This window comes from Azospirillum sp. P4_B5 (genome assembly GCF_056402275.1).
Genome location: NZ_JBFUHT010000041.1, coordinates 1 through 47926 on the forward strand (window position 1 = coordinate 1; position 47926 = coordinate 47926).

General features: G+C 66.8%; 31 protein-coding genes and 1 pseudogene. 7 read left to right on the forward strand and 25 right to left on the reverse strand.

The features are described 5' to 3' along the window. Positions 1–161 precede the first annotated feature (161 nt). Positions 162–1361 (forward strand): IS256 family transposase, encoded by a 1200-nt coding sequence (locus AC1DVI_RS25175; protein ID WP_476960294.1) that lies wholly within the window; start codon positions 162–164, stop codon positions 1359–1361. Positions 1362–1412: 51 nt separating this feature from the next. Continuing rightward, positions 1413–1514: pseudogene (locus AC1DVI_RS25180) on the forward strand (helix-turn-helix domain-containing protein); the annotation flags it as partial. Between the two features lie 178 nt (positions 1515–1692). Here AC1DVI_RS25180 and AC1DVI_RS25185 read toward each other — a convergent pair. The 3 genes from AC1DVI_RS25185 to AC1DVI_RS25195 form a co-directional block, all read right to left on the reverse strand. After that, positions 1693–2268 (reverse strand): transposase, encoded by a 576-nt coding sequence (locus AC1DVI_RS25185; protein ID WP_476960295.1) that lies wholly within the window; start codon positions 2266–2268, stop codon positions 1693–1695. Between the two features lie 304 nt (positions 2269–2572). Continuing rightward, positions 2573–3865, reverse strand: coding sequence for a nucleotide sugar dehydrogenase (locus AC1DVI_RS25190; RefSeq protein WP_476960296.1), 1293 nt, complete (start codon positions 3863–3865; stop codon positions 2573–2575). A 344-nt stretch (positions 3866–4209) separates the two neighbouring features. Next, complete coding sequence (locus tag AC1DVI_RS25195; protein WP_476960297.1) at positions 4210–6612, reverse strand: glycosyltransferase family protein; 2403 nt, start codon at positions 6610–6612, stop codon at positions 4210–4212. Between the two features lie 185 nt (positions 6613–6797). Between AC1DVI_RS25195 and AC1DVI_RS25200 the strand changes: the two genes are divergently transcribed. Further along, positions 6798–9479 carry a hypothetical protein gene (locus AC1DVI_RS25200; RefSeq protein WP_476960298.1) on the forward strand — a complete coding sequence of 894 codons (2682 nt, stop codon included), beginning with the start codon at positions 6798–6800 and terminating at the stop codon, positions 9477–9479. Between the two features lie 223 nt (positions 9480–9702). On the opposite strand, the gene AC1DVI_RS25205 is transcribed toward AC1DVI_RS25200, so the two are convergent. From AC1DVI_RS25205 to AC1DVI_RS25300, 20 genes are all read right to left on the reverse strand, one after another. Next, positions 9703–10590, reverse strand: coding sequence for an SDR family NAD(P)-dependent oxidoreductase (locus AC1DVI_RS25205; protein ID WP_476960299.1), 888 nt, complete (start codon positions 10588–10590; stop codon positions 9703–9705). Then, the gene (locus tag AC1DVI_RS25210) at positions 10587–11702 is read right to left on the reverse strand and encodes a DegT/DnrJ/EryC1/StrS family aminotransferase (RefSeq protein ID WP_476960300.1); all 1116 of its coding nucleotides are present in this window, start codon (positions 11700–11702) and stop codon (positions 10587–10589) included. The genes AC1DVI_RS25205 and AC1DVI_RS25210 overlap by 4 nt, the downstream gene beginning before the upstream one ends. 32 nt (positions 11703–11734) lie before the next feature. Beyond that, positions 11735–13012, reverse strand: a complete 1278-nt coding sequence (locus AC1DVI_RS25215) for a UDP binding domain-containing protein (RefSeq protein WP_476960301.1) — start codon at positions 13010–13012, stop codon at positions 11735–11737. Continuing rightward, a complete protein-coding gene (locus tag AC1DVI_RS25220; protein WP_476960302.1) occupies positions 13009–13944 on the reverse strand; it encodes a Gfo/Idh/MocA family protein in 936 nt (311 codons plus the stop codon). The genes AC1DVI_RS25215 and AC1DVI_RS25220 overlap by 4 nt, the downstream gene beginning before the upstream one ends. Positions 13945–13947: 3 nt before the next feature. Then, positions 13948–15501, reverse strand: coding sequence for a PfkB family carbohydrate kinase (locus tag AC1DVI_RS25225; protein WP_476960303.1), 1554 nt, complete (start codon positions 15499–15501; stop codon positions 13948–13950). Between the two features lie 4 nt (positions 15502–15505). After that, positions 15506–16498: an NAD-dependent epimerase/dehydratase family protein gene (locus AC1DVI_RS25230; RefSeq protein ID WP_476960304.1), complete on the reverse strand. Its 993-nt coding sequence runs from the start codon at positions 16496–16498 to the stop codon at positions 15506–15508. Between the two features lie 13 nt (positions 16499–16511). Then, complete coding sequence (locus tag AC1DVI_RS25235) at positions 16512–17507, reverse strand: NAD-dependent epimerase/dehydratase family protein (RefSeq protein ID WP_476960305.1); 996 nt, start codon at positions 17505–17507, stop codon at positions 16512–16514. Continuing rightward, positions 17504–18277: a transaldolase gene (locus tag AC1DVI_RS25240; RefSeq protein ID WP_476960306.1), complete on the reverse strand. Its 774-nt coding sequence runs from the start codon at positions 18275–18277 to the stop codon at positions 17504–17506. Before AC1DVI_RS25240 ends, AC1DVI_RS25235 begins: the two co-directional genes overlap by 4 nt. Continuing rightward, complete coding sequence (locus AC1DVI_RS25245) at positions 18274–18891, reverse strand: D-glycero-alpha-D-manno-heptose-1,7-bisphosphate 7-phosphatase (RefSeq protein ID WP_476960307.1); 618 nt, start codon at positions 18889–18891, stop codon at positions 18274–18276. Before AC1DVI_RS25245 ends, AC1DVI_RS25240 begins: the two co-directional genes overlap by 4 nt. Further along, on the reverse strand, positions 18873–19481 hold the full coding sequence (locus tag AC1DVI_RS25250) for an SIS domain-containing protein (RefSeq protein WP_476960308.1): 609 nt from the start codon (positions 19479–19481) through the stop codon (positions 18873–18875). Before AC1DVI_RS25250 ends, AC1DVI_RS25245 begins: the two co-directional genes overlap by 19 nt. 276 nt (positions 19482–19757) lie before the next feature. Next, positions 19758–21401 (reverse strand): tetratricopeptide repeat protein, encoded by a 1644-nt coding sequence (locus AC1DVI_RS25255; protein WP_476960309.1) that lies wholly within the window; start codon positions 21399–21401, stop codon positions 19758–19760. Between the two features lie 94 nt (positions 21402–21495). After that, the gene (locus tag AC1DVI_RS25260) at positions 21496–22290 is read right to left on the reverse strand and encodes a methyltransferase, TIGR04325 family (protein ID WP_476960310.1); all 795 of its coding nucleotides are present in this window, start codon (positions 22288–22290) and stop codon (positions 21496–21498) included. A gap of 36 nt (positions 22291–22326) precedes the next feature. Further along, the gene (locus AC1DVI_RS25265; RefSeq protein WP_476960311.1) at positions 22327–23586 is read right to left on the reverse strand and encodes a radical SAM/SPASM domain-containing protein; all 1260 of its coding nucleotides are present in this window, start codon (positions 23584–23586) and stop codon (positions 22327–22329) included. Between the two features lie 280 nt (positions 23587–23866). Continuing rightward, positions 23867–27499 (reverse strand): methyltransferase domain-containing protein, encoded by a 3633-nt coding sequence (locus AC1DVI_RS25270; RefSeq protein ID WP_476960312.1) that lies wholly within the window; start codon positions 27497–27499, stop codon positions 23867–23869. Positions 27500–27553: 54 nt separating this feature from the next. After that, positions 27554–28261, reverse strand: coding sequence for a hypothetical protein (locus AC1DVI_RS25275; RefSeq protein WP_476960313.1), 708 nt, complete (start codon positions 28259–28261; stop codon positions 27554–27556). 14 nt (positions 28262–28275) lie between these two features. After that, positions 28276–29001: a WbqC family protein gene (locus AC1DVI_RS25280; protein WP_476960314.1), complete on the reverse strand. Its 726-nt coding sequence runs from the start codon at positions 28999–29001 to the stop codon at positions 28276–28278. Continuing rightward, positions 29001–29618: a phosphoribosylglycinamide formyltransferase gene (gene purN / locus AC1DVI_RS25285; RefSeq protein ID WP_476960315.1), complete on the reverse strand. Its 618-nt coding sequence runs from the start codon at positions 29616–29618 to the stop codon at positions 29001–29003. The genes AC1DVI_RS25280 and purN overlap by 1 nt, the downstream gene beginning before the upstream one ends. 44 nt (positions 29619–29662) lie before the next feature. Beyond that, entirely contained in the window at positions 29663–30949 is a 1287-nt protein-coding gene (locus AC1DVI_RS25290; protein ID WP_476960316.1) for a radical SAM protein, read from the reverse strand. A gap of 63 nt (positions 30950–31012) precedes the next feature. Beyond that, entirely contained in the window at positions 31013–32230 is a 1218-nt protein-coding gene (locus AC1DVI_RS25295) for a glycosyltransferase family protein (protein WP_476960317.1), read from the reverse strand. A 5-nt stretch (positions 32231–32235) separates the two neighbouring features. Continuing rightward, entirely contained in the window at positions 32236–33990 is a 1755-nt protein-coding gene (locus AC1DVI_RS25300; protein ID WP_476960318.1) for a tetratricopeptide repeat protein, read from the reverse strand. 753 nt (positions 33991–34743) lie between these two features. On the opposite strand from AC1DVI_RS25300, the gene AC1DVI_RS25305 reads away from it, so the two are divergent. The 3 genes from AC1DVI_RS25305 to AC1DVI_RS25315 all read left to right on the forward strand — a co-directional run bounded on the left by AC1DVI_RS25305 (position 34744) and on the right by AC1DVI_RS25315 (position 38781). After that, positions 34744–35823 carry an NAD-dependent epimerase/dehydratase family protein gene (locus AC1DVI_RS25305; RefSeq protein ID WP_476960319.1) on the forward strand — a complete coding sequence of 360 codons (1080 nt, stop codon included), beginning with the start codon at positions 34744–34746 and terminating at the stop codon, positions 35821–35823. A gap of 90 nt (positions 35824–35913) precedes the next feature. Next, positions 35914–36984: an NAD-dependent epimerase/dehydratase family protein gene (locus AC1DVI_RS25310; RefSeq protein WP_476960320.1), complete on the forward strand. Its 1071-nt coding sequence runs from the start codon at positions 35914–35916 to the stop codon at positions 36982–36984. A gap of 63 nt (positions 36985–37047) precedes the next feature. Beyond that, positions 37048–38781: a B12-binding domain-containing radical SAM protein gene (locus AC1DVI_RS25315; protein ID WP_476960321.1), complete on the forward strand. Its 1734-nt coding sequence runs from the start codon at positions 37048–37050 to the stop codon at positions 38779–38781. Between the two features lie 34 nt (positions 38782–38815). Here the strand turns inward: AC1DVI_RS25315 and AC1DVI_RS25320 are convergent, their stop codons facing one another. After that, on the reverse strand, positions 38816–41209 hold the full coding sequence (locus AC1DVI_RS25320; RefSeq protein WP_476960322.1) for a glycosyltransferase: 2394 nt from the start codon (positions 41207–41209) through the stop codon (positions 38816–38818). 224 nt (positions 41210–41433) lie between these two features. On the opposite strand from AC1DVI_RS25320, the gene AC1DVI_RS25325 reads away from it, so the two are divergent. Continuing rightward, positions 41434–44757, forward strand: a complete 3324-nt coding sequence (locus tag AC1DVI_RS25325; protein WP_476960323.1) for a carbohydrate-binding domain-containing protein — start codon at positions 41434–41436, stop codon at positions 44755–44757. 246 nt (positions 44758–45003) lie between these two features. On the opposite strand, the gene AC1DVI_RS25330 is transcribed toward AC1DVI_RS25325, so the two are convergent. Beyond that, entirely contained in the window at positions 45004–46542 is a 1539-nt protein-coding gene (locus AC1DVI_RS25330; RefSeq protein WP_476960324.1) for a hypothetical protein, read from the reverse strand. Between the last annotated feature and the right edge of the window lie 1384 nt (positions 46543–47926).

Genomic DNA, 47926 nt, shown 5'->3' on the forward strand with positions numbered 1-47926 from the left:
GGCCGTGTCCCGCCGAGTGGTGTCTGAGACGTGAGGCTGGCCCGCCGGAGCGCTCCCCATAGCTGGCGCAGGCGGGCCAGCCGTCCGGGAGCGGGCGGTCACCGTGCTCTTCGGCTAAGTTGAGGTTGCTTGACGACCATCAACCGAGACGGAGTGACACGATGACCGGGGACAGGATCGCTCTTCACGAACTGATTGGAAAGAGCGCCGACGCCGACTTCCTGCGCGAGATGGTCGGCTTCGCCGCTCAGCGCCTGATGGAGTTGGAGGTCGAGGCGTTGACCGGCGCCGGTTACGGCGAGCGCTCGGACGAGCGGTTGACCAAGCGCAACGGCTACCGCGAGCGAACCTGGGAGACCCGCGCCGGCGCCATCGATCTGCGCATCCCCAAGCTGCGACGCGGCTCCTACTTCCCGGCTTTCCTGGAGCCGCGGCGCACAGCGGAGAAGGCGCTGATCGCCGTGATCCAGGAGGCGTACGTGCAGGGCATCTCCACGCGCAACGTCGATGACTTGGTCAAGGCGATGGGCATGACCGGTATCTCCAAGAGCCAGGTCAGCCGCCTGTGCGAGGAGATCGACGAGCGGGTCCACGCCTTCCTGACCCGCCCGCTGGAGGGCGACTGGCCGTTCGTGTGGCTGGACGCGACGTATGTGAAGGTGCGCCAGGACGGCCGCATCGTCTCGCTCGCCGCCATACTGGCGATCGGCGTCAACACCGACGGCCGGCGCGAGGTGCTGGGGCTCGGCCTTGGGCTGTCGGAGGCGGAGACCTTCTGGAGCGACTTCCTGCGCTCGCTCACCCGCCGGGGGCTGCGGGGTGTGAAGCTGATGATCGCCGACGCGCATCTCGGGCTGAAGGCCGCCGCCTCCAAGGTGCTGGGCGTGACCCTCCAGCGCTGTCGAGTTCATTGCATGCGGAATCTCTTGGCCTGCGTCGGCAAGGCGCACCAGACGATGGTCGCCGCCACCATCCGCACCGCCTTTGCCCAGGAGACCGCCGAGGCGGCGCACGAGCAGTGGCGCCGGGTCGCCGACAGCCTGCGGCCGCGCTTTTCCAAGCTGGCGGCGCTGATGGACGAGGCGGAGTTCGACGTGCTGGCCTACATGGCCTACCCGAAGGATCTGCGCACCAAGCTGCACAGCACGAACCCTCTGGAACGCCTGAATGGCGAGATCAAGCGGCGCACCAACGTCGTTGGTATCTTCCCTGGCGAGGGGGCGGTTCGCAGGCTGGTTGGCGCCTTGCTGCTGGAGCAACACGACGAGTGGGCGGTGTGCCGGCGCTACATGACCATGGAAAGCCTGACCGAGCTGTGCCACCCTCACACCGCTGACCCGCTGCCGATTGCAGTGGAGTAGACCGGCGGCTTCAACTCGCCGAACAGCACCTACGCCCCCTCAGACACCACGCCTCGGGGCACGATCCGGGTCATGTTGAAGCAGGGCAAGAGCATCCGGGAGATTGCTCGTGAACTGGGCGTATCGCGGAACACGGTTCGGCGGTACGCCCGGGGCGCAGCGCCCGGTTACAAGGCGCGGCCGCCGGTGGCGCGGAAACTGGCCCCCATGCGGAGTGGCTGGCGGAACGGGTGCGGCGGGCAGCGCCGGAGCTGCGCCTGCCGATGCGCAATCAGTCGCGGCGCGTCGGACGGCAGCGTGGTGCCCGCCGACCGCCGAGCACACGGCATCACTAAGATTGCGCAGGAGATGTCCGCGGTCGGCGACATGGACCGCACTCGCCGCGCCCTGGCGGGCGCCTTCGGCACACGTCGGCCCGATCGCGAACAATCACCTCCACCCCAGGGGGCGCGCGCAGCCATGCGGCGAAACTGGAGGCGTCCCGATCCGGCAGCAGGTCCACCACGTCGCCACGCTCGAGGTCGACCAGGATGGTCCCGTAGCGATGGCCCTTGCGCCACGCCCACTCGTCCACTCCCCAGCACCCGAGGCGCCGGGGCGTCGACGCGCGGCGCCTTGGTAGAGAGCCGCAGGAGGGTGTCGGCGGAGACCGGGATAGCGAGGCGCTGGACGAGCCGCCCAGGGCGAGCGCAATATGGCTCTGAATGTCGACGAGGCGCTCGGAGCGGCGGGCGGAGGATTGCACGATCCCAGGCAGGCACTCCCAAAAATTAGGCGAAGTCACAGATATTCGTCTATCTGCTCTTGAACAGGAGAATGATGTGGTTAATCGCCATCGTAACAAGCGCACTGACCTATTGGAAGCCAATGCCACCGATGAATCCCGACATGCACCATCTAATGTCATAAATGAAATTCGGTCTGTCTCGTCGGATTTAGCGAAGTCTGTAAACTCACATGGGTGGAAAATGGCTATTTTAATAGCAATTATTATGGGGGTCTCCTACCATATCATTAATGAGATTATACCGTAAAAGGGATAATGAAACGAAAGATCGCGATTTAATTTAATAATTACTGTCGCCAAAACTGCGCAACCAGACTAGAGTCGAGGCGATCTCGACGAAGGCGAGATAGTGGGCCTCGAGCTTGTCGTAACGGGTCGCCACGCGGTGGGGTTGGCCCGAAAAGTCTTCTGCGGTGGGCCGCGGTTACAGCCGCCACAGTTCCACGCCATCCGGCACACCGCCGCGGTCGAGCAGGCTCTTTATGTCCATAACGAGGCCACGCCGGTCCTTCAGCAGGCCGGTCGCCAGTTCCCAGCCTTCCTCCCGGTAGACGGCGTGGGGAACGGCTAGCACCACCGCATCGGCGGGCGGCAGGGCGTCCCGCGCGGTCAGGGTCAGGCCGTACTCGTGGGCCACCTCTTCCGCCGAAGCCAGTGGATCGTGAAGCGCGACCTCCACCCCAAAGCTCGCCAGCTCCGCCACGATGTCCACCACGCGGGTGTTGCGGATATCGGGCACGTCCTCCTTGAACGTCAGGCCCAGCACCGTCACCCGCAGCGGCCTAGCCGGCCCGGTCCTCCGACGCAGAAGCCGCTTCACCGTCTCCTGCGCCACATACTGGCCCATGGTGTCGTTGATGCGCCGGCCCGCCAGGATGACTTCCGGGTTGTGGCCGAGCTGCTCCGCCCGGTGGGTCAGATAATAGGGGTCCACGCCGATGCAGTGGCCGCCGACGAGGCCTGGCTGGAACTTGAGGAAGTTCCATTTGGTGCCGGCGGCGGCCAGCACGTCCCGGGTGTCGATGCCCAGCCGGTGGAAGATCACCGCCAGCTCGTTCATCAGCGCGATGTTGACGTCGCGCTGGGTGTTCTCGATCACCTTGGCGGCCTCCGCCACGGCGATGGAGGCGGCCTCGTGCACCCCGGCCCTGACCACGCTGCCGTAGACCGCGGCGACCAGCGCCCGCGTCGCCGGGTCGGAGCCGGAAACCACCTTGGTGATCGTCTCGAAGCGGTGCTCCCGGTCGCCGGGGTTGATGCGTTCCGGCGAGTAGCCGACGGTGAAGTCCCGCCCATAGGTTAGGCCCGATTCAGCCTCCAGCACCGGCACGCAGTCCATTTCGGTGGCGCCGGGATAGACGGTGGACTCGTAGACCACCACGTCGCCGCGCTTCAGATGCCGCCCGACGGTGCGGCTGGCGGCCAGCAGCGGGCGCAGATCGGGGCGCTTGGCGTCGTCGATGGGGGTCGGCACGGTGACGATGTGGAAATCGGCCTTCGCCAGATCCGCCGGATCGTCGGTCAGGTGCAGCCGGGCCGCCGCCAGATCCGCGTCCGCCACCTCGCCCGTGTGGTCGTGCCCCTCCCGCAGCGCCTTGATGCGGCGCGCGTCGATGTCGAAGGCAACCACCGGCGCGCCCGTCCGGCCGAAGGCGACGGCCACCGGCAGACCGACGTAGCCGAGTCCGATCACCGAAATGCGGCGGGAGTGGGTCATGATGGAAAAGATTCCTTTTGGAAGAGCGAGGCGGGAAAGGGCTGTCTTATACACCCTCCGCCCGCGTGGGGAGCAGAGAAGTGGCTGGCGGCGGCTCGATCCTGCCGTCTCAAAACGTCAGAGCCGGCAACTTCGGGGCGGTTGCACGGTCGGAGAAAGCTGCGCGCGCCGCTTCGGCATTCCACCGCTGCGCGGCGGCGATACGGTGATGGCTCATGGCGTTGCGGGCCAAATCCTTGCCCAAACCCTTGTCTGGAAACCGTCACGGATGATCGAAGGAGGCTGGTCAACAAAGCCTAACATCGCAAGACCGCGCCAATCGCTCGGCCGCTCACGACTTCGCCTCATCCGCGCAACGCTGCGGCGAGGTGGGACCATCCGCTGGCCGGCGTCGGGGCGGTCTTGCGACAGAACCAGACGGACGAGGCGTGCAGGGTGTCGCCGGTGAACGTCACGAGATGCGGGTTCGCGGCGCTGGGTGCCCCGGTCCGCACCAGACGGTCGAGCGTCGCGTCGCTCAGCGAGGCGTCGAAGGCGTCCAAAACCTTCAGCCCCGTGTGGCGGGCGAGCAGGGCCGGAAGGCCGCCGCCCCCGGCGGCGTCGGGGATGAGGCCGGGGGCCAGGCCGGCGGCATCCGTTCCGCCGTTGAGGTTCACGTCGGCCACAAAGGCCAGCACGCCGCCGGGCGCCAGCCGCTCGTCCGCCCAGGACAGCAGGGCGGCGGCCGAGGGGGCGAAGATCGCGTTCTGGAGAAGAAGCACGGCGTCCCAACGCCGCTCCGCGAAGGCGCCGCAATCGGGCAATCCGTGGTGGACGGCGATGCGGTCGCGGGCGAACAGGCGCGGCTTCAGCAGCCAGGTGTCCATCTCCCCCGAGGCCGCGCGCTCCGCCCGCGCGTCCGCGCCGGGGCCGATGTCCACCACGTCCACGCCGGCCGTCCATTCCGTCAGGGCTAGGTAGAAGCCGTCCACCGCGGGGCTGGCGGCCAGAATCCGAGCCGTGCCGTCGAGCAGCCCGAGCCGGTCCAGCCCGTACAGGAGCTGCACGCGCTCCCAGGTTCCCCGGCTGCGCTTGAAGTAGCTGTAGACATGGTTGAGGAGGTCGTCGTCCCGGATCTGCTGGAAGTCGGGGATGTGGTCGGCTTCGTTGACGTGGAAGGTGCCGCAGTTCGTCTTGAAGCGCTGCGCCCAGCCGAACCAGGCCGGGTCTTCCCAATCCTCCGACGCCGCCAGTTTGCCCAAGCGCGGCGGCCCCTGCGGCCGTCGCGCGGCGGGGGTGCGCAGAAGCGGGCGAAGACCGCGGGCGTTGCGGCGGCTGAGCGCGGCGTCCCTGATCCGGGCGATGCGCTCCTCGGACATGCCCTCGCCCGGCGCGGTGCCGGGCCAGTCGAGCAGAGCCAGCAGCGGCGCGGACCAGCGGCGCGGCTCCACGGTCTCCAGATCGGGCGCGGCGGCGATGGCCTGCAGGTCGCTTCGGGCGAGTTCGACCTCACGCGGAGCCACCGGCAGCCGGCGGCCGAGCGCCTGCCGCATGAAGTCCCCCAGCGGGACGAGGGCCTGATGGGCCGAGGCTGGCGCCATGGCCTGCCGGATGATGGCCACCAGCCGGTCGCCGATGGCGTCCAGTGTGTAGTCGGCGAGCGCCCGCTCGTAGGCGGCGTCGGCCACGGCGCGGCGCCGGTCGTCGTCGTCGATCAGCGTCGCCAGACGGGCGGAGAAGTCCTCCAGCCCGTCGCCCAGCAGAATGGACGCGCCGTCCTCCAGGCAATGCACCGCCTCGCCCACCGGGGTGGAACAGATGGCCACCTTGCTCAGCATGTATTCGAACATCTTGGTGGGGCTTTTCGACGCGTTGAACGCGTTGTCCGCGTAAGGCAGCACGCCGATGTCCATTTCGGCGAGCACTGCCCCGAACGCGCTCGGCGGGATGTGCTCGTGAAAGACCAGATCGTCCATGTCCGGATAGCGCTGCCGCAACCGCCGCTTCAACTCCTCCCAGGCGCGGCCGAAGCCGATGATGTGGAACCTGGCCTTCCGGCGGATGTGGCTCGGCACCAGGGCGAAGGCGTCGACGCCGAAGAAGATATCCTTCATTGGGATGTCGCCCCACACGTCCCCGCACCACAGGATGTTCACGGCGTCGCCGAAACGCCGCCGCGGTTCGCCGCGGCGGTCGGGGTTGAACAGATCCCGGTCCGCCACCGTGTGGACGAGGTGGGTGTTCGGGTTGAAGGGAGCGATCAGGTCGAAGATGCGCCGACTTGACGCCACGCAGCTTTCCGCCCGGGCGGCGAAACGGGCCAGGAACTGTTCGGGCTGCAACGCCGGCAACCAGGGGTCAATCCGCCAGTAGGGCCGGCTGCCCAGATCGTAGTCGTCGTAGTCCAGCACGATCCGGTTGCCGTTGCGCGCGGCCGCCAGCAGGCAGGCGATCGCGTGGTAGCCGGCCTTCTGCACGTAGAGCAGCGCCCGCGGGTTGCGGGACAGCACCTCGAAGGCGAGCAGGTTCAGGCGGAGCTTTTCCTCCTCCGCGAGACCGGCCACCGGCCCGCCCTGTTCCGTCGCGCCGAGGTGGTCGAAGAAGGACAATACCTCCGCCCGCAGCCCGCGCTGATTGACGAGCTTGGCGAAGCTGTAGCAGCGCACGCGGGCCGGGGCGAGCTTGAAGCCGTCCTGGGCCACGAAGATGACGTCGGCAGCGTCGATACGGGCGAGCCAATCGGGATCGAGGGTGGACGCTGAGGTCATGGCGGTCCGCACGGGAAAGACGATCGCAAAAGGCGAACTTGGGCCACCCGTTCCCGGCCGGTCAAGGCATATCGGTGCCGCAAGATGGCGCAGCGGGCACCCGCGGAAATTTACAGCTTGTAGAGAACGCGCCGCCTGGGGTAGGCCGCTGGCGGGTGTTCGCGAAAAACCAAGGGGCTGCCCGGATGCTTTCGGTGGTGGTGTACGGCCGCAACGACGATTACGGCTACAACCTTCACAAGCGCACCGCCATCGGGCTGAACGCCATCGCCGAGCAGTTGACGGATGCCGGCGACGAGATCCTGTTCGTCGATTACAACAGCCCCGACGATCACCCGACCCTGGTCGAAGCCATTCGCGACACGCTGACCGACCGTTGCCTGTCCCGGCTGCGCGTGCTGCGCGTGCGGCCCCGGCATCACGAGCGGTTCCGCGCCCGGACCCCTTACCCGGTGCTGGAGGCGGTCGCCCGGAACGTCGCGGTGCGGCGCATGAACCCGGACAACCGCTGGATCCTCTCGACCAACCCCGACATGCTCTTCATGCCGCGGAATCGCTCCCGGTCCATGTCGGGCATCGTCGCGGAACTGCCGGATGGTTTTTACCAGACACCGCGCTTCGAGCTGCCGGAAAGCCTGTGGGAGACCTTCGACCGCCGCGATCCGGCCGGCAGCATCGCCCGCCTGGGCGAGCTGGGGCGGCGCCTCCACATCAACGAGGTGGTCCTGACCGGACCGGTGACGCGCTTCGACGGCATCGGTGACTTCCAACTCATCCTACGCGACGACTACCTCGCGATCGATGGCTGCAACGAGGCGATGCTGGTCGGCTCCAACGTCGACATGAACCTGTGCATCCGGCTGAACCGGCTGCGGGGAGAGACGTCGTCGCTGCTCGACCGGCTGTTCGCCTTCCATTGCGGCCACGGGCGGCAGGCGACCCGGGTGCACGCCGACGACACGCTGATGAACGACCCGATCCGCTACGTGGACCGGGTGGAGGAGCTTCACCTGCCGGATCAGGCCGACTGTTGGGGGCTGGCGGGCGAGGCGATCGAGGAGTTCCCCGGCACGGCTCCGCCGGGCGCGCGCTACGTGCCGGCCCTGGACGCGGTCCTGCCGGGGCTGGAGGCCGATCACACCGAGGCGCCGAACGACCCCATGACGCCCTTCCGGCTCCGCTACGAGCCGGAGCACGCGCTGCCCTATGCGGTCAACCATCTGGTGAACCTGCCACGGGAGTCCGTCCTCGGCTATGTCGGCGGAAACCGCCGGATGCTGGATCTGGTCCGCACCGCTTGGCAGCGGCTGGGGACGGGACGGCTGCTCATCGGCACGGATGTCATCGGGGCGATCGATGACCTCGACCCGGACCGCGAGGAGTGCGCCGGGCTGGAGCGGATCGACCGCGACGCCGACGTCCTGCTGTTCGAGTTTGGTCTGGACGACCATCTGTTGCCGGCGGAGGAGCCGGACCCGTGGTTCGCCCGGATCACGCCGGAGCGGCGCGACGCGCTCGGCCGGCTGAAGGGGGCCTTCCAGCGGCTCTGCGAAGGCGAGCGGCGGCGCCAGCGGGCCGGGGCGGCACCGCGCAAGGTCATCGCCATCAACGCGATCAACACATGGGCCGGCATCTTCGTGGAAGCCGAAATCCGGTTCGTCCGCATCCCCTTCAGTTGCCGCGTCCAGCACGGCTTCGTGCGGCCCGGCGGCCCGGCGGTCTTCCTTCCGCGCGGCGTGACGGAGTTGGGCGACGCCTTGGGACGGGCGCTCGGCCGCCGGCACGGCATCGACCGCTACGAGACAGCCATCGTGGAGAGCGATCTGGCGCGCGTGCGCGACGCGGACCTCGACGCGATCGACCCGCGCGTGTTCAGCGAGCCGCTGCTGGCGGCGCTGGACTGGCCGGGACTCGACCTTGGCGAGGAACGGAAGGCGGCGATCCGCGAGGCGGCCGGACGCCGGCGCTTTTCTGCCGCACTGCGGACGGAACTGCGGCCCGCGGTCGCCAGAGCCCGCCGCCCGGAAGGCAAGCCGGTGTTCAGCAAGATCGCCGCGATGGAGGATTGGGAAGACCCGGACTGGTTCGCCCTGGCCCACCGGCACACCATCGAGGGGCTCTCCTACCACGCCTCGACCTACAACTACTTCAAGCGCAGCCGGGGGGTCTGGGAGCACACGCAACTGCTCTACGCCCTGACGGAACTGGGGGGTGACGTCGCCGACGCGCGCGTCGCCGTGGTCAGCCGCGCGCCGGACGGCCTGCCGTTGTTCCTGGCCGACCGCGCCGGCCATGTGGACGCCGTGGCGGCACTGCCGGATTCGGGAATCGACCGGACTGCTTGGCTCGGCAAGCGCCGTCTGTTCCATTCCGATTTCGTGACGGTCCATGGGCAAGGGCGCGCCGCGCCCGCCCTTCGCGACGCGCGGTGGGGGGCCGTGCTGTTCCCGCAGGGGACGGCCGCGCGAGGCGGCGGCGGCGGCTTGCTGGCGTGGCTGGCGTGGGCGGACGCCCGCCTTGAGGACGGGGGGCTGCTGGCCTTTTCGGCGGAAGTCGCCCTCGGCGCGCGGGCGGCGGCCTGGATGGTCGTGCCGGAGAGGGCGCAGGCGTTGCAAGACGCCCTGTCGACGCATACGGGGCTGCGGCCCACCGGGGTTTTCGACGGGAGCCTGAGCGATGCGACCCTGGACCGCTTCGCCCTCTCCGGAACGCCCGACGCGGACAAACCGCATTTGGTGGTGCGGAGCGACGATGCGCTGCACACCACGGGGGTCTGGGTCCTGCGCAAGACCGCCCCGACATCCGCCGAGGGGTGGGAGCGCGTCGCGGCCGATCTCGGCCTGCAGGCGCCGGGGACGTGCGGATGAGCGGACTCGCCCCGACCATGGCTTCGACCTGAACGCGCACGATGACATTCAAAAGGACATGGCTACCAAAAGGACGTGGCTGCGGCATGATGCGCTTTGTCGACCGCCCAGTCCATGCGACCTGACAAATGCCAAGGTTGCCGCCCAGCTCACGGTGCAAGCCGCCAAGGACGTGTCGCCACCAGACAGGTTCTGGAGCCGGCGGCTCTGCCGGATCCCGGCATCAACCGGCGCGAGGAGCCTTGACGATCGCCGCGGCAACTTCGTCGCCCGGCAGGTTGACCGCGTTCATGCGGCGCATGGTGTAAAGGTCGCCGGCGTTCAGCGCCTGCTCATGCGCTTCGAAAAGGCCAGAGCGCCAGGGGTCGAAGCTGGCGCTGATCGTCTTCCCGGTCAGACGGCAGGCGTCCGAGAGCAGATAGCGCAGGCACGCCACCGGAATCTCCATGGGTATGGCGCCACGCTCCATTTTCGCGCGCGTCTCAGCGTACAGCGCGCCCGCAGCATCCTCGCCGGCCGCCAGCGTAGCCTCATGGATCTCCGTGGCGACAAATCCCGGCGCCATTGCGTTGACCCTGATCCCCAGATGAGCCAACTCGGCAGCCAGATTTTCGGTCAGGCGCACGACGCCCGCCTTGGAAACCGCGTAGCTGCTGTAGTTGGGAACCGCGTTGAAGGCGCCGCCGCCGGAGAAATTGACGATGCGGGGATCCAATGCGGCTTTCAGAAGGGGCAGAAGATGATGGACGCACAGATAGGTGCCAAACAGATTCACCCGCAACCCGTTCAGCCAAGCATCCGGATCGACGGTGCCGATGGCGCCGATGGCGCCAAAAGAGCCGGCGGCGGTGACCAGTGCATCGAGCGCGGGCGTCCGGCTCGCGACCGCGGCGGCCATGGCCGCCACATCGGCCGCATCGCCGACGTCGCACCGGTAGGTGAAGCCGTTTTCTCCGACCACGGCCCGCAACCGCTCTTCGCGCCGGGCGCAGGCATGAACGATCCACCCATCGGCCGCCAGGGCGCGGGCGGCGGCGGCACCGATGCCTGAACTCGCGCCCGTGATCAGCGCATGGCGCTCGCCGACGCGCGGCGGGGTTGGAGGGTTCAAGGACGGAACTCCCGGATTGCGCCGATGACGTGGTCGATCTCCCCGCGGGTCATCGTCACGAAGATCGGCAGGCTGAGGATTTCCCGTGCCAAGCGTTCGGTCAGGGGCAGCCCACCCAGCGGGACGTCAGCCCCAGGGGCACGCAACGCGGCGGGCTGCGCGTGCAATGGTACGGGATAGTGGATGCGGGTTTCGACACCGCACCGGGCCAGATGCCGGGAAAGCGCCTCGCGGTGGTCGGAGCGGATGATGAAGGTGTGATAGACCGGCTGCTCGTGGGGGTGCTCGGTCGGTGTGGTGACCGTGCCGGCGATGGCCTCGCGGTAGAGCCGGGCGATGTCCCGGCGCCGCGCGTTCCATTCGTCCAAATGTGGCAGCTTCACCCGCAGCAGGGCAGCCTGTAGGGGGTCGAGGCGGCTGTTGACGCTCCAGAACGCGCAGCCGCCCTCCCCCAGCCCGTGATTGCGAGCCCGCAACAGGAAGGCATGGATGTCGGAATCATCGGTCACCAGAATGCCGCCGTCACCAAAGGCTCCCAGCGTCTTGTTGGGATGCAGGCTGAAGGCCGCAGCCTTGCCGAAGGTGCCGACCCTGCGCCCTTTGTAGATGGCGCCCGCCGCCTGGGCGGCGTCCTCGACCACCGGGATTCCGGATGCGTCGGCAACGGCGAGAATCCCGTCCATGTCGGCCGGCCGGCCGGTCAGGTGGACGGCAACGATGGCCCTGGTCCGCGGCGTGATGGCGTCGGACAGGCGTTGTGGATCGAGATTCATATCCTCGCCGACATCGGCGAAGACGGGCCGCGCGCCGAGCGCCGCCGCGCAGGCCGCACTGGCGGCGAAGGAGTTCGCCGCTGTGAGCACGTCGTCTCCCGCCTTCACCCCAACGGCGCGCAGGGCCAGCGTCAGGGCGTCCGTGCCGTTGCCGACGCCGACAGCGTGGCGTGCCCCGCAATAGGCGGCGAACTCCGCCTCGAAGGCGGTGACCTCTTCGCCCAGGATGTAGAGGCCGGACCGCAGGACGCGGTCTGCGGCATGCCGCAGTTCGTCCAGCAGGGGAGCCGTCTCACGGGCCATGTCCACATAGGGAACGGTCAAGGAAGGGAGCTGCATCGATGGGTCGCCGTTGCAAGGGCGCGGCCGAGTCAGCCGAGCGGGGGCATGCCGAGTGTATGATAGCGCAGGCCCGCCTCGCGAACGGCTTGCGTGTCGAGTGTCCGGTACGGATCGATGATCAGGCGGCCCCTCATAACCTCCGCGAGCTGGGCCGGAACCAGCTCGCGAAACTCCGGCCAAGGGGTCATGATCGCAAGCGCGTCGACGTCCAGCGCCGCCTCAAGGGGGGAGCCGACGCGCAGCAGGCCGGGGTGATGGACCGCGTCGTCGGGAACCGCCGGGTCGTAAGCCCAGACCCGGGTGCTGGGCAGGCCGTCCAGAAGAGCGAGGGCGGGCGAATTCTTCGTTGACCGAGTGTTTTCCTTGTAGGCGAGTCCCAGCACGCCGATCCGCCAGCCGTCGGCGGGGGGCGGCAACGCGCGTTCCAGAACCCGTTGGACCCAGTCCCGGCGGTGGCGGCTGTTGGCGAGGCAGGCAACCACGGGGCCAATGTCGCTGCCGGACCCTTGGCCCAGGCGGATCATCGTCGCAAGGTCACGCTCGATGTTTCCGCCGGCGATGCCCAAGCCGGGGGCCAGATAGGCGAAGGGACCGATCCGCCGGTCAAGGCGGAGCGCCGGAACGATTTCCGCCCAGTCGGCTCCCAGATGTTCGCTCAGTTCGGCGAGCGCGTTGGTCATGGAGATGGAGGCGGCAAGAAAGCCATTGATTGCGATCTTGCAGAGTTCCGCGCTCTCGTAACGCATCGGCAGGACGGGGCAGCCGAAGGCCTGCAGATAGGCCGTCAGAGGGGCGGGGAGAGGAGCGCCGGGGTCGGCGCAACCGAGAATCAAGCGCTCGGGCTCCAGGGCGCGGGCGACCGCCTGCCCGAACACGAGCGTTTCCACCTGATAGAACAGCCGCTCCGTCGGGAGCGGCAGGCGCCGGGTGAAGCCGGGAGGCACCTGGCAGAGCACGACCAGGAGGGCGTCCGGTCCCAGCTGGCGCAGGGCGGCATCGGCGCACGCCTCGATCACCGACAGATCGCTCGCCCCGGTTTCGTCCGTCGGCACGTCGGTGGCGATGTAGACGATGTTGCAACGGCGAAGATCCCCGGCGCAGGCGGTCACCGACAGGCGTTCTTCACCCCGCTCCAGCAGCGCGTCGAGTCCCGGCTCCAGGACCGGCAGCCGCTTTTGGCGGACCGCCTCCACGCGATTCTCATCGGGGTCCCAGACGATCGTCGGAAAACCGCGGGCGGCGGTGGCGGCACTCGACACCATGCCGAGATGGGTCAGACCCACGAAACCAATGACCGGTGCCGTCATGCCGAAGATTCCTTGGAGGGGGTGCGGGCCGCGTCCGCCAAGCGGTGCAGGGCGTCGGCGATGGCGATGTCGTTGCGCAGATTTCCTGGGCCGCCACCAGCGCACAGGGTGGTGAAATGCGCGTATTCGGCCTCCCAGGTCGGATCCGGCCGGACCAGCGTGTGCTGTTCCTCCGCCGGACGGCCGCTGGGCAGGACGCGGTCGCGGACGGTGAAGGTGCTAGGACCCCACTTGCACAGGCCCTCGATATGGGCGCTGCCCCGCTCGCCGTAGACATCACAGGAGAAATGGTTCCGCCAGGACAGGAGCGACGTCTCGATCTCGATCCAGGGACGGCCGCCGCCGCAGGCCACCACATGGTCCGGCGCGCGGTTCTCGTGCCGGTTGGCCACGACCAGACGGAGGGGCTCCGGCACCGCGCCGAGCCAGAAGATCAGAAGGTCGAGCAGGTGGGAGCCCAAATCGGACAGGACGCCGGGCTCCTGGTCGCGCCAGGGCGAATTCCTCACGTCGCGGGCGGTTCCGTTGCCATAGAAAAGGCGGAGACTGTAGAGGGTGCCGAGCCGGCCCGAACGGATCGTTTCGGCCATGCGCATCGCGTGCGGCTCGAATCGGTGGTTGTAGGCGGTGTAGCAGACCACCCCGCATTTGGCGGCCAGGGACTCCAGGGCGAGCAACCGGGGGCGCGGCAGGAGAAGCGGTTTTTCCACCAGGACATGCTTCCCGTCGGCCAGCAGACGGGCCAGCGTCTCGTCCTTCGCGGCTTCCGGCGTGCAGACCAGCGCGGCGTCGAAGCGGTCTGACGGGACATCCTCCAGCCGCCGGTGCGTCGCTTCGCCCACATGGGGATCGACGGTCGCCACCACGGCTTTCCCGGCCACCCGGAGACGCTTGGCCCCTTGTGTTCCCAACCCGACGATCACGACGCGCATGGCTTATGCTCCGTACCGGGCCTGCTGCTCCAGGGCGTCGATGCGCGATCGCACGGCCTGCGGCGTCACCGGCAGGTTACCGTTCGCTTCGCATTCGAGGGCAGCGGCGACGGAACCGAGGATCGACGCGACGATCGCGGAGCCTGTGGCCCGCATGCTCAAGGTGGCGTAGGCGAGCAGGGCGTCGCCCGCCCCGACGGGGTCGACGATGGGGCCGGCGAAGCTGTCGACGACGAAGAACGACCGCACGTCCAGCTCGTTTCCGGACCGGCAGGTGAGAAGGCCGCGGTCACCGAGCTTCAGGATGATCAGCCCCGCACCGGCCTCCCGGAACAGGCGGGCGGCCAGCGGGCGGACCCCGGTGTCCTGATCGGCGAGCGAGAAGCGCGCCTCCCGTTCGTTGGGGGTGAGCATGTCGAAGCCCCTGAAATCCAGGACATTGCCCCAGCGGCTGGCGACTTGGCTGTCGGCGACGCGGAAGCACCCGTCGGGGATGCTCCCGGTCAGGCGGGGAATGGTCAGCCGGTTGAAGATGCCGTGCCGGAAATCGCTGAATACCACGGCCTGAGCGGGGGTGCTCCGGATCTGCTCCTCGAACCGGGCCAGCACCCACTCGGAGATGCTGCGGTTGTCCAGCGTGTCGAGCTTGAGCAGGCGGTAATCGCCGCAGACGATGGCGTTCTTGTTCGTGGTGGGGCGCGCCCGGTCGATGACGGGGCGGAGTTCCACGCCGGCTTCGGTGAGATCCCGAAGCACGAAATCCTTCAGGGCGTCGTCGCCGAGCACCGTCGTGAAGGTGACCTCGGCGCCGGCCGTCTTCAGATGCTTGGCGACGATGGCGGCCCCGCCGATGAAGTCCTCCCGGCCGTCGAGGCGGACGGACATGGTGGGCGTCTTGGTCATGCCGCCGATCATGGTGGTGTAGGTCAGACTGTCCACGATGGTGTCGCCGACCACATGCACCTTGATGCCGGCGAAGGCGTCGAGCGTCCGGCGCAGCGTGTCGAAATCGATGCCCTCCGCCTCCATGAGCAGCAGCAGCTTTTCCACGGCCAGATTGGGCGGCGCCGCTTCGATGAGTGCGGAAGAGGAGTAGACGATGTCACCGGGAGTGAACAGGAGTTCGCCGCCATAACTTTGCAGGACGGCAAGCTCATCCGCCGTCTTGGGATTGAGGCCGTCGGCGTTGTACTCGTATCCTTTGGCGTAAAAGTCGGGCTGGAGGAGCCGCAGCGTCTCCAGCGGTGTCGGGTTGTCGTCGATGATGACGTAGTCGACCATCTCCAGCGCCGCCAGGTTCAGAGCCCGGAGCTGCTGGGGAACGAAGGGACGGTTGGACGCCTTGTTGATGTGGGCGTCGCAGGTCAGGCTGGCGACGAGGATGTCCGCCTTGCTCTTGGCGTAGAGCAGGTGCCGCAGATGGCCGGGATGCACGAGGTCGAACACGCCGTGGCACATGATTACGGAGCGGTCGCGTGGAAACGGCCCGACGGCCGCGCACAGGGCGTCACGCGATTTGATCTTGTGGGCGTAGCGCTCGGCAAGTGACACGGACATGCCGTCAGTCCTTTTGCAGGTAGGCGAACCAGGTCCTGGTGGCCTGGGCGATGGAGTCGGGATCCCAAAGGGGAGCGTCCCGCCAGACCTCGATGTCGGCCAGCATGCGGGCGACGCCCTCCTCGAAGGGGATGGCGGGGGACCAGCCGAGGTCGGCGGTGATGGAGCCGATATCGGCCCAGGTGCAGGCGGGTTCTCCCGGCCGCTCCGGCACATGGACCACCGGCCCCCCGATCAGCGCCACCAGCCGGTTGACCGGCTGCGGATTTCCGGCGCCGAGATTCCAGATGCGTCCGGCCAGCGGCGTGCCGGCGGCCCGGCGGAAGGCATCCGCGACATCGGTCACGAAGACGAAATCGCGCTTCTGGGTTCCGTCGCCGACCACGGTGAAGGGTTTCCCGGCCAGCTTCTGGCGCATGAACACGCCGAACACGGCGCCGTAGGCACCGGTGGTCCGCACCCGCGGCCCGTAGGCGTTGAAAATGCGGATCGCGTTCACCGGCAGGCCGTAGACCCGGTGCCAGTGAAAGCAGGCCTGCTCCCCCATCCATTTGCTGAGGGCGTAGGGATATTGCGGGGCGATGGGGTGGTCCTCGCGGGTCGGCACTTCCGCCAGCCCGTAGCAGGAGGACGAGGCGGCATAGACGACCTTTTCCACCGCCGCCGCCCGTGCGCATTCCAGCACACGGACCGTGCCTTGGACGTTGACGTCCATATAGTCCAGCGGGCGCTCGATGGACGGCACGATGTCGCCGATTCCCGCGAAATGATAGACATGGCGGGCACCCGCGAAGAGGTTGGTCTCCGGGGAGAGCGTCCGGATGTCGCGCTCCAACAACTCGACATCGGGGTTTCCGTCGTGCTGCGCCAAGTTGCTGGTCCGGCCGCCGGAAAGATTGTCGATCACGCGCACGCGAATGCCGTGGGCCACCAGCGTATCCACGACATGGCTGCCGATGAACCCGGCCCCGCCGGTGACGATTGCCAAATCCTTCATGTCAGCGGGCATTTCAGCGGGCCTGGAGGTTTTTCATGCGGCGGACGTTGTGGTAGCGGTCGTCGGTCATGCTGTCCGGGATCCGACCGTCCCGAAACGCCTGGCACAGGCCGCGCACCGCGTCCTCGATGGTGTGGTGGGGCGTGAAACCCAACTCGCGGGCGATCTTATCGGAATTGATGTGATAGGATCGGATGTCGTCGGTTGGTTCGGTGACGATGTCGACCATGTCCTTTTCTCGAAACTCCCGGGCGACGACCGATCGCACGATCTCGGCGATGGCGCCGATGCTCTGATTCTGGTAACCGGCGTTGAAGATACCCCCGGCCACCCGCTCGTCCGGCAACCGCAGAAGAAGCTGGTACAGGTCGCACATGTCCAGAATGTTCAGGTTCGGGCGTTTCTGCCCGCCGCCGAACACGCGGATCCGGCCGTTGGTGACGGCGTGGTTGGTCAGGATGTTGACCGACAGATCGAGCCTCAGCCGGGGCGAGTAGCCGCACACCGTGGCCGGGCGGATCACCACGCAGACGAAATCCGCGGACTGGTGCTTCAGGAGCAGCGGTTCGCACATGCCCTTGTAGCGGTTGTACAGGGTGATGGGCAGCAACGGGTGCTCCTCGGTGACTTCCGGGGCGTCGCTGACGCCGTAGACCGATGCCGAGGAGGCGTAGATGAAGCGCCGGACGCCGGCCCGCTTGGCCGCGACGACCATCGGTTCGAAGCAGTCCAGGTTGATTGAGGTGCTGAGCGCCTCGTCCAGCTCGAAGCTGGCGTCGTTGGAGATGCAGGCCAAGTGGATGACCGCGTCCATGCCGGCGAAGGCCACCTCCAGCCGGCTGGTGTCGCGGATGTCGCCCTTGATCACGCGCAGTTGTGGGTGCGGCTCCAGATGGTTCCCGAAGAACAGCGCGTCGTAGACGGTCACATGATGGCCGGCGGCGAGGAGTTGCGGGGTCAGAACCGAGCCGACGTAGCCGGCGCCGCCGGTGATCAGAACCTTGTTCATGGGATTGTGCATTCCGGGGTTTCTCGGTGGACGGAGGCGCCCGCGTCATCGATGTCGATGGTGTATCCCGCGGTGGCGGCGTCGCGGTGGAACATGCGCACGGTTTCTAGGGAGAAGGCGTCGAGGCTCTTGCCCAGGGAGGGGATCTTGGCGAGCAGATCGGGCGTCATGGTGATGATGTGGCACCCCGCCTCGTCCGCCTGGATCAGGTTCAGGATCTCGCGCGGGCTGGCCCACAGCAGCTCGGCCCGCGGCCGGGTTGCCAGGATCTCGCGCGCCTGGAGCATCAGCGGGACGGGGTCGATACCGCTGTCCGCGATGCGGCCGGCGAACACAGACACGATCGCGGGCGCGTCGGGGGCGAGGTCTTCAGCAATGCGGCGGATCTGGTCGGGGGTCATCACGGCGGTGACGTTGATCGTCACCCGGTTCCGGGACAAGGCCCGGATCACCGGTCCGGTGTAGGTCCCGTCGGTCGTCGTGACGGGTATCTTGATGTTGACGTTCGCACCCCAGCGCGCGATTGCCTTGGCCTGGGCGATCATGGTCGCGAAATCGTCGGCGAACACCTCCAGCGACACCGGGCGGTCCGGAACGGCGGACAGGACGGCGCGACCGAAGGCCTCGTAATCGGCGACGCCCGCCTTGCGCATAAGCGTCGGGTTGGTCGTGAAGCCTTTGATGAAGGGCTGGCGGTGCAACGACACGATGTCGTCCAAATGGGCGCCGTCCGCGAAGATTTTGACCGACAGGTTGTCCAGAACGCTCATCGACGGCCCCTGCTTCCTGATGCGTGTTCGAGAATAAAGCGCGCCGCGGCCGGCAGAGACCGGACCTTGGCCGAATAGGATGACGGTGCGGTTTCCCGATAGCGGCGGTCGATGAAGATCGTGGAGCAGCCCGCGCCTATTCCCGCCATAATGTCCGATGCGCGATCGCCCACCATGTAGCTTCTTCCAAGGTCGATGTTCAAGGCTGCAGTGGCATCCAGCAGCAGGCCGGGGCGTGGCTTGCGGCAGGGGCATCCCGCTTCCTGGGAATGGGGGCACATCCGGATGTCGTCAATCGGAACACGCCGCCGGAGATGGTCGTGCATGATGGCGACTTCGCTCGCCGCGATGAGGCCGTTGCCAATGTCGGGCTGGTTGGTGACGACGACCAGCAGGAAGCCGGCCTTCTTGAGTTGGCACAGGGCCTCACGCACGCCGGGCAGCAGGCGGAAATCCTGGAGCCGGCGCGGCGCGTAGGGTTTGCCGTGCTGCACGATGCTGCGGTTCAGAACGCCGTCGCGATCCAGGAACACGCCGGGGCGGAGGCCAGAAGCCGGTTCCGGTCCGGGGCCGGCGTGGGTCGACTCCGGGCGCTTTAGCGGATGGACTCCCATTTCATCTCATTCGCTTTCAGGTCGGGATGAGAGACGATCAGATGCCAGATGACTGCCTGGAACGCTTCCGTGTGCGGGGTGACGAGATCGCGTGCCACAGCGGGAACGATCACGCAGGCATCGGCTACTCGGGCCGTATGCCCGCCGTCGCGGCCAACGACGCCCAGCACCCGCGCTCCGGCTCGTTTCGCGACGTCGAGAGCGCGGACGATGTTGAGGCTGACTCCCTTTTCCTCGTCGCCACCACCCACGGAGAAGACGAAGACGGCATCCCTGGCGCCGATCCGACTGCCGAGGAGCCAGTTGGCGAAGCTGCTTTCCCATCCGTCATCGTTGATCCGCGCCGTCAGTTCGGACACGTTGTCGACAGGAGAATAGGCTTCGATGCCGGCGATCTTGCGGAAATCGTTGACGGCGTGGGAGCAATTCCCGGCGCCGCCACCTACCCCCAGGAAAAACAGCCGTCCACCGTCACGCCGCACATCGCGCAAGATGGCGACCATCCGCGCGACGTGACCGACGTCAATGGATCGACAGATTTCTTCGGCCTGCCCCAAGTAAACCCGAACAAATTCTTCGGAAGAATCCATCCCCGTTCCCTTTAGAAATCCGGCATCGCCATCCCCAGGCGGGGCGTCAAGGCGCGCGGTTTCGTTGCTCTATTCTTGCCAACCAGAAAGGACGGCAGCTCCAATTCCTTCGCGTCGAGGTGTGGCGAAATCGGACCCGTTTCCGGTCACCGTGCCCCTCGATGCTGTTTTACCGCCCGTTTGTTACGGAAAGATCAATTTGCCGACGCCGCCGATCCCGAAGGCGAGCCGCATCATCGTTCTCGCCGGGCGTCCGGGCGCAGCGCAAACAGTCGGTCAATGGGCCTGCGGCGGAAGGTCGATGTTGAGACGTCGGTAAAGATCCGACAGCGTCGTCCCGAGCCAGGGGCGCAGTTTCATCTGGAACCAGAGAAGATAGGGTTGCGCCCTCGCCGCGGTTCGAATGGCCTCGATCCCCTCCTCCTCTCGTCCCGTCTCGAGCAGGACCAAGCCGAGGTTGGTTCGGGGCCAGGACAGGTTCGGAGCCATGGAAACGGCCTTGCGCTGGATGGCCTCCGCTTTCTCCAGACGGCCCATGGATTGCGCGAGCAGCCCGACGTTGCTGTACTGGAACCCGGCCAGCATGGTGGAGCGGGTCATGCGATCGTAAACGTCCGCGGCGGCGGCAAGATCACCTCTGGCGTGCAGAACCAGACCCAGTCCCGCCGCCATCTGAACAGCGTCCGGTTCCCGTGCCAAAGCATCGCGCGCGGCCGTTTCGGCTTCGGGCAAGCGTCCGCGCGCCAAGTCCGCCATGGCGAGCTGAAGTGCGCTCCAGGGGTCGGCCGCCGCGTCGTGCTCGAAAATTGCCGCCGCCTCGTCCAGATGCCCGGCGAACTGCAACAGCGAGCCGAGATGCCTGCGCATGTCAAACGACGGAACGGCCTCCTTGAGGGCGCGGCGGCCCGCAGCGATGCCCTCTTCATAGCGGCCGGCCGCTTGGAGGGCGAGGCCGAGATTGGCGTGTGCCTGTGCGTTGTGGGGGGCAATGCCAACCGCGGTCTGCAACGCATCCGCCGCGTCGGGGACCCTGCCCTGCCCCAGCAGCGCCAGTCCCAGATACATATGGGCGTTGCCGTCCTCGTCAGGATTCAGCTCCAGGACGCGGCGCAGCACCCATTCGGATTCGGCCGGCCGGCCGAAATTGTAGAGGGCCAGCCCGATGGGCAGCATCGTGCGTGCCAGAGCCGCCGGAGAGAACCATTTTGTGCTGCCGACGTCCGACAGCAACCGTTCCAGGCCGGACAGATCGCCCGTGCCGAGCCGGGTCAGAGCGACCGCCAGCCGGACCTGCGGGGATTCGGGGTCGATGGCGTCGGCCAGTTCCATGAAGCGTGTGGCAAGAGGCCAGCATCCCGCCGTGAAGGCGGCATTGCCGGCCTCGACCAGGTCGTCGGCAGTGTCGCCGTGGCCGGAGGCGCCATCTGCGGCGATGCCGTCGAGCCGCCCCGCCGCTTCGTCGAACTTGCCCTGCCGGGTCAGAAGCATGGCCGAATAGACCGGAAGCAGGGAACAGTCGGGCCAATCGCGGGCCGCGGCGGCCAGGGAGCCTTCCGCTTCCGCCAGCCGGCCGTTCCGCAGGTGATCCCGGCCGATCCGGAACAGCGCCCTAGCCTGGAAATGCGGGTCGACGGCTTGGGCGTGCCGGAACGCGGCCGTCGCGTCGGCATCCCGGCCGAGTTTCGTCAGCGTCTGGTGAAGTCGGAAATGGGCCTCCACCATGCCAGGGGCGGCATCGACGGCGCGGCGGAAGTGGTCGGCGGCGGCGGCGAGGCTGCCTTCCCGTCGCAGAGCGAGACCCATCTCGTAGAAATAATTGGAAATGGCATCCTCGCGGATCCGTCCGCGCCAAGCGTCGACGTCAATCGTCCCGGCGCTGCGCGCAGGCGCCGATTGCTCCTTCTGCTGGCCTGTGGTCATGACGGTGTTCCGGACGAGGAGGGAGGGTGTTTCCGAGAAAGCGGGTCATTATAGGAGAAGCCATGCCCACGCTCAATGCAGGCCAGGCGGCCGATCATCCCAGCCCTCCGACCAGCGGCGATTTGCGTTCCATCAAGCGGGTTCCCCCCGGTATCCGCCGGCCTTCGAGCGTGTAGTCCGCGCTTGGCGACGTGAATTCCACGATGGTCCGGTAGCTTCCGGAGAAGCCGCTGTCCAGCGTGGGAAGCGGCAGGAAGGTGACGGGGTAATGGACGGCCCTGTCCTTCAGATCGGACGGCATCGGTCCAGGCCCGTTCGCACTGAGCATGGAGGTCTGCACGCCGACGCGGCGGTAGCCGTCAAGCATCGGGAAACGGGCCAGCAGCAGGCTGGGGGCGCCCACGCCAACCATCTCGGCCATGGTCGCCTCCGGGTCGGGGACATATTGCAGCCCGGCCGAACAATAGAGGAGGTCGACCGTCTGCAAGCCGGCGCGCCCCTCCGCGAGGGATGAGGTGAAGGCCAATCCCTTTGTCCTCAGGGCGGCGGTGGCTGCCGCGCGCCGCACGAGGGCCGGTGTTTCGACCACCGTCCAGCGCAGGTCGATGCCGCCCAGGATGCGGGCGACGGTAAAATAGTGGTCCCCGGCACCACCACCCAATTCCAGAACCCGCAAGAGGCGGTCGGTCCGCCGACTGAGCGCCCGTTCGATGGACAGCAAAAGCGGAGCCAGAGGGTCCGTAGGGACCACCCTGTCGGAAGCGCCGTTGAGGGCGGCAGCGGTTTTCCGAACGACGACCTCCGCGATCCGGTCGTCGTCATAGCCGGTGTCGCCGCACGCCGTGAGGGCGGCCGCGTAGGAGCCGTACGTCTGCGTGATGATGGCCATGCTGCTCTCCCCGGCTCGCCGCCGACACCCTGTGCGCTATGAAGGATCGCCGGACCTCTCGGCCGGTGCGGCGTACCAGCCGCCGCGGAACTCGCGTTCGTAGCACATCTCGATGCAGGCCAGATCGTGGTCGTTCTCCTCGAGCTTGGCGGTCTGGATGAGACGGCGGGCGTAGGCGAACTTATCGTTGCTCCAGATTTCGGAGAAGGCCGTGTCCTTGATGTTCCCCATCTTCAGATGCGTCATGCCGGACGGGTTGCAGCAGGTGTAAACGTCTCCGTTCCAGTCGAAGCTGACGTGGTGCCAAGGCTGTCGGCAGCCCGTCAGGGGGCGCACCGGGTTGAAACGCGCGAATCGCTCGTCCGTCGGCTCATAGTCCTTCAGAACCTCCGCGCCCTCCCGCGTCATGGGGCACAGGGGCACCACATCGACGACGTCCGCACCGTTGTCATGGGCGAAGGCCGGAAATTCATCGGCCTGATGCTCGTTGTAGCGGTTGACCACCATCTGGAAGATCATGATCGGGAACTTGCTGTTCCTTTCCCGCTTCCTCTCGCTGAGAAGCTTCGCATGGTCCAGGACCTTACGAAGATCGCCCTGCTTTCTGTACGCTCCATAAGCGTCCTGGGTGGTCCCGTCACAGGAGATGCGCAGAAAATCCAGCCCGGAGTCGATCAGCCCGTCCGCCAGCTCCGGAGTCATGATCTGCATGTTCGTGCTGATTTCACAGATCGTCCCGAAGGATTTCGCCGTCCGGATGATGGAGATCAGGTCGGGGTGGAGGAACGGCTCCCCCCAATTGTAGAGCGAAACCAGGAACAGAGAGGGAAGCTGTTCCAGGATGGTGCCAAGCGTGTCCGTCGACAGCAGGCCGTGCGGCACGGCGGGGTATTGGGAACGCAGGGCGCCGCCGGTCCGGCAGAACGGACACTTCAACTGGCAGTGGGCGGTGACCTCGACCTCCGCGGAGATCGGGGGGAAATCGCCGGCGCGGAACGGTTCGCCCGCCCCTCCGACCCTGGCCTCGACATCGGTCACGTACAGCCCGAGCGCCTTGCGCACGAGGCTGTAGTATTTCTTTGGATCGTAGAGCAACGGCAGGCAGGCACGGAAGCAATCGGCCGCCTCCCGGTGCCGTCCTTGCGCCTCCAGGGCCACCCCCAGACTGAGGTAGCCCTCGGCAAGGTCGGGCCGCTCCCGCAGAAGGCCGCGGCAAAGAAACTCGGCTTGCGCGAGTTGCCCACTCCTGACGTGGTCGCGTGCGGCGTCGAGCGTTTCCTGAATTGCAGTGTCCATGGTCCATGCCCGCAACGGAACAGAGTGGAATCGGGATTGATCGACGATCATATGGGTCGAAATGCCGACGGAAATGTTAATGGAATCGATCGTACGCCAACGGAGCAAGCCACAGCGTCGATGCCCCGCGCAACCTGCCCGTCGGTCAATTCCAAACGCGTTGGAAGGCCGATGAGTCGATCAGCCTTCCTTCCGGTGCGTGGCAGCCCCCAGGGCCGGGCGGAAGCCGTCCACGATTCGCTCACTGAGCACCTCTATAAGGCCGGATAAGGGAGAACGGTCAGGCCATCGGCTTCCGGGCTTCCATGAACAGGCTGTCCGGCTTGCGCACCACGCCGTGCGCATTGGCATCGAGTTCGTAGGAGGCGAAGTCGGGAATGTCCGATTCCCGTGCGCCCACCAGTCGGCAACCGGTGAACCCCGCCGCCTCTAGAAGTCGCCGCAGCGAGAAGCGGTCGTACATCCATTGATGCGCCTCTCCGGCCTTGCGGAAGCGCCCGATCTCCTCGGCTGCGGGAATCCGGGGGAACGAGGCTGAAAAGGCCGCGTCGCCCTGACGGGCCTGACCGATGGCGGCCATGGCCTCGTCTCCGATGCGCCCGACGATATAGTCCTGGGCAGGAAGCGGATCGCGCTGCAGGTGACGCTTCATCTCCCCCCCGCTCTCGTTGCGCACCATTTGGTCGAGCAGCTCCAGGACGATCCAGTCGTAGCGGTCCACCGCTTCAGGACGGTCTTCGTCCGCCTCGTCCAGCCACCGCAGATACTCTCGGCTGATGCGCTCCAGATCGGGGACGGCGACCCGCAGCACCCCGCCGGGCTTCAGCACCCGCAGGCAGTCCCGCAGGAACGGCAGGGCCGCCTGTTTCGGCAGATGCTCCAGCACATGCGAATGGTAGACGGCGTCGAACACCGCATCGGCGAAGGACAGCGGCGTCTCGGCCACATTCTGGGCCATCACGGCCGGTGCGCAGGGCGCGACGTCCACATTCACCCAACTCCGGTGGAAATGATTGCCGCAGCCGATGTTCAGCAGCGCGGGGTCCGCCGGCCGCCGCTCCGTCACCTCGCACAGGAATGTCCGGGTTGGCGTCGCCTCGCCGAGCAGGGGACTCAGGTCGTACGGAACGCTGTCCCAGACGCCGCACACCGCCAGACCGTGCCGGGTGAGCAGGAGGCGGAGTTCGCCTTCGTTCAGGATGACCTCGGCAACCTGATGCCCGTAAGCGCGCTTGTGGAGAAAGGTGGTGGGACGCCGCGCGGTCAGCGGGACCGTGTGGAAGATGCAGAAGCGCCGGGCGACGCGCCGGCTCTCCGCGATGGCCGCCTCGTAATCGACGATGTGCATCAGCGCGACGCCGTTGAAGACGATGTCGACGCTGGCGTCGGGAAATGGCAGGGCCGTCGCGTCGGCGACCTGGAAGGACCGTTCCGGGCGCAGGGTTTTGGCCAGATCGATCAGGGCGGGTGACCGGTCGACGCCGCTGTAGTGTGGTGCCGTTTCCAGAAGATGGTTGAAGACGTCGGCGTAATAGCCGCTGGCGCAGCCGACGTCGAGCAGGGTTGGCTTGGACAGGCCGGTGGCATGGACGGCCTCGGCCGCCACGGCGAGATCGATCCGCGGCGAGCCCGCGCGCATCCCGTCCAGCAGGGGCCGGTAGGCGTCCTCCTGCAATCGCCCGACGTCCGCGAGCGTCCATGCATCGTTCATGATGCCCGCGGCAGCCTTGCGGCTGGTGATGGCGTAGCCGTCGGAGACGGGCACTGGCCGGCTGGAGCCGCCGTCGCCGTCTGTGTAGCGGCGGTTGCCGGGGATCGTCATGCCGTAGAGCGAGGCCAGACGGTCGAACTCCCGCTCAACAAGGGCGAGATAGGGCTTGTAGAGCACCTCGTTGATCAATGGAAGATTGTGTCTGACCCGGTACCAGGACTGGCGGGTATCCCACACGCCGGGGGCGGTATGGGTTACACCGTGGAAATGGAAGAAGACCAGGGGCATCTCGTCGACCCAGATCCGCCCCTCCTCTTCCCGCAGAGAGTAATTGTCGCAGTTCCACAGGGCGAGGTTGGCGCCCTTGTGTCCAAGGACATGCAGTGTGGGATAACGGGCCGGCCATTTGTCCAGATACCTTTGGTCGGCGAAGCGGTCGCCGTCCAGCCGGTCGAAGCACCACGCGATGCAGTCGGCCCGGTAATCCTCCAGACAGCGGCGCCCCACCGGGTCATTCCGCCAGGACACCCAGGCGACGTTGAAAATCCCGTAATCCATCAGCCGCACGTTGGGTGGCGAGAAGCGGTGGGGGACGATCGCCACCGATGCGCCGCCGATCTCGTCGAAGATCGCCTCCGGCGTTGTGAAGAAAAACAGGTCGGCGTCCAGATAGGTGACGAGATCGACCCCCTCCTGCGTCCTCATCACGTAGCGTGGCAGGCAGGGCGTGCAGGTGAAGTAATACTCCACCCGCGACCGGTTCGCTCGGCAGTCGGCGAGTGCCGGATCGAACGCCTCCAACTCGGAAAGACGCACCGGCCGCACGGCCGGCGGCTGCTCGGAGAGGATGCGGTGGGCCGTCTCATCAAGGCACAGAACGTGGATGCGCGCCTCCGGTAGGAACCGGAGGATGGACGCGATCATGGCGAGGCCGCGCGCCGCGTAGGCCGAATCGAAATAGGTGCAAAAATGGCGGATGGGTCCGGCGGCGCCGCTGTTCTCGGGCGGAAGCACAGGCTTCCATGCGGCGAGCGTTGACGCCGCCGCCGGCAGGTGCCGCCGGACGATCGCATCGAAATCATGGACACGCAGTCGCATGCCGTGGTCGGCAAGGCAGCGGTGCCGGCCCTTCCGGGCCATGGCCGCCCGTTCCTCCGGGTGATCCAGATAGTGGCGCACCTTCTCGAGCAGTTCCCCTTCGCTCGAGAACGTCTCGATCTCCTCTCCGACGCGAAAATAGTCCGACAGATTGCTGCGCTGCTCGGTCAGCAGGAGCGCGCCGGCGCCCGTCGCTTCGAAAAGGCGCATGTTCGCCGTTTCGTCTCCCGCCAGATCGCGGACCGTTCCGTCCGGTTCGGACGCCAGCATGGAGCTGCGGGCGTCGAACACGATACGCGCGCTGCCGAGCGCACGGTGCATGTCCAGCCCGAACACTTCCCGGCGCTGCCACCGCGAGACATCGAAGGGCAGTGTGTCCGGCGGCGCCAGCAGGTGGAAGGCGCAATCGAAACCGTCCCGTGCCGCGGCCTGTCCCAACCGCGCCAGCAGGTGGTTGCGCCGTGCGTGCTGGACTGCCGAGGCGGAGCCGGCGAAGACGACGTCGTGGCACGGCTCGATCGCGCCGACGGTGTCGTCGATCCATTCCGGAAAGCCGGGCATGAATTTTTCCGCGGCGCGCGCGCCAAGCCGACGCGCCGCCTCCAGCATCCCGCTCAGCCCCGACAGCACCACGTCGAAGCCGTCCCAGTCGCTGCCCGGCCGGATGCTGGTCGCGTGCCAACCCATGACCAGCGGGGGGCGGCGCGCCAGGGACCGGACAAACCGGCCGTCGAAATCCACCATGTCGGACAGGTAGAGGATGTCGGGGGCGAGGACTTCGACCTGCCGCCGCACGGTTTCGTGAACCGCATCGTGGGTCGGCACGGACAGCCCATGCTCCTTCAGCCAAGCCGCCTGGGCGGACTGAGCGTTGGCGACGATGAAGTGCGCATCGTAACCCAGCGTCTTCAGATGCGGGGCGATGTTGTGGGCGGCGCTGAAGCCGGAGCCCAGGAGCGCCCCGACCTGGACGTCGAACGGTGCCGAGGTCAGATCACGGCGAGCCCGGTAAATCCCGGCGATGCAGGACGGATAGAAACTGTCGACCTGGACGATTCTCAGTGGACCGGGGCGTCGCCCGGTTCCGCTGCGGCCGTCTTGCATGCTTGGCATTGTCTTGCCGTCCCCTTCCTGTGGCCTCGTCCTCCGGACGAGAATTCAACGGCGCAGCCGCACGTAGGTCATCCAGGTGTATGAGGTGGGTACATTGAACAATTCTTTAAGGCTGTCGATCCCCTCTATGTTAAGTCCAGGGATGTCGATGCCGTTACGATGAATATCCCAAAGTGGAGGCATGATATCATAGGTATCTATCGTTTCCATAAGCTCATCCTCTCGGCCGCCCTCGGCAATTATTTGCTCAAGTGATAAATGAGTGTAAGGGTATGGCATGTTGTCATCAAATATTATATGGCGAAAATTTCGCAATTTTGCCGTACGGAGCCGTCTCAATTTGTTATGATGGTCGTCAAAGAAGACAACACTGGTTTCCGCGTCGCGTATTGGATAATCATGCGCGGAGAAGTCCTCATGTGAATACTCGGCGCCAGGAAGGCGATAAACGGGAAGATATTTCGACTGATCGAGGTAGGAATCGAAAGCGAGAACCGGATCAAGGCACATGACGCGCGCTTGTGGAACCGCCTGCCCGATGATCCAGGTTGAAAAGCCGCGCCAGATTCCCGACTCGACGACGAAGGTCGGATCGATCGAGCGCATCAGATAGAAGAGGTTGAACGCGCCCATGGCATGGAGCCCGTTCGAATTGTCGAAGGGGCGTTTCTCATACAACCACGCAAACTCGCGGGCACAGGCGGCGATGTCGTCCTTCAGGGCGTGCCAGTCGCGCTTTTGGAACATGCTCATGCTTCCTGTCTCCATCAATCGACCGGTTCCCACCGGCGGCCACCACGGACCAGGGCGGCGCGTTCCCCGGCGGGAACACAGGCAATCATGTCGAGCGCACTGAGATAGGGGACGAAACCCCCTTCCCTGTGCTGGGAATAGCTGGGATGGCGATAGTCCTGCCGGTAAAGCCGGACGCCCGCGCGGGCAAAGGCGGCCGGCGTATACAGCCCGATATCGATCCCTTTGCGGAAGTTGCAGTAGGCATCGGCCCCCAGGGCGCGGCATATCCCCAGCATGCGCTGTTCGGGGGTGTCGGCCGGCCCGGTTTCCAGTTGCGAGGCGAACCAGCAGGGCGGCAAGGGGATGCCCAGGCCGTCAGCCATGGTTTTTACCAACCTAAAATTGTATTCTGCGACACTCTCTCCAGCAAGGGGGGCGAGCCGGGAACACAGCGCCGCCGCCGAAGGCCATTCTGGGCAGTGCCGGTAGGCGATCTCGATCCGGTGCGAGAGCTCCGCCCACCAGGGCGTGCCGTGGAACATCAGGGCCTTGTCCAGGGTGGTTTCCCGTGGACATGCGGCGACGCTGGCCGAACACCAGGACACGTCGCCCTTGGGCGCGAACAGGCGGTTGCGGACGATGAACGAGCGCCGGACCAACTGCACGTCGTCCAGCACGACAAATCCGTCGATCTGGTCGAGCAGTTCGAAATAGCCGAGCCAGGGCAGGAAGTTGGGCTGGGTGACCGCGATCCGCATCACGACTCCGGCAGTTCCAGATTGGGAACGCAGGGAGCGAGGTCGTAACGCCCCCCATCGACCACCACGCGCCCGTCGCCGTGCAGGTGGACGCGCCCATCGGCGAACCAGCGCAGCACCTGCACATAGGCGTGACGAGTCACCCCCCAGTTTCGTTCGGCCAGACTGGCCGTTGTGTCATCGGGCCGGACGGGAATCAGGGTCTGTGCGATGATCGGCCCTTCGTCCAGCGCCGGCGTAACGAAATGGAAGGTCGAACCGGACACCCGCACCCCGCCGGCCAGCACGGCATCCTGGACGAACAGTCCCCGGAAGGAGGGCAGGAGCGCCGGATGCTGGTTGATCAGCTTCCCGCGGAGCGTTTCGCAAACCTCTGCGGGAACAATCCAGTTGAAGTTCAGCATCACAAGGTCGGCGTCGCTGGCGATGGCGCGGAAGCGGTCCCAATAATCCGGCGTGCCGTGGCGTGGAAGCGTCCGGTCCACGCGCACCGCGCGATCGTCCTGCGGACGATCGGCGACCACGGTGAAGCACAGGTCGCGCAGGGCCGGAGACGCGACGGCGTGGCCGGCGTAGCTTCCCCGCCCCGATATGAAGATCACCACCGAATAGGCCATATCCGCGTCTGTCTTTGCTTGCGACCGGAGCCGGTGCGATCGGTTCAAATGTGATTGACGTGGCCATCGGGCGGAAACTGCTGGGGATCGCGGCGGTTGGCGATCAGTTCCGCCACCGGCCGGCTGAGCATATCGGCGAGGAGACGATTGTACGGGTCGTTGCGGCAGCCTGCAATGCACTGATTGAGGTCGATCCGCTCGCTGATGGCGCCAATGCCCTCGCGCCAAGCCGAGCGGAATACGGTCGCCGCGGTCAGGGGGCCGGCCGACCACAACGGCTCGCCCCGTTCGTTCTTCTCATCCTTGCTCTTGTTGACACAGACGAAGAAGCGCATGTCGGCGGCGTGCCGGTCGGCCGATTGGACGTCGACATCCATGTAGGAGGACAGCCAGATCGACGTGCAGGACTGATAGTGCTGGCCGCCGTTCTTCAGCTCCTCTCCCCAGGCGCTTGCGAACTGGTTGAACTTTCCGTGAACCTGGAAGGTCTCCGTCGCCAGGGTCTGGGCCTCGTCAAGCTGTGCCCGGATATCGTCGAGGCGAAGGTTGGTCCACCGTTCGCGGCGCATATGCCACGGCACATATTTGGGCTTGTAGGCGAGATAGTCGACGCCAAGGTCGCGCGCCATATGGGCGGCCCGCAGGATCTCGTGCACGTTCTCATCGTCGATGGTGAACTGCAGGCCGATGTTCGGGGCGTTGCGCCCCGCCTTCTCGCGGCGTTCGACCAGATCGCCAACGTTCTTCAGAATGCGGTCGAACTGACCTTCGACGCCCCGCTCCCGGGCGTGGGTTTCCGGCGAGGCGGCGTCGAGGGACACGCGGACGAACCGGCAGGTATCGAGGACCCAGCTGGCAATCGCCTGTGGCCCGATGTCTCCATCACGCACAACTTCATCATGCAGGTTGTTGCCGTTCGTGTAGATGCCGATGTCGAGATCGAGATCGTGCTTCATGAACCGCAGGAGCTCGCCCAAATGTGGGTAAAGCAGCGGTTCGCCGGAACCGACAAGCGTGACCGCCTTAAGGCCCAGCGTCGCACGGGAATAGTGAGGATGCCCTTCGGCCTCGTATTCCTGGCCGGCATCGGCGGCTTGCCGCAGGATGTTCTTCAATGTCTCCAGCCCGGCGGTGAAGACGATCTTGGGATTGAAGCGGTATCCGCCGGCGTAGCAACCCTTGCAGAACTGATCGCAATAGGTGACCAGCCCCAAGGTCATGTGGGATGGATAAGAGAACCCCTTTTCCTGAAGATGGAGGACACGGCCTGCGTGCGTCTCAAGCTTTTCACGAAAGTTCAGGTAGGAGAGCCGCGGGGGAAGCTGGATCATGGTGACCTCGACGCACTGAAGGATGGAAAAGGCTGGGAAAGCACCCTCTTCGGGCCGGCACCCTTACAGTCGGGGATGGCTGGAGCCTCGGACTGCACAGGCTGTCTCGCAAACGCGGCTGTAAAAGGCGATCAGGTCGTCTGTGTGCCGGGAAAGCGCATAGCGGTTCCGCGATGCCCGCGCGCCCTGCCGCAAAGCCGGATAATCCAGGCTTTCCAGGAAGCCGCGCGGCCGGTCCAGATCGTCCGGCCGGAGCGTGACCGCACCCCCGTACCGGGTGGCTACAGCCCGAGTAAAACGTCCGGGATGCACCAGGATCGGCAACTCGGCATCGAAATAATCAAAAACTTTGTTCCCGATGCACACGTCATATTTCGCTGATTTATAATAATCATTGGGCAAACCTTTGACATCACGGGACAGTATAAGAATACCAAAGTCGTACTGGCTCAGCTCGGCCGACAGGGCGTCGCAGGCGACAGGGTGGTGGAAATGGAAATACGGATTCTCCTGCATGTGATCGAGATAGGAGCGATACCGAAGGGAGAAATTCTCAGAAAAAGATTCGGGAGGATAAATATGATAATGGATCCGATCCCTTGCGAAACGCTCGGCAAGCCAGAAATGGAAGTTGAACGGATCATCCGCCGAGTCGTCGGAGGTGACGAGATTCCCGACATAGACCACATGCGGCTCTGCGGGAAGAGGCCCAGCCGGGACGAACCGCGGGCTGTCGAGCAGATCAGCCCAGCAGCCGTCCAAAAACAGCTTCCGCGGGGGCAAGCTGATGCCGTTCCTTCGCCAGCCCTTCCAGGGAATCTGGGTTTCCAGGCATCGACAGCAGATGCCATCCGCATTGCGAAGGCAATACTCCTCGCGCGGGATCAGGGGGGTGTAAAAGGCATCCTGGCGAACGGTCATGATGCCGGACAGGACATCGTAGTCGTCAAAGACGACTGGGCCCGGCTTCGCCTCGATCAGCGCCCGGGCGATGTCGAAGCTCCAACTGGCGAAGACGTGATAGACCAGTGGCCGGTAACGCGCCGCCATCGCCACCGCCGCAGCGGGATCGCGGATCTGATGGATCTCGTCGATGACGTGGCTGCTGTGGAACGTGGGCGCGGTTTGCGACAAGAGCACGATCCGTTTGCCGGCGCGCTTTAGGGCTAGAGCGATCTTGGCGACGCGCGGGCCCGGCAGATCCGCCGCCAACACGATCAGGTCGCGATCCCGCGCGCAGCGGTCGGCAGCGGAAAACGGGGCGTGGGAGGGCATGTCCATCTTTCTCATTCCTCCACAACGGCGTAGGGGAGGACCGTCTGCTCGTCCATGCCCTGCCGGTGGATCGGTGCGGCGTCGGCCCAAGACAGGATGGCATGCACCGCAAAGCACCCCAGGACAGACGCGGACTCATGGGTGAGATCCCATGCGGCCGCCTGTCGGGCCCGGTCCAGGGCTGTAAATCCTTGGGCAATCATGGAGGCGACGGGTGAAGACGGCGGGAATTGTCCCGCGACGTTTGCGACGGCCGAGATCAATGAACGCCCGAAGTGAAGATAAAGCTGGCGGGAATACCCGACATCGTGAATCCGATGCAGCGCCGGAAGATCCGTCGGACAGAGAGTGGGAATGCCGGTCATGGCCGCAGCGAGAGGAATCCAGTAATCCCACCATGGCGCACCGATCACAAGCTCCGTCCCGCTGAACAAATCGAGGAGTTCACGATCGAACAGGAAATAATCGTACCCTCCTTTGTACAGCCTACCCTCGCCGTCCTCCAACGAACGGACGTTGCGGCGGTTGCCAAACACCACGCGCCGTTGCGCGAGGATGGCCAGAGCATGGCCTGCCGCCAAGGACCGCGGAAACACGATGTCCGAATTGACAATGGCACAGACGGGAGCCGCGTCCTCGCGCAGAACGCGGAGCATCTCGTCGAGCGGGATCAATGGGCGGCCGCACAGCGCCTCGGCGGTACGGTGCGCCACCTCAAAGCGGACGTTCGGAAAGTCCGGCGCCAGCCGCGCGATTTCCTCCGGCGCGTTCACTGAAACGACGTCGAAACCCAGAGCCAGCCAGGACGATACGGCCGCCTGTTGGTCCGGAAGCCGCTTTGGCATCAGCGATGTGGCGACCGTCACGCCGCAGTCCCGGCGCGGCGCGGTCCGATGCCGTGAAGTGGTGGCGCTACCGAAGGCGGATGCCGCCGTTCGGCGAAATTCTGCCGGCAACGCAAGGGCGTCGAAACAGAGGTCGAGGCCGCCCGCCATGTCGTTGTCGGCGAAGCGGGTCAGGCTCCACCGTGCCTTGAGATCGGCGAAGGTTGGGAGCAGGTTGGCGCCGCGGCGGAAGGCCCGGTCCGCATCACGCCTCTGCCCGTGGTCAACCGACAGGTTGGCCAGTTCATAGAGGCTTTTCGGATCGGACGGGGCCAGGGCCAGGGCACGCCGTATGGCATGCATGGCGGCATCAAAGCGCCCCTCCTCGCGGTGAAGCACGGTAAGCGCGCGCCACCCGAGAGGATCTTCCGGATTGATCAGCAGAAAGCGCCGGAAGGCCGCCAGAGCCATGCCGGTCTGTTCCGCGTCTTTCGAAAGCCATCCCAGGAGGTGCAATGTCGGCGCGTGGTGCGGGTGCAGAGCTAGAGCCCGGGACAGTGCCTGTCGTGCCGGGGCATGCCTCCATTCGGCGAAAAAGAGTGCTCCCAGGGAATAGGCCAAGGCCGCGTCCCCTGGCGCCAAGGCCAGGGCCTCCCGATAGGCCGCTTCAGCCTCGTCCGCTTTCCCCTGGTCTTTGAGGGCATTGCCCAGTTGCCGCAGCAGCTCGGTGTTCCGGGGGGCGAGGCGATTTGCCCTCCGATACGCCTGTTCTGCCGGAAGCACGCGCTCCGATGCCTTATGGACGTTGCCCAGACGGTGCCAGGATGCAGGATGCTCCGGATGGTCGGCGATTGCACGCCTGTATGCGGCCTCTGCTCGCTCCAGATGCCCTTGGGCGCGCAACTGCTCAGCGTGTTGAAACCAGCTTATCGTTCTGGGCATCTCAGCCTGTGGGGTCGGAAATGTTTGTCTCAACCGGGTTCGACAAATTTTTATGCGAGAAGGTTTACAAATTATAAACCGAGCGATGACCCAAATTTTCGTAAAGGGCGCCGTCTTTGTGGAGCGTGCAGAGATGCAAACCCATAAATATAAATAACACAAATATCCCGTAACAATATATTGCATACATCAAGAATGACTTTTTATCCATGATGTCTATATGGGCTTTGTGAAAGCGCATATTCCAGAGTCCGAATTCCCCAATGTCTTTAATAGCCGATCAACATCTGAGAATGATCCTTCTGATGCCAGAGACATGACCCTTGACTACCCATCAACCGACCGGTATCCGTTACCACGGTGAGCCGCGCACTTCTCCACTTTTCCATAGTTGCGGAAATATACAGCTGATACACCGCCCTCGTTGCGTTTTCAAGGAACACTCCCCGCCATTTCCCACTCCCGCCGCATCCCGGTGATCGGGATCGGCTGCGTCGGCCCGGGGTGGCCGTCGCCTTCAATTGGACGGGCGAGGTGGCGGAGGGCGATGACCAACCCCTGTTGCATCCGAACACGCTCAGGATGGTCCAACGACGTTGCCCGACCGATCCTCAGGCAAATGCGATGTCCGGGATCCGTATTCAGCATTCCTTAACCGTCCGCCCGAGATCGTGCCGGAATGCCCATGCCAGACGGCCCCGACATGCCCAGGCGGCTGGGCAGCCCCCTTTCGACCAATCGGCAGACCCCTCGATGACCACGGCTCGGCGTCCGACCATTCTGATCACCGGCGGCGCAGGGTTCGTCGGTTCCAATCTGGCCACGCGGCTGAAGCGCGATCTGCCAGATCACGACATCGTGGCCCTGGACAATCTTCGGCGACGCGGTGCTGAACTGACCCTGCCGAGGCTGAAGGAGGGCGGCGTCGCCTTCCAACACGGCGATATCCGCAACCCCGAAGACCTGACCGAGGTGGGGGCCTTCGACCTGCTGATCGAGTGCTCGGCGGAGCCGTCGGTGCACGCCGGCTACGACGGCAGTCCCGCCTATCTGGTGAACACGAACCTGATCGGCACGGTGAACTGCCTGGAAGCGGCGCGCCGACACGGCGCCGACCTGGTGTTCCTGTCGACCAGCCGCGTGTACCCCATCAAGCCTCTGCGGGCCTTGCCATTGGAACGCCGGGGGAACCGGCTGGCCATAGCCGATGGCGCGGCTGGCCCCGGCTGGTCGGCAGCCGGCATCGGCGCCGATTTTCCGTTGCGCGGCAGCCGGTCCCTGTATGGCGTGACGAAGCTTGCCTCCGAGTTGCTGATCGAGGAGTACGGAGCCCTCTACGGTCTCCGCGCGGTGGTGAACCGGTGCGGGGTGCTGACCGGACCATGGCAGATGGGAAAGGTGGATCAGGGGTTCGTCGTGCTCTGGGCGGCACGGCACCTCTATGGCGGCGGCCTAGCCTATTCGGGTTTCGGAGGGCAAGGCCATCAGGTGCGCGATCTGCTGCATGTGGACGATCTCTACGACCTCGTGCGGCGGCAGATCGAAGGCATGGACCGCTTCCAGGGCTCGGTGTTCAACGTCGGCGGCGGCCCGGAGGTGAGCGTCTCGCTCGCTGAACTGACTGAGGCCTGCGCCCGCCGTACCGGTCGCCGGATCGACATCGCCGCAAAGCCCGAGACACAGCCGGCCGACATTCCCTGGTACGTGACCGACAACGCGGGGGTTCGTGCCGCAACCGGCTGGCAACCGGCGCGCCCGGTGGATGTCGTCCTGGACGATATCTTCCGCTGGTTGACCGACAACCGGGGCATTCTGGAACCGGTTCTGCGGTAGGGCAGAGTTGTGTTAGGACGACGCGGGACGATGCGGGCAGACAGGAAACCGCAGCATCGCTCCACAGCCCATCAGTAAGGAGCGCCATCAATGTCCGTGGTCATCATTACCGGTTCGGCCGGCCTGATTGGCGCCGAAGCCGTCGGTTTCTTCGCGGAGAAGGGGTTCGACGTCGTCGGCGTGGACAACGACATGCGCCGTTACTTCTTCGGCGACGAAGCGAGCACGGCCTGGAGCCGGGAGCGGCTGGAGAAGCGGCACCCGTCCTACACGCACGTCACCGCCGACATCCGCGACCAGGACGCGATCGACGCGCTGTTCGCGCGGTACGGCGCGTCCATCGCGCTGGTGATCCACACGGCGGCCCAGCCCTCGCACGACTGGGCGGCACGGGAGCCCTTCACCGACTTCTCGGTCAACGCCAACGGCACGCTGAACCTTCTGGAGGCGGCGCGGCGCCATTGCCCGGACGCGCCCTTCATCTTCACCTCCACCAACAAGGTCTACGGCGACACGCCGAACGCGCTGCCGCTGGTGGAGCTGGAGAACCGCTGGGAGCTGGACCCGTCCCACCCCTGGGCCGCCCACGGCATCCCGGAGGCGATGAGCATCGACCAGACCAAGCACAGCCTGTTTGGCGCCTCCAAGGTGGCCGCAGACGTGATGGTGCAGGAATACGGGCGCTATTTCGGCATGAAGACCGCCTGCTTCCGTGGCGGCTGCCTGACCGGGCCGGGCCATTCCGGCGCCCAGCTCCATGGCTTCCTGGCCTATCTGGTGAAATGCGCGGTCACCGGCACGCCCTACCGCGTGTTCGGCTACAAGGGCAAGCAGGTGCGCGACAACATCCATTCCTTCGATCTGGTGAACGCCTTCTGGCACGTCTTCCAGGCGCCGCGCAGCGCGGAAGTCTACAACATCGGCGGCGGGCGCCATTCCAACTGCTCGATGGCGGAGGCCATCGCCAAGGCCGAGCAGCTGACCGGCCGCCCGATGGCCTGGAGCTACGACGAGACCAACCGGATCGGCGATCACATCTGGTGGATCAGCGACATCCGGCGTTTCCAGGAGCATTATCCGGGCTGGTCGCTGACCCGCGACATCGACGCCATCCTGGCCGAGATGCACGCCGAAATGACCGACCGGTTTGCCCGCCCGTGACGGCTGGCCAGTGACGGTTGGCCCGAGAATGACGATCCGCGGGGAGCGGTGGAAGGAAGCGCGATGAAGGTCCTGTTCAGCAATCCGCCCTGGTGGGTCAAGCGGTTCGAGTTCGCGGGCGACGACGCCCCGGCCTCCGCCTGGTTCAGCGGCGTGCGCGCCGGTTCGCGGTGGCCGCATACCAACCAGGCCCACTCCTCGCCCGGCAACTTCGTGTTCGGGGAGTATCTGCCTTATCCCTTCTTCATGGGCTACGCCGCGACCTACGCCGCCAAGGCCACCGGGGCGAAGGTCGTCTTCCGCGACTCTATCGCGCTGCGCGAGTCCTACGATAGCTATTTCCGGCATCTGCGGGAGGAGCGGTACGAGTACATCTTCATCGAGACGGCGACGCCCTGCTGGGACCACGACCAGACCATCGTGCGACGCGTCAAGGAGATCCTGCCCGACACCAAGATCGTGCTGACCGGCGCCATGTCCGCCAAGGGCGAGGCGGTGATGGAGCAGTTCCCCATCCACGCCGTCATCCAGGGCGAGTACGAGAAGGGCAGCGTGCGCGTACTGAACGGCGCGTCGGGTGTGCTTCCCCACGAGCTGCTGACGGTGGCGGAGATGAACGCCGCCCCTTATCCCTATTTCGACGAGGTCATCGCCCACCGCTATTGGGACGTGAACCCCGCCGGGCAGAAGGCGCCGCAGCTTCAGGTCTGGGCCAGCCGCGGCTGCCCCTACAAGTGCATCTTCTGCGTCTGGCCGGCGACCATGACCGGCAACGACCCGGACGGCACCGGCAAGCGCTCGGTCCGCTTCTACGAGCCAGACTATGTGGAGGGGATGCTGCGCGATCTGGTTGGACGCTACGGCTACCGGTCCATCTACTTCGACGACGACACATTCAACCTCGGCGACAAGCACGTCCTGGGGATCTGCGAGGTGATGACCCGCATCGGCCTGCCCTGGTCGGCCATGTGCCGCGCCGACACCATCAAGCTGGAGACGTGGCGGGCCATGCGCGACAGTGGCTGCTTCGGCGTCAAGCTGGGCTTCGAGAGTGGCAACCAGTGGGTCAACGACAACATTGTCAACAAGCGCCTGAACCTGGAGACCGCGCGCGCCGCGGTGCATGAGATCAAGCGTCTGGGCATGACGGTGCACGGCACCTTCACCTACGGCCTGCCGGGCGAGACGCGCGAGCAGATGCAGGACACCAAGGCCTACATCGCCAGCCTGCCGCTCGACACCTTCCAGGAGACGGGCTGCGGCGAGATCGAGGGCACGCCGATGTCTACCCTGCGGGAGAAGGGCCATCTCGACCGCTACGCCGGGGCGGCGCTCGACGAGCAGTATCTCTACGTGCCCGACGGCGGCGAGAAGATGCGCCGCCTGTCCGAAGGCGACCTCGCCATCGGGGCCGACAAGGCCAAGAGCAGCTCCGACTATCTGATCCGCCAGTGGCGCGCCCTGGGTGCCGCAGTGATCGAAGCGGCGGCGGACAGCCCGGTGGCCCTGTGGGGCGTCGGCACCGACTTCTTCGAGACGCTGGGGCAGGTGCCGGCGCTGAAGCCGCTCATCACAGAAGGCCGCGTGCGGCTGTTCGACGGCAAGCTGGCCGGCCAGTCGCTGGACGGCGCTCGGGTGGAGGCGCCCACCGCCCTGCCCGGCTTCGCGGGACCGGTCTTCCTGACGCCGCGCATCGTCTCCTCCCGCACGGCGATGCGGCAGGACGCGGCGCGGCTGGGAGTTCCCGCCGCCGCCCTGCGCGACCTCTACGACGACGCGCCTGTTTTGGCCGAGTAAGGCCCGGCGGCGTGACCGGCGGGAGGAGGGGTGGTCAGGCCAGGAACCGGGCCAGCCTCTCCCACCCCGCACCCGGCGTGGCGGCCCGCTTGCGGGCGAACCAGACGGCGGTGACGTGCAGGGCCTCGCCGGTGCGGGCGGCGAAGTTCGGGTTCCCGGAGTCCGGCGCGCCGGTCGTCACGAACCGGTCGAGCGTGGCGTCGCTGAGCGACAGGTCAACCGCCCCCGGCAGTTCCAGTCCGGTGTCTGACAAGGCGTCTCCCAGGCCCTCGGCCTGACGCGGGGTGAACCCCGGCACGCCCGGGCGCCCGTTCAGCCGGATTTCCGCCGAGAAGGCCAGCACCCCGCCCGGCGCCAGACGTTGGTCGATCCAGGCCAGCACCTCCGCCGCCTTGCCCTCTTCCGCCAGGCGCGGCAGCGTGTTCTGCGGCAGGACGGCGGCGTCCCACGGCGCGTCGGCGAACAGATCCCGCCCCGGCATCCCGTGATGGATCGCGATGCGGTCGCGGTGGAAGCGGCGCGGCTTGGCGAGCCAGGGGTCGCGGTCGCCGCCCCCCACCCGCTCCGCGTGGGCCGCCGCCCCCGGCCCGACATCGACCACCCCGACGGCCCGCACCAGCTCGGTCAGCATGAGGTAAAAGCCGTCCACCTCGGCGCTCAGCACCAGGGCGCGAGGGTTCCGCTCCAGCAGCCCCAGCCGGTCGAGGCCGTAGAGGAACTGCGCGCGCTCCCAGGTGCCGCGGCTGCGCTTGAAGAAGTTGTCGATGTTGTTGCGGGCGTCCTCGTCGCGGCGGCGCTCCGCGTCGGCGTCGTCGATGTAGGGAGCCTGGAAGGTGGAGACGTTGGTCCGCACCCGCACCGCCCAGGGCCGCCAGGACGGATCATCCCAATCCTCGGCGGCGGCGAGCTTGCCGAGCGCCGGAGGGCCGGGGGGACGTTCCCGCGCCGGCAGGAGGACTTCCGGGCGCAGCCGGGCGGCGTTGCGGTGGCGCGCCGCCGCGGCCCTCAGGGCGGCCACGCGGTCCGGCGCCACCCGCTCCACGCTGGTCAGGCCGGGCCAGTCGAGGGCGGCGACCAGCGGCCCGCTCCAGCGGCGCGGGTCGGCGGCCTCCAAGTCCTCGGTGGCCAGCAGGGCCTCCAGGTCGCGGCGCATCAGATGCACCTCGCGCGGGGCCGGCGGGACCGGTCGGGTGAGGCGGGCGGCCAGGAAATCCTCCAGCGTCGTCACGGGCAGGGCCTCCGCCCGCGGCTCCGGTTCCAGCAGGCCGCGGACGACGGCGGCCAGCCGGGGGGCGATGCCCTGGAGGGAGAAACGTTCCATCGCCACCCGATGGGCGGCCTCGGCCACGTCCCGGCGGAAGGCGTCGTCGCCGATCAGCCGGGCGAGCGCCGCGGAGTAGCCTTCCATCCCTTCGGCCAGCAGGCCGGACACGCCGCTCTCCAGGCAGTGCGTCACCTCGCCTACCGGAGTGGCGCAGACCGCCACCTTGGCCAGCAAGAACTCGAACATCTTGGTCGGGCTCTTGGCGACGTTGAACTCGTTGGCCGAATAGGGCAGCACGCCGATGTCCATCTCCCGCAGCACGGCGGGGATCTCGGTGGGCGGGATGAACTCGTGCAGCTCGAGGTTGGGCAGGTCCGGAAACCGCTCCCTCAGGCGCCGCTTCAACTCCTCCCAGGCCCGCCCGAAGCCGATGATGTGGAAACAGGCGCGGTCGCGCACGGCGCGGGGAACCAACGCGAATGCGTCCACCGCGAACAGCACGTCCTTCATGGGAATATCGCCCCAGAAGTCGCCGGAATAGAGGATGTTCACCCGGTCCCCGAAGCGGCGGCGCGGCGCGTCCCGCCCGTCGGCGGTGAACAGGTCCTGGTCGGCCACCGTGTGGATCAGGTGCGTGTTCGAATTCAGCGGCGCCAGGAGGGTCTGGAGCCGGTGGCTGGCGGCCACGCAGGCGCCGGCCCGGTTGGCGACCGTGTGGAAGAGCTGGTCGGGGCGCAGGCTGGGGAACCAGGGCTCCAGCCGGCGGAAGGGCTGCATGTCCAGCTCGTAGTCGTCGTAGTCGAGCACGATCCGGTTGCCGCCCCGCTCCGCCGCCAAGGCGGCCGCCAGCATGTGGTAGCCGACCTTCTGGACATAGAGGACCGCCCGCGGGTTGGTCGCCAGCACCCGGTGCGCCTCCAGGTTCAGGCGGATCTTCTCCTCCTCGGGGATGGTGGACAGGGCGCCGGCCTGATCGGTGGCGCCCAGATGGTCGAAGAAGGACAGCACCTCCGCGCGCAGCCCCTGCTGGCGTAGCGCCTTGGCGAAGTTGTAGCAGCGCACCCGCGCGGAGGGCTGCCGGAAGCCGTCCTGGGCCAGGAAAATGACGTCCGCCGCCGCGTAGCGGGCGAGGGCATCCGCGTCGAAGGTCGGCGGCAGGGTCATGGGAACTCGGGGCGGGAGGCGGGAGGGGAACCGCTATCTACCGCCGCTCCGCGAGCTTGGGCAAGCCTTCCCGCATAGGCTGTGACCAGTGCCTTGGCTGTGGCCATTCTGGGACCAATGTCACACACCCAATCGATAGTGGTATGCCAGCTTTGGAGCGCGAGGGAGCAATCCGCAACCCTCGGGACGGGTGGTTTCTCCGCCCGCAGGCTTCAGGATCCCGCATGTCCACGTCCCCGCAACGGACCATCGACATCCCGATCATCGTGAACGCCTGGGGCGTGTCCGCCGGCCAGGCGCCGCATTTCCGGCTGCTGGTCGATGGCGTGATGATCGGCGAGGCCTGGGTCGCCGCCACCTCCAGCACGCCCTATCACTTCACCGCCACGGTCGATCCCGATCAGGCCCACCGGATCTCGATCTGGTACGACAACGACGGAGTGATGAACGGGGTGGACCGCAACCTGTTCGTCGGCTCCATCGTCGTCGACGGGCAGGAGGTCAGGTCGACCGACGCGCGCGCCACCTACGACAAGGGCGCGGTGGACGGGAAGGATGTGGTCGCCGGCCAGATGGGGCTCTACTGGGGCGGCCTGCTGTCCTTCGGGCTGGGGGAGGAGATGTTCGGCGGTCCGCTGGTCCGTCCCCCGCCGAAACCGGAGGAGGTCATCACCCGGCCCATCCCCATCACCGTCGAGGCGGCGCGCGGTGCGTCCGCCACGGGGGCGGTGCGCGTCAAGGTTCTGGTGGACGGCACGCTGGTCGGGGAAGCCGAGGCCGCGTCCGGCACCGCCGAACGCTTCACCTTCGGCGTCACCCTGGACCCGTCCGTTGCCCACACGGTGCAGATCCTGCCTGTGGGAGATCTGACCATCGGAACCGTGGCGGTGAACGGGAAGACCCTCGCCGCCCCCGCGCCCGCCCAGGACGGCTCCGTCACCCTCGCGGTCGCCGCCCCCGTGTTCCAGGGCACCGCCTCGGACGCTCAGGCCCCGCAGGGCGACGCCTTCTACGTGGCGAAGAACGGCAACGACGCCTGGTCCGGACGGCTGGCCGCTCCCAACGCCGAGGGCACCGACGGCCCCTTCGCCAGCCTGGAACGGGCGCAGGCAGCCATGCGCGCCGGAACCATCAAGACCACCTACGTCCGCGAGGGCTCCTACACCCTGACGGGCACGCTTAGCCTCGGCGCGCCGGACAGCGGCGTCCGCATCCTGGGCTATCCGGGCGAGCAGGCGGTCCTCAGCGGCGGCGAGCGGGTCACCGGCTTCGTCTATGAGGGCAACGGCGTCTGGTCGGCGCCACTGTCCGCCGCACCGGGGCTGGACGTCACCGTCAACGGCGTGCGCTACCGGCTGGCCTCCAAGGCGGCCTACGACCCGCAGGACCCGACCACCGGCTGGTTCGTCGCCGAGGCGAGCGCCTACGGCGCCAGCAAGAACGCGCTGCGCTACCGCGCGGGCGACGTCACGACCGCCGATCTGGTGCCGGGCAGCCGGGTCCAAGTCTTCGACACGGAACGGCTCCAGGACGCGATCCTGACGGTCGCCGGCATCGACGCGCTGACGCGCACCCTGACCTTCACCTCTGACGCGCCCTTCACCATGCGCGACGGCTCCACCTTCAAGCTGCTGGGCAACAGCGCCCACGTCGACCAGGTGGGGGAGTTCGCCTACCGCGCCTCGGACGGGCGGCTGGTCATCAAGGCGGGGGAGGACTTCAACGGGGCCGGGGTGGAGGTCGCCCGGCTCGGCACGCTGCTGCGGCTGAACGGCGCCAACGGGGTGACGGTCCAAGGGCTGACCTTCACCAACACGACGACGGACGGCAACGCGCTCGATGTCCTCAACGGCGACGTCAACACCATCGCTGGCAACAGCTTCGTGAACGTCGGCACGGGCATCCGGCTGACCCAGGGATCGGACCGCAATCTGGTCAGCGGCAATTATCTGGACCATCTCGGCATCAACGGCATCGCGCTGACCGGCCAGTCGATCGGCAACACGGTCACCGGCAACCGCATCCAGCACATCGGCGAGGTGCGCAAATACGCCGGCGGCATCATGGCGTCGGGGATCAGCGACACGGTGATCTCCCACAACGACATCGACCACAGCTCGCGCTACGGCATCTCGGTCAAGAACTGGGACAGCGCGACCATCAGCCTGAACAACGCCATCCTCCACAACCGCGTCCGCAACACCGGCGAGGAAACCGCCGACTCCGGCGGCATCGAGCTGCTCGGGCGGTCGAACCTGCACACCGGCACGCGGATCGAAGGCAATTGGGTCGAGCACACCGGCGGCATCGCCACCACCAGCACCGGCCAGTGGCTGCGCGACTACAAGGGCTACGGAATCTATCTGGACGACCTGACCAGCGGCGTGACGGTGACGGGCAACTTCCTGCACGACACCGCCTGGGCCGCCGTCATGATCCATGGCGGCCACGACAACACCGTCACCAACAACGTCAGCGTGCTGGGCGCCAACGGCGAGAGCTTCATCCGCCTCGAATGGGTTCCCCTGGCGGGCGCCGCCGGCATCCCGGCGAACAACACGGTCACCGGCAACCTCGTGTCGGGGGCGGCGCCGCTCGGCGGCTACGTGACGATCCTGTCGGCGGGGCAGAACGCCATCGACGCCAACTTCCTGCACCAGGTCGGCACCTACGGGGCGAACGACCGGACCGGGGACCCGCTGTTCGCCGACACCTACAACCACGACTACAGCCTGCTGCCGCTGTCCCCGGCGCTCACCGCCGGTCTCCAGGATCTCGCCTGGACGCTGATGGGCATCGTCTCCGCTGGCGGAACGACGCCCCCACAGGAGGGTGGCGGGGGTATCACTCCCCTGCCCCCGTCCGATCCCCAGACCAACCAGCCGCCGGCCCCGGAGCCGGTGCCCGATAACGGGACACCCGCCACACCGCCGGTCCTCGAGCCCGACAGCGGCACGCTCCCGACCCCGCCGGCCTCTTCCCCGCTTCCCGACGCCGCGCCGGAACGCCCGTTCGTGCCTTTCAGCCGCACCGTGAATGGGGTGCAGCAAACGGTGGCCGCCTATGCCTATGAGGGTCCGGTGGCCAACCTGCAGTGGGCTTTCCTGGGCACGGCCGAGGACGAGGTGGTCGGCGGGTCGGACGGCAACGACTTCATCCACCTGATGGGCGGCAACGACGCGGCCTGGGGCGGCGCCGGCGACGACGTGCTGGACGGCGGATCGGGCTCCAACTGGCTGATCGGCGGGCCGGGTCACGACACCTTCTTCGTCGATGGCCGTGGGGGCGAGGTCACCTGGTCCACCATCGTCGATCTGGAGCGGGGCGAATGGGCGACCCTCTGGGGGTTCGTGCCCGGCCAGTCCCGGCTGACCTGGGAGGAGATGGGCGGCGCCGACGGCTACAGGGGCGCCACGGTCCGCTGCGACATCGACGGCAACGGCACCATCGACGCCAGCATGACCTTCACCGGATTGGCCGTGAGCACCATGACCGTCACCACCGGCATGGCCGGCAACGATGCCTACATCGCCTTCATCACCCTATAGCCGCCGGCTCCCCTCTCTAACGCCCTTCGCGCTGCGGTATAAGCCGCTGTGTCATGACATGACACGACATGCACCTAATCTTGCCTGCACAAAACGTCTGTCGCATCGACCGCCTAATGGGGGTTGGGCGCCCACGCCCGCGACCCCGGATTTCGGTCACCGAACCCTAGAGTCCAACCTTCGTGGGCAAACGACAACCCTATGTACGGGCGGCGGCGGAAAATGCATCCGGTCGCCGTCCACGGCTCAGAAATCGTTCGGAATCCAGACCTGTCCCTTGGTCAAAGGCACGTCTGGAGGCACGGCTTCCAGAGCCGGGTTCAGGTCGTAGATGCGCTCCAGCCGGACGCCGTGCCGCTGCGCCGCCCGCGCCAGGGTTTCGTCGTCCCGGATGTCGGCCACGCGCCGCCGGGCGTCCGCACGCGGCTTGACGGGGGCCGCCTTGGGGCCGCTGGAAGCCGCCTTGGGCGGGTCCTTCGGCTTGTCCGGCGCTGGGGCGGATGCGGCGGGCAGCCCGGCCAAGCGCTTGCCCAGCTCCGTCTCCGCCGCGCTCAGCCGCTCCAGCGTCCGGTCGGCCTGATCCAATATGTCGGCGAGGCGGCGCACGGCCTCGGGCTCGACCGAAGGGGGCGGTGCCGCCGGCACGGCGATGAAGGGAGGCGACGCTGGAGCCGGTGCGGCGTCCGGTGGCGGCAACGCCGGCGGCGGTGACGGCGAGCGGTCGACCGGCTTGGCCTCGGCCGCGGCCTTCTCCGGTTCCGCCGGCGCGGCGGGTGGCAATGAGGCAACCTCCATCGCCGCAGGCGACGGAGGTGCCGCGAGGCCGGGAAGCACGCTGCGCCCCGCCTCACCATCGCCTCCGGCGGACGACAGCCCGAGCAGCGGGGCCGCCGCTAGGCTGTCGGCTTCGCTCGACGGCGCCGTGACGCCGTTGCTCTGGGTCATGACGACGCCGAGGATGGCCATGGCCGCGGTGCTGGCGATGAGGACCATCGCGGCGTTCCTGGTGCCGCGCAGAACCGCCTTGCAGAAGCGGTCGACCTTGCCGTCCAGCGTCGATTGCGGCGGTCCGGGCCGATCGGCGCGGACATCGGTGCCGGACCGGCGGGCGGCATCCGGAGCGGAATCCACCCCCAGGATATCCCCGGCACCTCCAAGGCGGGCGCTCGGCGACCCATGAACCGGCGTCGCCATCGTCCGCACGGAGGGATGCTCCGCCGCCATCCGTTCCGCCTGGAGCAGACTTTGCCGCGCCGCCTCCAGAACCCCCTCCAGCTCGGTGATCCGCGCGTGCGCCGCGCCGAGCGCCTGGTCGGCCACCGTCAGGCGGCGCTGCAGATCGCTCGCATGGGCGGCGTTCTCCTCGCCCCGGCGCCGGACGTCGGCGAGGACCGCCGCCTTCTCCTCGCTCTGACGCCGGGCATGAGCGAGATCCGCCGCCATCTCGCCCAGGCAGCGCTCCAGCTCCTGCAGCGCGCCTGGCGGATGAAGTTCAACGTCGCCCGGCCCATCCTTCAGCAGGGCCGCGACCAGCGACCCGACGTTCGTCGCCCCGTCGCGCACCAGATTGGCGGCACGCACACTCAGCGGGTCGCCGACCACGGCCAACCCCTGATCGGCGGCGTCAGCCTCGCGGTTCTCCCGCGACAGGGTGGCGAGGCGCTGCGCCATCTCCTTCGCGGGAGCCGTTCCCTTGAAGTTCAGGCGGTGAATGCCGCTGTCGCCGTCGTCGGGCGGTGGACGCGGCGCGTCCGCCATCGGGGAGGGTGATGATCGCTTTGCCATGTCGGGGCTGTCTGAAGAACCGATGGCAGCACGGTAGCCGGGGTCGGCATGGGCGTTCGAGCACCAGCGGGAGGCTGGGCGCCCAATTTTCCGAGCTGGGCGCCCAGCGTTTGGACGTGGGCGCCCACGCATCCGGCCAAGATCGGAAAAGGCGTTTCTGATCATATGGTTACCATTGGGCGCCCAACTTTTCGAGCTGGGCGCCCTGAGATCGGGGCCGGATCGGAAAAGCTGTTCCCGATCAGTGGGTTGGCATTGGGCGCCCAATTTTTAATTTCGGGCGCCCAGTGGGCGCCCTACCTCCCAGCCTGGGCGCCCAGTTCTGAACGCTGGGCGCCCAGCGGGCGCCTGAATGAAGAGGTTGGGCGCCCAGCATCGATGGCCGGGCGCCCGGCCTCCACGCACGGAAGGCTTTTTCAGGCTCTGCGACCAAGGCAAGGCGCCCGCCTTGGGGATGGATGAGGGAAACGGGCGCCCGCCTTGGCCACGCCGTCGGGTCCGGGGGACGGAGAGCAGGTCGCCGGGGCGTCCCTGCGACAACCCGAGCGCGAACACGGGGCGGCGGAGGTCTCCCGTCGGCGCAGGCGGCAGAAACGGAAGGCGCTGAGCGCGCCCCGGCGGACGGTTGAGGACGTCCTGCGGACGTCCACAGGAACGGACCAGGCTTTCCAACGAGCCATGTCGTGGAGCCGGTGGCGTGCCGGGCGGCCGGAAAAGCCGGGCACCGGGACGGCGGACCGGAGGGCAAGGCGATGCCGCACAGCCCAGGATAGCGGAAGTGGCCGAACGCCCGGGGCAGCTGGCGGCCCGGCCCGGGCAGTGCGGCAGCTCCATTTTCAGGGCTTCGGGACGCACGGGGATGGAAGCGTTCCGGGCGAAAAGCACTCCTGGCGATGCCGCGGAACGGCCGTGGGCGCCCGCCTCGCCCGGAGCCGACACAAGGGCGGAATGCAGGGCGCCCAATGGGCGCCTGGACCTCCCGACACGGGTCGGCGACGGAGCGTTTCTCCGCCTGCGGCCCCTCCCCCACCCCGTCCCTTTTCGTAACTGGGCGCCCAATTTGTCGATTTGGGCGCCCAGCATTTGGACGTGGGCGCCCACTGGGCGCCCAACGGAACGCGTTGGGCGCCCAGTGTTCAGAACCGGGCATTTTTGCCGAGCGCCGCCCGGCGAGGCATCCAAGCCGACCGCCGGGGCTCGATTGGCGGCCGCAATGACGGGCATGGTCGACGAATCCACCTCACCATCCCGGACCCCGACGTGTCATGGTGCCCTTGACCGCCGCCTGCATTGCCGCCGTTGCATTCACCTACGCGCCGCTGCTCGGCGATCCCCCTTCCCTGGTGGAGCAGGACCTCTACACGCTCTTTGGCGCCGAGCGCGG

Excerpts from the sequence above, each read along its gene's own strand:
- AC1DVI_RS25175 (WP_476960294.1), top strand. The coding sequence starts at position 162 with ATGACCGGGGACAGGATCGCTCTTCACGAACTGATTGGAAAGAGCGCC.
- AC1DVI_RS25185 (WP_476960295.1), bottom strand. The coding sequence starts at position 2,268 with ATGACATTAGATGGTGCATGTCGGGATTCATCGGTGGCATTGGCTTCC.
- AC1DVI_RS25190 (WP_476960296.1), bottom strand. The coding sequence starts at position 3,865 with ATGACCCACTCCCGCCGCATTTCGGTGATCGGACTCGGCTACGTCGGT.
- AC1DVI_RS25195 (WP_476960297.1), bottom strand. The coding sequence starts at position 6,612 with ATGACCTCAGCGTCCACCCTCGATCCCGATTGGCTCGCCCGTATCGAC.
- AC1DVI_RS25200 (WP_476960298.1), top strand. The coding sequence starts at position 6,798 with ATGCTTTCGGTGGTGGTGTACGGCCGCAACGACGATTACGGCTACAAC.
- AC1DVI_RS25210 (WP_476960300.1), bottom strand. The coding sequence starts at position 11,702 with ATGCAGCTCCCTTCCTTGACCGTTCCCTATGTGGACATGGCCCGTGAG.
- AC1DVI_RS25215 (WP_476960301.1), bottom strand. The coding sequence starts at position 13,012 with ATGACGGCACCGGTCATTGGTTTCGTGGGTCTGACCCATCTCGGCATG.
- AC1DVI_RS25220 (WP_476960302.1), bottom strand. The coding sequence starts at position 13,944 with ATGCGCGTCGTGATCGTCGGGTTGGGAACACAAGGGGCCAAGCGTCTC.
- AC1DVI_RS25225 (WP_476960303.1), bottom strand. The coding sequence starts at position 15,501 with ATGTCCGTGTCACTTGCCGAGCGCTACGCCCACAAGATCAAATCGCGT.
- AC1DVI_RS25230 (WP_476960304.1), bottom strand. The coding sequence starts at position 16,498 with ATGAAGGATTTGGCAATCGTCACCGGCGGGGCCGGGTTCATCGGCAGC.
- AC1DVI_RS25235 (WP_476960305.1), bottom strand. The coding sequence starts at position 17,507 with ATGAACAAGGTTCTGATCACCGGCGGCGCCGGCTACGTCGGCTCGGTT.
- AC1DVI_RS25240 (WP_476960306.1), bottom strand. The coding sequence starts at position 18,277 with ATGAGCGTTCTGGACAACCTGTCGGTCAAAATCTTCGCGGACGGCGCC.
- AC1DVI_RS25245 (WP_476960307.1), bottom strand. The coding sequence starts at position 18,891 with ATGGGAGTCCATCCGCTAAAGCGCCCGGAGTCGACCCACGCCGGCCCC.
- AC1DVI_RS25250 (WP_476960308.1), bottom strand. The coding sequence starts at position 19,481 with ATGGATTCTTCCGAAGAATTTGTTCGGGTTTACTTGGGGCAGGCCGAA.
- AC1DVI_RS25255 (WP_476960309.1), bottom strand. The coding sequence starts at position 21,401 with ATGACCACAGGCCAGCAGAAGGAGCAATCGGCGCCTGCGCGCAGCGCC.
- AC1DVI_RS25260 (WP_476960310.1), bottom strand. The coding sequence starts at position 22,290 with ATGGCCATCATCACGCAGACGTACGGCTCCTACGCGGCCGCCCTCACG.
- AC1DVI_RS25265 (WP_476960311.1), bottom strand. The coding sequence starts at position 23,586 with ATGGACACTGCAATTCAGGAAACGCTCGACGCCGCACGCGACCACGTC.
- AC1DVI_RS25270 (WP_476960312.1), bottom strand. The coding sequence starts at position 27,499 with ATGCAAGACGGCCGCAGCGGAACCGGGCGACGCCCCGGTCCACTGAGA.
- AC1DVI_RS25275 (WP_476960313.1), bottom strand. The coding sequence starts at position 28,261 with ATGAGCATGTTCCAAAAGCGCGACTGGCACGCCCTGAAGGACGACATC.
- AC1DVI_RS25280 (WP_476960314.1), bottom strand. The coding sequence starts at position 29,001 with ATGCGGATCGCGGTCACCCAGCCCAACTTCCTGCCCTGGCTCGGCTAT.
- purN (WP_476960315.1), bottom strand. The coding sequence starts at position 29,618 with ATGGCCTATTCGGTGGTGATCTTCATATCGGGGCGGGGAAGCTACGCC.
- AC1DVI_RS25290 (WP_476960316.1), bottom strand. The coding sequence starts at position 30,949 with ATGATCCAGCTTCCCCCGCGGCTCTCCTACCTGAACTTTCGTGAAAAG.
- AC1DVI_RS25295 (WP_476960317.1), bottom strand. The coding sequence starts at position 32,230 with ATGGACATGCCCTCCCACGCCCCGTTTTCCGCTGCCGACCGCTGCGCG.
- AC1DVI_RS25300 (WP_476960318.1), bottom strand. The coding sequence starts at position 33,990 with ATGCCCAGAACGATAAGCTGGTTTCAACACGCTGAGCAGTTGCGCGCC.
- AC1DVI_RS25305 (WP_476960319.1), top strand. The coding sequence starts at position 34,744 with ATGACCACGGCTCGGCGTCCGACCATTCTGATCACCGGCGGCGCAGGG.
- AC1DVI_RS25310 (WP_476960320.1), top strand. The coding sequence starts at position 35,914 with ATGTCCGTGGTCATCATTACCGGTTCGGCCGGCCTGATTGGCGCCGAA.
- AC1DVI_RS25315 (WP_476960321.1), top strand. The coding sequence starts at position 37,048 with ATGAAGGTCCTGTTCAGCAATCCGCCCTGGTGGGTCAAGCGGTTCGAG.
- AC1DVI_RS25320 (WP_476960322.1), bottom strand. The coding sequence starts at position 41,209 with ATGACCCTGCCGCCGACCTTCGACGCGGATGCCCTCGCCCGCTACGCG.
- AC1DVI_RS25325 (WP_476960323.1), top strand. The coding sequence starts at position 41,434 with ATGTCCACGTCCCCGCAACGGACCATCGACATCCCGATCATCGTGAAC.
- AC1DVI_RS25330 (WP_476960324.1), bottom strand. The coding sequence starts at position 46,542 with ATGGCAAAGCGATCATCACCCTCCCCGATGGCGGACGCGCCGCGTCCA.